At 63.2% G+C, this 56,801-nt stretch carries 49 protein-coding genes (2 of these 49 cut by a window edge); 22 read left to right on the top strand and 27 right to left on the bottom strand.

Features of this window, described 5'->3' with window-relative positions:
- The 12 genes from PFLCHA0_RS23560 to arcD (PFLCHA0_RS23505) form a co-directional block, all read right to left on the bottom strand.
- Window positions 1-447: the 5' portion of an RDD family protein gene (locus PFLCHA0_RS23560; RefSeq protein ID WP_011062898.1), read on the bottom strand. 42 nt of this gene lie to the left of the window's left edge; only the first 447 of its 489 coding nucleotides appear in the window; it begins with the start codon at window positions 445-447; its stop codon lies off the left edge, out of view.
- Window positions 448-543: 96 nt separating this feature from the next.
- On the bottom strand, window positions 544-756 hold the full coding sequence (locus tag PFLCHA0_RS23555; protein ID WP_007977299.1) for a cold-shock protein: 213 nt from the start codon (window positions 754-756) through the stop codon (window positions 544-546).
- A 392-nt stretch (window positions 757-1,148) separates the two neighbouring features.
- Entirely contained in the window at window positions 1,149-2,273 is a 1,125-nt protein-coding gene (gene gcvT, locus PFLCHA0_RS23550; RefSeq protein ID WP_015636753.1) for a glycine cleavage system aminomethyltransferase GcvT, read from the bottom strand.
- A 40-nt stretch (window positions 2,274-2,313) separates the two neighbouring features.
- Window positions 2,314-3,690, bottom strand: a complete 1,377-nt coding sequence (locus PFLCHA0_RS23545) for an L-serine ammonia-lyase (protein WP_015636752.1) — start codon at window positions 3,688-3,690, stop codon at window positions 2,314-2,316.
- A 181-nt stretch (window positions 3,691-3,871) separates the two neighbouring features.
- Complete coding sequence (gcvP, locus tag PFLCHA0_RS23540; protein WP_015636751.1) at window positions 3,872-6,727, bottom strand: aminomethyl-transferring glycine dehydrogenase; 2,856 nt, start codon at window positions 6,725-6,727, stop codon at window positions 3,872-3,874.
- Between the two features lie 9 nt (window positions 6,728-6,736).
- The gene (gene gcvH / locus PFLCHA0_RS23535; protein WP_011062894.1) at window positions 6,737-7,120 is read right to left on the bottom strand and encodes a glycine cleavage system protein GcvH; all 384 of its coding nucleotides are present in this window, start codon (window positions 7,118-7,120) and stop codon (window positions 6,737-6,739) included.
- A gap of 313 nt (window positions 7,121-7,433) precedes the next feature.
- A complete protein-coding gene (locus PFLCHA0_RS23530) occupies window positions 7,434-8,942 on the bottom strand; it encodes a sigma-54-dependent transcriptional regulator (RefSeq protein WP_015636750.1) in 1,509 nt (502 codons plus the stop codon).
- A gap of 174 nt (window positions 8,943-9,116) precedes the next feature.
- Complete coding sequence (locus PFLCHA0_RS23525; protein WP_011062892.1) at window positions 9,117-9,476, bottom strand: DUF5064 family protein; 360 nt, start codon at window positions 9,474-9,476, stop codon at window positions 9,117-9,119.
- A 72-nt stretch (window positions 9,477-9,548) separates the two neighbouring features.
- The gene (arcC, locus tag PFLCHA0_RS23520; protein WP_011062891.1) at window positions 9,549-10,478 is read right to left on the bottom strand and encodes a carbamate kinase; all 930 of its coding nucleotides are present in this window, start codon (window positions 10,476-10,478) and stop codon (window positions 9,549-9,551) included.
- A 62-nt stretch (window positions 10,479-10,540) separates the two neighbouring features.
- Window positions 10,541-11,551, bottom strand: a complete 1,011-nt coding sequence (locus tag PFLCHA0_RS23515; protein WP_015636749.1) for an ornithine carbamoyltransferase — start codon at window positions 11,549-11,551, stop codon at window positions 10,541-10,543.
- An 84-nt stretch (window positions 11,552-11,635) separates the two neighbouring features.
- Window positions 11,636-12,892 (bottom strand): arginine deiminase, encoded by a 1,257-nt coding sequence (arcA, locus tag PFLCHA0_RS23510; RefSeq protein WP_011062889.1) that lies wholly within the window; start codon window positions 12,890-12,892, stop codon window positions 11,636-11,638.
- Window positions 12,893-12,937: 45 nt separating this feature from the next.
- The gene (arcD, locus tag PFLCHA0_RS23505; RefSeq protein ID WP_011062888.1) at window positions 12,938-14,365 is read right to left on the bottom strand and encodes an arginine-ornithine antiporter; all 1,428 of its coding nucleotides are present in this window, start codon (window positions 14,363-14,365) and stop codon (window positions 12,938-12,940) included.
- A gap of 453 nt (window positions 14,366-14,818) precedes the next feature.
- Here arcD (PFLCHA0_RS23505) and arcD (PFLCHA0_RS23500) point away from each other — a divergent pair, with 453 nt between their 5' ends.
- On the top strand, window positions 14,819-16,246 hold the full coding sequence (gene arcD / locus PFLCHA0_RS23500) for an arginine-ornithine antiporter (RefSeq protein WP_011062887.1): 1,428 nt from the start codon (window positions 14,819-14,821) through the stop codon (window positions 16,244-16,246).
- Complete coding sequence (locus PFLCHA0_RS23495) at window positions 16,243-17,112, top strand: DNA-3-methyladenine glycosylase family protein (RefSeq protein ID WP_015636748.1); 870 nt, start codon at window positions 16,243-16,245, stop codon at window positions 17,110-17,112. Before arcD (PFLCHA0_RS23500) ends, PFLCHA0_RS23495 begins: the two co-directional genes overlap by 4 nt.
- 44 nt (window positions 17,113-17,156) lie before the next feature.
- Here the strand turns inward: PFLCHA0_RS23495 and PFLCHA0_RS23490 are convergent, their stop codons facing one another.
- The 9 genes from PFLCHA0_RS23490 to gap all read right to left on the bottom strand — a co-directional run bounded on the left by PFLCHA0_RS23490 (window position 17,157) and on the right by gap (window position 28,068).
- Window positions 17,157-18,500 (bottom strand): CoA transferase, encoded by a 1,344-nt coding sequence (locus PFLCHA0_RS23490; protein ID WP_015636747.1) that lies wholly within the window; start codon window positions 18,498-18,500, stop codon window positions 17,157-17,159.
- Between the two features lie 98 nt (window positions 18,501-18,598).
- Window positions 18,599-20,743 carry a methyl-accepting chemotaxis protein gene (locus tag PFLCHA0_RS23485; RefSeq protein WP_041752505.1) on the bottom strand — a complete coding sequence of 715 codons (2,145 nt, stop codon included), beginning with the start codon at window positions 20,741-20,743 and terminating at the stop codon, window positions 18,599-18,601.
- Window positions 20,744-20,929: 186 nt separating this feature from the next.
- Entirely contained in the window at window positions 20,930-21,331 is a 402-nt protein-coding gene (locus PFLCHA0_RS23480; protein ID WP_011062883.1) for a YbaN family protein, read from the bottom strand.
- Window positions 21,332-21,448: 117 nt separating this feature from the next.
- Entirely contained in the window at window positions 21,449-22,057 is a 609-nt protein-coding gene (locus tag PFLCHA0_RS23475; protein ID WP_011062882.1) for a biliverdin-producing heme oxygenase, read from the bottom strand.
- A 112-nt stretch (window positions 22,058-22,169) separates the two neighbouring features.
- The gene (locus PFLCHA0_RS23470; protein WP_015636745.1) at window positions 22,170-24,788 is read right to left on the bottom strand and encodes a TonB-dependent receptor; all 2,619 of its coding nucleotides are present in this window, start codon (window positions 24,786-24,788) and stop codon (window positions 22,170-22,172) included.
- 121 nt (window positions 24,789-24,909) lie between these two features.
- On the bottom strand, window positions 24,910-25,878 hold the full coding sequence (locus PFLCHA0_RS23465; protein ID WP_011062880.1) for a FecR family protein: 969 nt from the start codon (window positions 25,876-25,878) through the stop codon (window positions 24,910-24,912).
- Between the two features lie 113 nt (window positions 25,879-25,991).
- A complete protein-coding gene (locus PFLCHA0_RS23460) occupies window positions 25,992-26,510 on the bottom strand; it encodes an RNA polymerase sigma factor (protein WP_011062879.1) in 519 nt (172 codons plus the stop codon).
- 73 nt (window positions 26,511-26,583) lie between these two features.
- Window positions 26,584-27,048, bottom strand: coding sequence for a methylglyoxal synthase (locus PFLCHA0_RS23455; RefSeq protein WP_011062878.1), 465 nt, complete (start codon window positions 27,046-27,048; stop codon window positions 26,584-26,586).
- 15 nt (window positions 27,049-27,063) lie between these two features.
- The gene (gene gap, locus PFLCHA0_RS23450) at window positions 27,064-28,068 is read right to left on the bottom strand and encodes a type I glyceraldehyde-3-phosphate dehydrogenase (protein WP_011062877.1); all 1,005 of its coding nucleotides are present in this window, start codon (window positions 28,066-28,068) and stop codon (window positions 27,064-27,066) included.
- Between the two features lie 223 nt (window positions 28,069-28,291).
- Between gap and edd the strand changes: the two genes are divergently transcribed.
- The 11 genes from edd (at window position 28,292) to PFLCHA0_RS23395 (ending at window position 41,674) form a co-directional block, all read left to right on the top strand.
- Window positions 28,292-30,118, top strand: coding sequence for a phosphogluconate dehydratase (gene edd / locus PFLCHA0_RS23445; protein WP_011062876.1), 1,827 nt, complete (start codon window positions 28,292-28,294; stop codon window positions 30,116-30,118).
- Window positions 30,115-31,071, top strand: a complete 957-nt coding sequence (locus tag PFLCHA0_RS23440; RefSeq protein ID WP_011062875.1) for a glucokinase — start codon at window positions 30,115-30,117, stop codon at window positions 31,069-31,071. Before edd ends, PFLCHA0_RS23440 begins: the two co-directional genes overlap by 4 nt.
- A 69-nt stretch (window positions 31,072-31,140) precedes the next feature.
- Window positions 31,141-31,872, top strand: coding sequence for a response regulator (locus PFLCHA0_RS23435; RefSeq protein ID WP_015636744.1), 732 nt, complete (start codon window positions 31,141-31,143; stop codon window positions 31,870-31,872).
- Window positions 31,862-33,331 (top strand): ATP-binding protein, encoded by a 1,470-nt coding sequence (locus PFLCHA0_RS23430; RefSeq protein WP_019094564.1) that lies wholly within the window; start codon window positions 31,862-31,864, stop codon window positions 33,329-33,331. Before PFLCHA0_RS23435 ends, PFLCHA0_RS23430 begins: the two co-directional genes overlap by 11 nt.
- Before the next feature lie 222 nt (window positions 33,332-33,553).
- Window positions 33,554-34,813, top strand: coding sequence for a D-mannose isomerase (locus PFLCHA0_RS23425; RefSeq protein WP_015636742.1), 1,260 nt, complete (start codon window positions 33,554-33,556; stop codon window positions 34,811-34,813).
- A gap of 116 nt (window positions 34,814-34,929) precedes the next feature.
- Window positions 34,930-36,222 carry an ABC transporter substrate-binding protein gene (locus tag PFLCHA0_RS23420; protein WP_011062871.1) on the top strand — a complete coding sequence of 431 codons (1,293 nt, stop codon included), beginning with the start codon at window positions 34,930-34,932 and terminating at the stop codon, window positions 36,220-36,222.
- A 120-nt stretch (window positions 36,223-36,342) separates the two neighbouring features.
- Complete coding sequence (locus PFLCHA0_RS23415) at window positions 36,343-37,251, top strand: carbohydrate ABC transporter permease (protein ID WP_011062870.1); 909 nt, start codon at window positions 36,343-36,345, stop codon at window positions 37,249-37,251.
- Window positions 37,244-38,089 carry a carbohydrate ABC transporter permease gene (locus tag PFLCHA0_RS23410; protein WP_011062869.1) on the top strand — a complete coding sequence of 282 codons (846 nt, stop codon included), beginning with the start codon at window positions 37,244-37,246 and terminating at the stop codon, window positions 38,087-38,089. Before PFLCHA0_RS23415 ends, PFLCHA0_RS23410 begins: the two co-directional genes overlap by 8 nt.
- A 3-nt stretch (window positions 38,090-38,092) precedes the next feature.
- Window positions 38,093-39,253 (top strand): ABC transporter ATP-binding protein, encoded by a 1,161-nt coding sequence (locus tag PFLCHA0_RS23405; RefSeq protein ID WP_015636741.1) that lies wholly within the window; start codon window positions 38,093-38,095, stop codon window positions 39,251-39,253.
- Between the two features lie 88 nt (window positions 39,254-39,341).
- Complete coding sequence (locus tag PFLCHA0_RS23400) at window positions 39,342-40,691, top strand: carbohydrate porin (protein WP_011062867.1); 1,350 nt, start codon at window positions 39,342-39,344, stop codon at window positions 40,689-40,691.
- Between the two features lie 128 nt (window positions 40,692-40,819).
- Entirely contained in the window at window positions 40,820-41,674 is an 855-nt protein-coding gene (locus tag PFLCHA0_RS23395; protein ID WP_015636740.1) for a D-hexose-6-phosphate mutarotase, read from the top strand.
- Between the two features lie 31 nt (window positions 41,675-41,705).
- Here PFLCHA0_RS23395 and PFLCHA0_RS23390 read toward each other — a convergent pair whose 3' ends face one another.
- Window positions 41,706-42,566 carry a MurR/RpiR family transcriptional regulator gene (locus PFLCHA0_RS23390; protein ID WP_169892262.1) on the bottom strand — a complete coding sequence of 287 codons (861 nt, stop codon included), beginning with the start codon at window positions 42,564-42,566 and terminating at the stop codon, window positions 41,706-41,708.
- A gap of 312 nt (window positions 42,567-42,878) precedes the next feature.
- On the opposite strand from PFLCHA0_RS23390, the gene zwf reads away from it, so the two are divergent.
- The 3 genes from zwf to PFLCHA0_RS23375 are packed head-to-tail and all read left to right on the top strand — an operon-like array spanning window position 42,879 to window position 45,731.
- Window positions 42,879-44,348 carry a glucose-6-phosphate dehydrogenase gene (gene zwf, locus PFLCHA0_RS23385; protein WP_015636738.1) on the top strand — a complete coding sequence of 490 codons (1,470 nt, stop codon included), beginning with the start codon at window positions 42,879-42,881 and terminating at the stop codon, window positions 44,346-44,348.
- On the top strand, window positions 44,335-45,048 hold the full coding sequence (gene pgl, locus PFLCHA0_RS23380; protein WP_015636737.1) for a 6-phosphogluconolactonase: 714 nt from the start codon (window positions 44,335-44,337) through the stop codon (window positions 45,046-45,048). The genes zwf and pgl overlap by 14 nt, the downstream gene beginning before the upstream one ends.
- A 17-nt stretch (window positions 45,049-45,065) precedes the next feature.
- A complete protein-coding gene (locus tag PFLCHA0_RS23375) occupies window positions 45,066-45,731 on the top strand; it encodes a bifunctional 4-hydroxy-2-oxoglutarate aldolase/2-dehydro-3-deoxy-phosphogluconate aldolase (RefSeq protein WP_015636736.1) in 666 nt (221 codons plus the stop codon).
- 113 nt (window positions 45,732-45,844) lie between these two features.
- On the opposite strand, the gene PFLCHA0_RS23370 is transcribed toward PFLCHA0_RS23375, so the two are convergent.
- Both PFLCHA0_RS23370 and PFLCHA0_RS23365 read right to left on the bottom strand, forming a co-directional pair.
- Complete coding sequence (locus PFLCHA0_RS23370; RefSeq protein WP_015636735.1) at window positions 45,845-47,035, bottom strand: aminotransferase class V-fold PLP-dependent enzyme; 1,191 nt, start codon at window positions 47,033-47,035, stop codon at window positions 45,845-45,847.
- 13 nt (window positions 47,036-47,048) lie between these two features.
- On the bottom strand, window positions 47,049-47,285 hold the full coding sequence (locus PFLCHA0_RS23365; protein ID WP_015636734.1) for a DUF3820 family protein: 237 nt from the start codon (window positions 47,283-47,285) through the stop codon (window positions 47,049-47,051).
- Window positions 47,286-47,517: 232 nt separating this feature from the next.
- Between PFLCHA0_RS23365 and PFLCHA0_RS23360 the strand changes: the two genes are divergently transcribed.
- The 4 genes from PFLCHA0_RS23360 to PFLCHA0_RS23345 all read left to right on the top strand — a co-directional run bounded on the left by PFLCHA0_RS23360 (window position 47,518) and on the right by PFLCHA0_RS23345 (window position 51,201).
- Window positions 47,518-47,985: a ferritin-like domain-containing protein gene (locus PFLCHA0_RS23360; protein WP_011062859.1), complete on the top strand. Its 468-nt coding sequence runs from the start codon at window positions 47,518-47,520 to the stop codon at window positions 47,983-47,985.
- 157 nt (window positions 47,986-48,142) lie between these two features.
- Complete coding sequence (locus PFLCHA0_RS23355) at window positions 48,143-50,131, top strand: FUSC family protein (RefSeq protein WP_015636733.1); 1,989 nt, start codon at window positions 48,143-48,145, stop codon at window positions 50,129-50,131.
- The gene (locus PFLCHA0_RS23350; protein ID WP_011062857.1) at window positions 50,118-50,324 is read left to right on the top strand and encodes a DUF1656 domain-containing protein; all 207 of its coding nucleotides are present in this window, start codon (window positions 50,118-50,120) and stop codon (window positions 50,322-50,324) included. The genes PFLCHA0_RS23355 and PFLCHA0_RS23350 overlap by 14 nt, the downstream gene beginning before the upstream one ends.
- A 10-nt stretch (window positions 50,325-50,334) precedes the next feature.
- A complete protein-coding gene (locus PFLCHA0_RS23345) occupies window positions 50,335-51,201 on the top strand; it encodes an efflux RND transporter periplasmic adaptor subunit (RefSeq protein WP_011062856.1) in 867 nt (288 codons plus the stop codon).
- A 40-nt stretch (window positions 51,202-51,241) separates the two neighbouring features.
- Here the strand turns inward: PFLCHA0_RS23345 and PFLCHA0_RS23340 are convergent, their stop codons facing one another.
- Both PFLCHA0_RS23340 and PFLCHA0_RS23335 read right to left on the bottom strand, forming a co-directional pair.
- Window positions 51,242-51,712, bottom strand: coding sequence for a MaoC family dehydratase (locus PFLCHA0_RS23340; RefSeq protein WP_015636732.1), 471 nt, complete (start codon window positions 51,710-51,712; stop codon window positions 51,242-51,244).
- 49 nt (window positions 51,713-51,761) lie between these two features.
- Window positions 51,762-52,706: an alpha/beta hydrolase gene (locus PFLCHA0_RS23335; RefSeq protein ID WP_015636731.1), complete on the bottom strand. Its 945-nt coding sequence runs from the start codon at window positions 52,704-52,706 to the stop codon at window positions 51,762-51,764.
- Window positions 52,707-52,920: 214 nt separating this feature from the next.
- Between PFLCHA0_RS23335 and fadD2 the strand changes: the two genes are divergently transcribed.
- Both fadD2 and fadD1 read left to right on the top strand, forming a co-directional pair.
- Window positions 52,921-54,609 (top strand): long-chain-fatty-acid--CoA ligase FadD2, encoded by a 1,689-nt coding sequence (gene fadD2 / locus PFLCHA0_RS23330; RefSeq protein ID WP_011062853.1) that lies wholly within the window; start codon window positions 52,921-52,923, stop codon window positions 54,607-54,609.
- A gap of 340 nt (window positions 54,610-54,949) precedes the next feature.
- Complete coding sequence (gene fadD1, locus PFLCHA0_RS23325) at window positions 54,950-56,641, top strand: long-chain-fatty-acid--CoA ligase FadD1 (RefSeq protein ID WP_011062852.1); 1,692 nt, start codon at window positions 54,950-54,952, stop codon at window positions 56,639-56,641.
- A gap of 61 nt (window positions 56,642-56,702) precedes the next feature.
- Here fadD1 and PFLCHA0_RS23320 read toward each other — a convergent pair whose 3' ends face one another.
- On the bottom strand, window positions 56,703-56,801 hold the end of the coding sequence (locus PFLCHA0_RS23320; RefSeq protein ID WP_015636730.1) for a hypothetical protein. The gene runs 279 nt beyond the window's last position; only the last 99 of its 378 coding nucleotides appear in the window; the start codon falls outside the window, past its right edge; it ends in the stop codon at window positions 56,703-56,705.

Below are 56,801 nucleotides of genomic sequence, written 5' to 3'. Positions count from 1 at the left end.
GTAGATGTCGTGCCAACTGCGTTTCTGCTTGTCCACTAGCACCCAGAAGAAGCCCAGGCCGGCACACAGCCAGGACGCGATCGACACCATGAAGCGCAACAGCGCCTGCCACAGGCTGATACGGCTGCCGTCGGCGTTCTGCACCCGGATACCCCAGACCTGCATGCCCAGGGTCTGGCCGGAGTGGGTCCAGAACTTGGCGAAGAAACCGAACAGTACGAACAGCAGCACCGTGGAATACAACGGGTCACCGTCCAGGGCGCCGGATTCGGTCAGGGTACGCATCCGCGCCTCGCCGATGATCTGCATCTGGATCAGCTTGTAGACGCCGCCCGTGACAATCAGCAGGGCAACGCACAGCAGGAAATCATAGAACATCGCTGCCAGGCGACGACCCAGGCCGGCGGCGGGGAACTCGCCTTGGGGGCTTAGCAGATGTTTCGACATGACAGGCTCTCGACTGAAAAAAGAAGCCATTTTACGGAATTGCGCGCACAAAAAAGCCCCTGATGTCAGCATCAGGGGCTTTTTCGTTACAGACGATTAAGCTTCTGCTTGTACTTCGTCAGCCTGCATGCCTTTCTGGCCTTGCACAGCGATGAAGGTCACTTTTTGGCCTTCTTTCAGGCTCTTGAAGCCGTTGCCCTGAATGGCGCGGAAGTGTACGAACAGATCCGGACCGCTTTCTGGAGTGATAAAACCAAAACCTTTCTCGTCGTTAAACCACTTGACGGTACCGCTCTGACGTTGGGACATTTCTTATTTCCTTTGACGCTAAAAAATTAATGACAGTCTCTTTCTCATGAAAGAGTACTGGGCTGGGTTGCAGGAAAGTAAGAGACGTCGAACGGGTTGTAGCAAACTTGTTAGCTACTGCCCAGGTCACGATTCCAAGCGACCCATGCAAACACAGTGGGGAAACTCTACGCCAACTATGGGAGAAAAAACAAGCCCCGCGAAGCCCCGGTTTTACTCAGCTTGCCGAGGTTTGGCGGAACTAGCGTACGGGGCTTATTCGATAGAGTTGTTCAATTGTTTTCGGGCGTTATAAGTGAAGTTCAGTATCGAAAATATGCACTGTTTTATGGCGGTTGCGTTACAGATTAGTGCACTTTTAACGCAACCGCGTTACTTATAGAAACAGTCCCTCAGCCGCGGTAGTAGCGTTGTGGCACGAATGGCATTTTGCTTACAAGCATTGGCACCTTTTTCCCACGAACTATTGCTGCAACTGGCGTATCGAGTGCGCAGTGCTCTATGTCGAGGTAGCCCATGGCCAAGGGGCCGCCCAGGGTCGGACCAAAACCGCCGCTGCACACGCTGCCGATAACCTTGCCTTCGGCGTCGACGATCTCTGCACCTTCACGTACCGGTGTGCGTTCCTGGGGCAGCAGGCCGACGCGTTTGCGGCTGACACCGCCTTGCTGTTGGGCAAAGATCACCTCGGCACCGGGGAAGCTGCCGGCGCGGGCGCCATCGGCACGACGTGCCTTGGAGATGGCCCACAGCAGGCTGGCCTGGATCGGCGTGGTGTCGCTGTTCATGTCATGGCCATAGAGGCACAGGCCGGCTTCCAGGCGCAGGGAGTCGCGGGCGCCGAGGCCGATGGCCGCTACTTCCGGCTCGGCCAGCAGGGCACGGGCGAGTTTTTCCGCCTGGGCCGCCGGCACCGAGATTTCGAAACCGTCTTCGCCGGTGTAGCCCGAACGGCTGACAAAGCAGTCCACGCCCAGCAGGGTCACCGGCTTGAACTGCATGAAGGTCATCTGCGCCACCTCCGGCGCCAGGCGCGCCAGCACCGTGACCGCAGCCGGGCCTTGCAGGGCCAGCAGGGCCCGTTCCTCGAACAGCGGTTGAATGTCGCATTGCTCGCCCAGGTGGCGGCGCAGGTGGGCCAGGTCCTGGTCCTTGCAGGCGGCGTTGACTACCAGGAACAGCTGTTCGTCCCCCAGGTTGGCCACCATCAGGTCATCAAGGATGCCGCCCTGTTCGTTGGTGAACATGGCGTAGCGCTGCATGCCCACCGGCAAGTCGATGATATCCACCGGCACCAGGGTCTCCAGGGCCTGGGCGGCATTGGCGCCGCGCAGCAGGATCTGCCCCATGTGGGACACATCGAACAGCCCGGCCTGTTCACGGGTGTGCTGGTGCTCCTTCATCACTCCCAGCGGGTACTGCACCGGCATGTCGTAGCCGGCGAACGGCACCATGCGGGCGCCGAGTTCCAGGTGCAGGCTGTGCAGCGGGGTTTTCAACAGTGTTTCGGTGGACATGGGCAACTCCTGAAAAAAACGTGCGGATACAGGCTGCGTATCAGCACTCGATAATGTTCACGGCCAGACCGCCACGGGCGGTTTCCTTGTATTTGCTTTTCATGTCGGCGCCGGTCTGGCGCATGGTGCGGATGACCTTGTCGAGGGAGACGAAGTGCTGCCCGTCGCCACGCAGGGCCATGCGCACCGCATTGATGGCCTTGACCGAGCCCATGGCGTTGCGCTCGATGCAGGGCACCTGCACCAACCCGCCAATGGGGTCACAGGTCAGCCCGAGGTTGTGTTCCATGCCGATTTCCGCGGCGTTCTCCACTTGCTGCACGCTGCCGCCGAGGACCTCGCACAAGGCCCCGGCCGCCATCGAGCAGGCCACGCCCACTTCACCCTGGCAGCCGACTTCGGCGCCGGAGATCGAGGCGTTTTCCTTGTAGAGGATGCCGATGGCTGCGGCGGTGAGGAGAAAACGCACCACCCCGTCTTCGTTGGCCCCGGGAATGAAGCGCATGTAGTAGTGCAGCACCGCCGGAATGATTCCGGCCGCGCCATTGGTGGGGGCTGTGACCACCCGTCCGCCGTTGGCGTTTTCTTCATTCACCGCCAGGGCATAGAGGTTGACCCAGTCCAGCACCGACAGGGCATCGCGCAGCGCCGCTTCCGGGTGCTTGCACAACTGGCGGTGCAGGGCCGCGGCACGGCGCTTGACCTTGAGCCCGCCGGGCAGGATGCCTTCGTTGCGGCAGCCGGCATCCACGCAGTCCTGCATCACCTGCCAGATCTTCAGCAGGCCGGCGCGGGTTTCAGCTTCCGGGCGCCAGGCACTTTCATTGGTCAGCATCACCTGGCTGATGGACAGGCCATAGGTAGCGCAATGTTGCAGCAGTTCCTTGGCATTGCGGAAAGGGAAGGTCAGGCGGGTGGTGTCTTCAACGATGCGATCGGCTCCGGCGGCATCTTCATCCACGACGAAACCACCGCCAATGGAGTAGTACTCGCGGCTGCGGATCTGCAAACCGGCGCTGTCGAAGGCACGAAAGATCATGCCATTGGGGTGATAGGCCAGGGGCTTGCGGATCATGGCCAGGTGTTCTTTCTCGTTGAACGCAATGCTGTGTTCGCCGAGCAGGTTGAGGCGCGCGCTGCTGCGTATTTCCTGCAGGCGCGCGGCGATGTTTTCGGTATTCACGGTGTCCGGGTGCTCGCCTTCCAGGCCCAGCAGCACCGCCTTGTCGCTGCCGTGGCCTTTGCCGGTGGCGCCCAGCGAGCCGTACAGCTCGACCTTGACGCAGGTGGTGCTGGCCAGCAGTTGATCGCGACGCAGGCCTTCGACAAAACGCGCGGCGGCGCGCATCGGGCCGACGGTATGGGAGCTGGAGGGGCCGATGCCAATCTTGAACAGGTCGAACACACTCAGGGACATGTTGGTTCTCCGGTTTCTTATTGTATTGATCGGCAAGCAAGCACTTGCAGGAGCTAGCTTGCCCGCGATACAGGCAGCCGCTGCTCTACCCGATTGATGCGTTATCGCTCATCGCCGGCGAGCCGGCTCCTACAGGTATACGCGGTATCTGCAGGGGCACGGCTCTCTAGTGATGGACGGCTTACGCGTCCTGGTAGCTCTCGATCGAAGGGCAGGCGCACACCAGATTGCGGTCGCCGAACACGTTGTCGACCCGGCCAACCGGCGGCCAGTACTTGCCTTCCACCAGGGATGCCACTGGGTACACCGCCTGTTCACGGCTGTATGGATGGGACCACTCGCCCACCAGTTCGGCCGCGGTGTGCGGAGCGTTCTTCAGCGGGTTGTCGTCTTTGTCCAGGGCGCCGTTTTCCACTGCGCGGATTTCTTCGCGGATGCGGATCATGGCATCGCAGAAGCGGTCCAGTTCTTCCTTGGATTCGCTTTCGGTCGGCTCGATCATCAGGGTACCGGCCACCGGGAACGACATGGTCGGCGCGTGGAAGCCAAAATCGATCAGGCGCTTGGCCACGTCATCGACGCTGATGCCGCTGCTGTCTTTCAAAGGACGCAGGTCGAGGATGCATTCGTGGGCCACCAGGCCGTTGCTGCCGGTGTAGAGCACCGGGTAGTGCTCTTCCAGGCGGCGCGAGATGTAGTTGGCATTGAGGATCGCCAACTGCGAGGCGCGCTTGAGGCCGGCGCCGCCCATCATGCTGATATACATCCAGGTGATCGGCAGGATGCTGGCGCTGCCGAACGGAGCGGCACAGACCGCGCCTTTCTTGTTTTCCAGCGCGGCATGGCCGGGCAGGAAGGGTGCCAGGTGCGACTTGACGCCGATCGGGCCGACGCCCGGGCCGCCACCGCCATGGGGAATGCAGAAGGTCTTGTGCAGGTTCAGGTGCGACACGTCGCCACCGAACTTGCCCGGGGCGCAGAGGCCGACCATGGCGTTCATGTTGGCGCCGTCGATGTACACCTGGCCGCCGTTGTCGTGAATGATGCCGCAGATTTCGCGGATGCCTTCTTCGAACACGCCGTGGGTGGACGGGTAGGTGATCATCAGCGCGGCGAGGTGCTCGCGGTGCTCGATGGCCTTGGCCCGCAGGTCCTCGATGTCGACGTTGCCGCGGGCGTCGCAGGCGGTGACCACCACGCGCATGCCGGCCATGTTGGCGGTGGCCGGGTTGGTGCCGTGGGCCGAGGAGGGAATCAGGCAGATATCGCGGCGCTCGTCGCCACGGCTCTGGTGATAGGCACGAATGGCCAGCAGGCCGGCGTACTCGCCCTGGGAGCCGGCGTTGGGCTGCAGCGACACCGCGTCGTAGCCGGTGGCAGCGCAGAGCATCGCTTCAAGTTCGGTGGTCAGTTGCTGGTAGCCGGCGCTTTGCTCGGCGGGAGCGAAGGGGTGCAGTGCGCCGAACTCGGCCCAGGTGATGGGGATCATCTCGCTGGCGGCGTTGAGCTTCATGGTGCAGGAGCCCAGCGGGATCATGGTGCGATCCAGGGCCAGGTCCTTGTCCGCCAGCTTGCGCAGGTAGCGCATCAGCTCGGTTTCCGAGTGATAGCGGTTGAATACCGGGTGGCTGAGGATCGCCGACTGGCGTGCCAGGGCAGCGGGGATGGCGCTGGTGACCGCCGCCGCGAGTGCCGCGAAGTCCGGCGCGGGCTTGCCGTCGGCCAGCAGGCTCCACAGGGTTTCAACGTCGGCTTGAGTGGTGGTTTCGTCCAGGGACAGACCGAGGCGCTCGGCGTCTATCACCCGCAGGTTGATGCCCTGGGCGCGTGCCTTGTCGTGCAGCGCGGCGGTGTTGGCACCAGTGCGCAGGCTCAGGGTGTCGAAGAAGCTTTCCTGCTCCACGGTCAAGCCCAGCTGGACCAGGCCCTTGGCCAGGATCGCGGTCAGCTGGTGGATGCGCTGGGCGATCTGGGTCAGGCCCTTGGGACCGTGGTACACGGCATACATGCTGGCGATGTTGGCCAACAGGACCTGGGCGGTGCAGATGTTGCTGGTGGCCTTCTCGCGGCGGATATGCTGCTCGCGGGTCTGCATGGCCAGGCGCAGGGCCGGCTTGCCGAAACGGTCCACCGAGACGCCCACCAGGCGGCCGGGCATGTCGCGCTTGAAGGCATCGCGGGTGGCGAAGTAGGCCGCATGCGGGCCACCAAAGCCCAGGGGCACACCGAAGCGCTGGGCACTGCCGATGGCCACGTCGGCGCCGAATTCCCCGGGCGGGGTCAGCAGGGTCAGGGCCAGCAGGTCGGCGGCCACGGCCACCAGGGCGTTGGCAGCGTGGAAACGCTCGGTCAGCTCGCGGTAGTCGAACAGGTCACCGTTGCTTGCCGGGTATTGCAGCAGGGTGCCGAAGAACGGGCTGACGTCGGTCAGCTTGCGCTCATCGCCCACCACCACGTTGATCCCCAGGGGCTCGGCACGGGTGCGCAGCACATCGAGGGTCTGTGGGTGGCAATGCTGCGAGGCGAAGAAGGCGTGGCTGCCCTTGTTCTTGCTCAGGCGCTTGCAGAAGGTCATGGCTTCGGCGGCGGCGGTGCCTTCGTCCAGCAGCGAGGCGTTGGCGATCGGCAGGCCGCTCAGGTCGCTGATCAGGGTCTGGAAATTCAACAGGGCTTCCAGGCGACCCTGGGAGATTTCCGGCTGGTACGGGGTGTAGGCGGTGTACCAGGCGGGGTTTTCCAGGAGGTTGCGCAGGATCGGCGACGGCGTATGGCAGTTGTAGTAGCCCTGGCCGATATAGGTCTTGAACAGCTGGTTCCTGGCGGCGATGGCCTTGATCGAGGCCAGGGCCTGGGCTTCGCTCAGGCCCTGGCCCAGCTCCAGTACGCTGGTGCCCTTGATGCTCTCGGGAATCACGCTGGCGCTCAGGGCTTCCAGGGAGTCGAAGCCGAGGCTATTGAGCATGGTTTGCTCATCGCCCTGGCGCGGGCCGATGTGGCGCGCGATGAATTCGTTGGCGGTGCTCAGGTTGACGGTCATGGCGGCTCCTCAGGCTTCGGCGCTGGCTTTGATCAGGCGGTCGTAGGCGTCCTGGTCCAGCAATTGGCCAACGGCAGCGGCATCGGCAGGGATGAAGCGGAAGAACCAGCCTTCGCCCAGCGGGTCTTCGTTGACCAGTTCCGGGCTGTCTTCCAGGGCCGGGTTGGTGGCGACCACTTCACCGTCCAGGGGCATGTACACGCCGCTGGCGGCTTTCACCGATTCCACGGTGGCGGCTTCGGCGCCCTTGTCGTAGCCCTGCAGCTCCGGCAGTTGCACAAACACCACATCACCCAGGGCGTTCTGGGCGAAAGCCGTAATGCCGACGGTGACACTGCCATCCGCTTCGGTACGCAGCCATTCGTGATCTTCAGTAAAACGCAACTCGCTCATGGAAACTCCTCAGGGGCCAGACTCGTCTGGTGGACGCGATTGAATGCTCGGACAGCGCCGAGCCGAATGGCAATGTCCATAGCAAGAACACGGCCAATATTTATTTGGCCTTTGTAAATCAAGGGGTTGAGTGTTTTTTGTAGAGAATGGAATTTCACGGCCGTAGCGAAAACGCTACAGCACGGGGTGCGGAAAAAAGGCTTTGAGGATCAAAGCCTTGCACGGCTGCGATTGCAAGGCTTTGTAGCGAAATCGTTCCACTGTAGCGCTTTCAGTACAGATGGAGGTCGCTTTCAGAGCGGCAGGCGCAAGCTCAGGCCTTGCTGGGAATGCCGTATTTGCGCAGGCGATGGGCAATCGCGGTATGGGAGGTCTGCAAGCGGTTGGCCAGTTGCCGGGTCGAGGGGTAACTGACGTAGAGGTTTTCCAGCAGCTCCTTCTCGAAGGTTTCCACGGCCTGTTCCAGGCTGGCCACTTCGGCATCGTTCTGGCGGGCTACCGAGGTGCCGGCAATGTCCAGGTCACCGATGTCCACCAGGTTGCTCTCGCAGATCGCCGCCGCACGGAAGATCACGTTCTGCAATTGCCGCACGTTGCCCGGCCAGCGGTTGCCCAGCAGCGCCGGGTAGGTCCCCGGTGTCAGCCGGCACACCGGCCGCTGGATCTGCGCGCAGGCCTGCTGCATGAAGTAGCGGGCCAGCAGCAGGATGTCCTGGCCGCGTTCGCGCAGCGGTGGCACTTCCACGTTCAGCACGTTGAGGCGATAGAACAGGTCTTCGCGGAAGGTGCCTTCGTTGACCATTTTTTCCAGGTCACGATGGGTGGCGCTGAGGATGCGCACGTTGACCTTGATCTCGCGATCGCCACCGACCCGGCGAAAGCTGCCGTCATTGAGAAAGCGCAGGAGCTTGGCCTGCAGGTAGGGCGACATCTCGCCGATTTCATCGAGGAACACCGTGCCCTGGTTGGCCAGCTCCATCAGCCCCGGCTTGCCGCCGCGCTGGGCGCCGGTGAAGGCGCCGGGGGCATAGCCGAACAGTTCGCTCTCGGCCAGGTTTTCCGGCAGCGCCGCGCAGTTCAGGGCCAGGAACGGCGCGCCGTGGCGGGCGCTGATGGCGTGGCAGGCGCGGGCCACCAGTTCCTTGCCGGTGCCGGTTTCACCCTGGATCAATAGTGGTGCGTCCAGCGCTGCGACCCGCTGCGCCCGGGCCTTGAGGGTGCGGATCGCCGGTGATTCGCCGAGCAGGGCATCGAAGCCTTCGGCGTGGTCGTGATGCAGGGCCGAGAGCCGTTCACCGATGCGGTTGGGCGGGTACAGGGTCAGCAGGGCACCGGCGTCGGTAATGGGAGTGGCGTCCAGCAGCAGGGTCTGGCCATTGACGGTGATTTCCCGCAGCGGCAGGCGAAAGCCGTTTTCCAGCAGGGCCTCCAGCAGTGCGGGGTCGACAAACAGCTCGGCGACGCTTTCCCCGGCCGGTTCGCGACCATACAGGGCGATCAGCGCCGGGTTGGCCAGCAGCACTTTGCCGGCACTGTCCAGGGCCAGCACCGGATCGGTCATGGCCGCCAACAGGGCGTCCAGTTGCAGGTGCCGGCGTTGCCCGGGAAGGATGTCCACCACCGTTACCGCCTGCACGCCACGTACGTTGAACAGCGCATCGCGCAGTTCTTCCAGCACCTGGGGGCTCAAGGTCGGGGCATCGATATAGACGTTGGGCGGCACCATTTCCACCGCATCCAGGTTGAGGTTGCGCCCGCCCAACAGGGCCAGGACTTCCTGGGTGATGCCGACGCGGTCGATGAAGCTGACGTGGATACGCATGGGGTGACTGACGGTTCTGCAAAGCGGAGGGTGGCCAGTATGCCTTGGGGCAGGGGCTTAGTCGAAATCGTCACGCATGCCGCAAGAGCCGGCTAGCCGGCGAAGGCGGGCCGGGCAGCGATGCAGGGCCGTGGTCAGTTCGCCGGCACGTCGGCCCCAGCAGGGGATCGGGGGTTATGCAAGGTGCTCGGGTTTCACCGGGTCGCCGGGCTTGACGTCCAGTTGCTTGCGTACGTCCTCGAACATTTCGTCGTAGTACTTGTGCATCGAGGCAATGCTGGCGCTCTTGGGCAGGCCGTGCTGCTGGGCGAGGCGGGTGGCGTGGCGGGCGAAGTCGAAAGCCAGGTCCTTGGCCAGGAAGAACTGCTCCTTCAGGGACTTGTCTTCGATGGTGCCGTGCAGGGTGAACAGCATGCCCTTGCCCTCCTTGGGATCGTGGGCCACTTCGTAGTCAATGCACAGGTTGTAGCTGAAGTCGTCCTTGTTCAGCGCATGGCGCTCGATATGCAGGTGACCGGGCTCAAACATGGCCATAGGCTTCTCTCCTCCAGGGCTTTGAAATGAGGGCAGGCGCCGGGCCTGCCCCGAGTTTTCACTGCAAGCGTCTTACAGGTAACTGATGCCAGGTTGCGCGGTGCTGATGCGGGTGCCGGCCTTGCCCTGGACGATCGCTTCGATGTCCGAGAGTGAACCGATCACTGCGGTTTTGCCAGTGTGCCGGGCAAATTCGCAGGCGGCCTGGACCTTCGGCCCCATGGAGCCGGCGGCAAAGCCCAGCTTCTCGATTTCGTCCGGGTGGGCCTGGCCGATGGCCTTCTGGGTCGGTTTGCCGAAGTCGATGAACGCCGCGTTGACGTCGGTGGCGATCACCAGCAGGTCGGCTTCCAGTTGCTCGGCCAACAGCGCCGAGCACAGGTCCTTGTCGATCACGGCCTCGATGCCCTTGAGCTTGCCATCCTCGCCGTACATGGTGGGGATGCCGCCACCGCCGGCGCAGATCACGATGCTGCTTTTTTCCAGCAGCCACTTGATCGGACGGATCTCGAAGATGCGCTTGGGTTTCGGGCTGGCCACTACCCGGCGGTACTTGTCGCCATCCGGGGCGATGGCCCAGCCTTTTTCCTTGGCCAGCTTCTCGGCTTCTTCCTTGCTGTAGACCGGGCCGATGGGCTTGGTCGGGTTCTTGAATGCCGGGTCCTTGGCGTCCACTTCCACCTGGGTCAGCAAGGTGGCGAACGGCACCTCGAAGTCCAGCAGGTTGCCCAGTTCCTGTTCGATGATGTAGCCGATCATGCCTTCGGTCTCGGCGCCTAGCACGTCCAGCGGGTAGGGCGAAACCTGGGTATAGGCCGCCGCTTGCAACGACAGCAGGCCGACCTGCGGGCCATTGCCGTGGGCAATCACCAGTTGGTTGCCGGGGTGGATCTTGGCGATCTGTTCGGTGGCGATGCGGATGTTGGCGCGTTGGTTGTCCGCGGTCATGGGTTCACCACGGCGGAGCAGGGCGTTACCGCCCAGTGCAACGACGATACGCATAATGCAGTCCTTCTAGAGTCCGGTGCCGGCGCCGCCTGGGCGGCGCCGGTGCTGGAGGGGGATTACAGGTCGGCCAGGGTCGAAACCAGGATCGCCTTGATGGTGTGCATGCGGTTTTCCGCTTGCTCGAAGGCGATGCAGGCGGGCGACTCGAACACGTCGTCGGTCACTTCAATGCCGTTGGCCAGGTGCGGATACTGCTCGGCGATTTGCTTGCCGACCTTGGTATCGCTGTTGTGGAAAGCCGGCAGGCAGTGCATGAACTTGGTCCGTGGGTTGCCGGTGGCTTTCATCAGCTGGGCGTTGACCTGGTAGGGCAGCAGTTGCTCGATACGCTCGGCCCAGGCTTCCACCGGTTCGCCCATGGAGACCCAGACGTCGGTGTGAATGAAGTCCACGCCCTTGACCGCGGCTTTCGGATCCTCGGTGAGGGTGATGCGGGCACCGCTTTCCTCTGCGTATTGCTTGCAGCGCTGCACCAGGTCGTCATGGGGCCACAGGGCCTTGGGCGCGCAGATGCGCACGTCCATGCCGAGCTTGGCGCCCACCAGCAGCAGAGAGTTGCCCATGTTGTTGCGCGCATCGCCCAGGTAGGCGTAGCTGATCTCGTGGATCGGCTTGTCGGCGTGCTCACGCATGGTCAGCACGTCGGCGATCATCTGGGTCGGGTGGTATTCATCGGTCAGGCCGTTGAACACCGGAACCCCGGCGAATTTCGCCAGTTCTTCGACGATTTCCTGCTTGAAGCCGCGGTACTCGATGGCGTCGTACATGCGCCCCAGCACTCGGGCGGTGTCCTTCATGCTTTCCTTGTGGCCGATCTGCGAGGAGTTGGGGTCGATGTAGGTGACGTTGGCGCCCTGGTCATAGGCCGCCACTTCGAAGGCGCAACGGGTACGGGTCGAGGTCTTTTCGAAGATCAGGGCGATGTTGTTGCCCTTGAGGTGCTGCTGCTCGGTGCCGGTGTACTTGGCGCGCTTGAGGTCGCGGGACAGGTCCAGCAGGTAGCGCAGCTCACGTGGGGTGTGGTGTTCCAGGCTCAGCAGGTTACGGTTGTGGATGTTGAAAGCCATGATGGATCTCCTTTGATTTCGGTCGTCCACTTGCCGAGGCCCTTTGTAGGAGCAACGGCAAGCTGCTATGTCGGATAGGGGCGCTTAGTAGTCGATCGGGTCGCGGATGATCGGGCAGGTCATGCAGTGGCCGCCGCCACGGCCCCGGCCCAGTTCGCCGGCGCTGATGGTGATGACCTCGACCCCGGCCTTGCGCAGCAGGGTGTTGGTGTAGGTGTTGCGGTCGTAGCCGATGACCACGCCGGGCTCCACGGCCACCACGTTGTTGCCGTCGTCCCATTGCTCGCGCTCGGCGGCGAAGGCGTTGCCACCGGTTTCCACCACGCGCAGGGCCTTGAGGTTGAGGGCCTTGGCCACGGTGTCGAGGAAGCTGGTCTCCTCGCGGCGCACATCGATGCCGCCGGGCTTGCTTTCGTCAGGGCGCAGGCTGAAGGCGACGATCTGGCTCACCACTTCCGGGAAGACCGTGACCAGGTCGCGGTCGCAGAAGCTGAACACGGTGTCCAGGTGCATCGCCGCGCGGGATTTCGGCAGGCCGGCGACGATCACGCGCTCCACGGCCTTGTGCTTGAACAGGTTCAGCGCCAGTTGGCCGATGGCCTGACGCGAGGAGCGCTCGCCCATGCCGATCAGGACCACGCCGTTGCCGATCGGCATCACGTCGCCGCCTTCCAGGGTGGCGTTGCCGTGTTCCTGGTCCGGATCGCCGTACCAGATCTGGAAGTCGGCGTTGGTGAACTCGGGGTGGAACTTGTAGATGGCGGTGGTCAGTAGGGTTTCCTGACGTCGCGCCGGCCAGTACATCGGGTTCAGGGTCACGCCGCCGTAGATCCAGCAGGTGGTGTCGCGGGTGAACTGGGTGTTGGGCAGCGGCGGCAGGATGAAGCTGGAGTGGCCGAGGAAGTCGCGGAACATCTCGATGGTCTTGCCACCGAAGCTGGTGGGCAGGTCATCGGCCGATACACCGCCGATCAGGTACTCGGCGACCTTGCGCGGCTCCAGGCTGCGCAGCCACGAACCGACTTCGTTGACCAGGCCCAGGCCGACCTGGTTGGCGGTGATCTTGCGCTCCAGAATCCAGTCCAGGGCTTCGGGCATGGCGACAATGTCGGTCAGCAGGTTGTGCATTTCCAGCACATCGATATCCCGCTCACGCATCTTGGTGACGAAGTCGAAGTGGTCGCGTTTGGCCTGGGCCACCCACAGCACATCATCGAACAGCAGTTCATCGCAGTTGTTCGGGGTCAGCCGCTGATGGGCCAGGCCTGGGGAACAAACCATGACTTTGCGCAGTTTGCCGGCTTCGGAATGTACGCCGTACTTAACTTTTTCCGTGGTCATTACTGTGATCCTCCAGAGACAAAACAATCGGGGGTGTTGCTAGAGCTATAGGGTCAGGAAGCCGTCGTAGAGTCCGTAGGCCGCCACCAGGGCGCCTATGACCACTGCGGCAAAAATCAGCTTCTCGACGTTGGTGAAAATCGGTTTGTGCAGTTCCATCTTGGCCTTGGCGAACAGCACCACGCCGGGGGCGTAGAGCAGGGCCGAGAGCAGCAGGTACTTGACCCCGCCGGCATACAGCAGCCAGATCGCGTAGAGCAGGGCGATGCTGCCGATGATCAGGTCCTTCTTGCGTTCGGCCAGGGCCTGTTCATAGCTTTCGCCGCGCACCGCCAGCAGTACTGCGTAGGCCGCCGACCACAGGTAGGGCACCAGGATCATCGAGGTGGCGAGGTAGATCAGCGACAGGTAGGTACTGGCCGAGAACAGGGTGATGACCAGGAAGATCTGCACCATGGCATTGGTCAGCCACAGGGCGTTGGCCGGTACGTGGTTGGCGTTCTCGCGGCGCAGGAACTCCGGCATGGTGTGGTCCTTGGCGGCGGCGAACATGATTTCCGCGCACAGCAGCACCCAGGACAGCAGCGCCCCCAGCAGCGAGATGATCAGGCCGACGCTGATCAGTACCGCGCCCCAGTGGCCCACCACATGCTCCAGCACTGCCGCCATGGACGGGTTCTGCAGCTTGGCCAGTTCCGGCTGGGTCATGATCCCCAGGGACAGCACGTTCACCAGCACCAGGAACAGCAGCACGGTGATGAAGCCGATGACGGTGGCCTTGCCCACATCCGAGCGTTTCTCCGCCCGGGACGAGAAGATGCTCGCGCCCTCGATGCCGATGAACACCCACACGGTGACCAGCATCATGTTGCGCACCTGGTTCATCACGCTGCCCAGGTCCGGATTCTTCACGCCCCAGATGTCGGCGGTGAAGATATCCAGCTTGAAGGCGAACAGGGCGATCAGCACGAACAGCAGCAGCGGCACCACCTTGGCAACCGTGGTCACCAGGTTGATGAAGGCCGCTTCCTTGATGCCGCGCAGCACCAGGAAGTGCACGGCCCAGAGCAAAACAGAGGCGCCGATCACGGCCGCCGGGGTGTTGCCCTCGCCGAAGATCGGGAAGAAATAGCCCAGGGTGCTGAACAGCAGGACGAAGTAGCCGACGTTGCCCAGCCAGGCGCTGATCCAGTAACCCCAGGCCGATGAAAAGCCCATGTAGTCACCGAACCCGGCCTTGGCGTAGGCGTAGACGCCGCCATCCAGGTCAGGTTTGCGATTGGCTAGAGTTTGGAAGACGAAGGCCAGGGTCAACATGCCGACAGCGGTAATTGCCCAACCAATAAGAACAGCACCAACATCGGCGCTGGCGGCCATGTTTTGCGGTAAGGAGAAGATCCCGCCGCCAATCATGGAACCCACTACCAGGGCGACTAAGGCGCCCAGTCTTAGTTTACCGGGGGATTCAGACATTGCATGACTCCAATGCAGGAGAAGAGAGACGTCAGAGTAAATCTGCTTGCAATCCGAACAGCTGACTCAGATCAGTTCATTACTGCATTCCGTTGTGAATGAATGACTTAAGATTTGTTGCGAGGGGTAGAATGCTGCCCGGAGAGGGCCATTCCAGACAGGTTTCGATCTCCTTATCAGTAGCGGTTCTCATTGCCGACGACGTTTGAAACTAGACCCTTTTGGGGAATGTGCAAATCTTTCAGCGGCATTGATTAATCACTTGGTAGTGATGGCACTTAGTGCATATACATAACAAAACAGTCGGTTATTCAGGGCTTTCTACGGGGTGTACAGACGCCCGTTGCTTAAAGGATAAATAATTGACTGTTACTGTTAGACGCAAATTTGTAGAAGTTATTTAATAGCGTGTAGCTTTAATCGCCAGATCGACTCACTGAAGCAGAGGTAGGGATGTCACAACCGGCGCAGAAGCTGCAACTCGGTGCATTGATCGCCCTGGTGGTGGGTTCCATGATTGGTGGCGGGATCTTCTCGCTGCCGCAGAATATGGCGGCCCGGGCCGATGCCGGAGCGGTGCTGATCGGCTGGGCCATCACCGCGGTGGGGATGCTGACCCTGGCCTTCGTCTTCCAGACTCTGGCCAACCGCAAGCCGGAGCTCGATTCCGGGGTCTACGCCTATGCCAAGGCCGGGTTCGGCGACTACATGGGCTTTTCATCGGCCTGGGGTTACTGGATCAGTGCCTGGCTGGGCAACGTCGGCTACTTCGTCCTGCTGTTCAGCACCCTGGGCTATTTCTTTCCGGTGTTCGGCCAGGGCAATACCCCGGTGGCCATCGGCTGTGCCTCGGTCCTGCTGTGGGCCGTGCATTTCCTGGTGTTGCGGGGGATCAAGGAGGCGGCGTTCATCAACCAGCTGACCACGGTGGCGAAGATCGTGCCGCTGGTGATGTTCATCGTCATCGCTGCCGTGGCATTCAAGGCGGATATCTTCACCCGGGATATCTGGGGCCGCAGCAACCCGAACTTCGGCGGGGTGATGGACCAGGTGCGCAACATGATGCTGGTCACGGTGTTCGTGTTCATCGGTATCGAGGGCGCCAGCGTGTATTCGGCCCGGGCGCAGAAGCGCGCCGATGTCGGGCGGGCCACGGTGATCGGTTTTCTCGGGGTGCTGGCGCTGCTGGTACTGGTCAACGTGCTGTCGTTGGGGATCATGAGCCAGCCGGAGCTGGCGCAATTGCAGAATCCTTCCCTGGCGGCAGTGCTGGAGCATATCGTCGGCCCCTGGGGCGCCTTGCTGATCAGCATCGGCCTGGCGGTTTCCCTGCTGGGGGCCTTGCTGTCCTGGGCCTTGCTGTGCGCCGAGATCCTCTACGCCACCGCCCGGGACCGGACCATGCCGGCTTTCCTGAAGAAGGAAAACGCCAACCATGTGCCGGTCAATGCCTTGTGGCTGACCAACGTGATGATCCAGATCTTTCTGCTGATCACCCTGTTCTCTGCCGGCACCTACACCAGCCTGATCTACCTGGCGTCGTCGATGATCCTGGTGCCCTACCTGTGGTCGGCGGCCTATGCGGTGCTGCTCAGCGGTCGCGGGGAAACCTACGAGCAGGCCTCCCGGGAACGCAAGAAGGACCTGTTCATCGCCACCGTGGCCCTGAGCTACGCCATCTGGCTGCTGTACGCCGGCGGCTTGAAGTACCTGCTGCTGTCGGCCTTGTTGTATGCGCCGGGGGTAATCCTGTTCGCCAAGGCCAAGCATGAGCAGGGCGAGCCGTTGTTCACCCCGCTGGAAAAACTGATCTTCGCGGCCGTGGTCATCGGCGCCTCATTGGCGGCCTATGGCTTGTACAGCGGCCTGCTGGCGCTGTGATTCATCACCTGCCCTACCAGGGCGCCTACGACTGGCCGGCGATGCTGGGCTTTCTCAGGGCCCGCGCCATCGAAGGCCTGGAGGTGGTGCAGGGCGATACTTATGCCCGCACCTTCGCGCTGGCGGGCGGGCAAGGCATCTTGAGTGTCTGCCCGGGGCCTGCAGGCCATTTGCAGGTGCAGTTGCAGGGGGCCGAGCAGGCCCTGCTGCCCCAGGTGCTGGCGCGCTTGCGCCGGCAATTCGATCTGGACGCGGACCTGTCCCTGATCAACCGCCATCTGGCCCGTGATCCGCTGCTCGCACCGTTGCTGGCGGCACGCCCGGGCCTGCGAGTACCCGGGGCCTGGGACGGTTTCGAGCTGGCCATTCGCGCCGTGCTGGGCCAGCAGATCACCGTGCAGGGCGCGATCCGCCTGGCGGGCAAGCTGGTGGCGGTGCATGGCCGGTTGCTGGCCAGTCCCGACCCGCAGTGGCCTGGTTTGACCCACCTGTTTCCCACTCCCCAGGTGCTGTCCACTGCCAACCTGGCCGACCTGGGAATGCCCCGCAGCCGGGCACGCACGCTGTCTGCCGTGGCCCAGGCCTTGCTCGACGATCCACTCCTGTTCGAACCCAGGGCCAGCTTGCAACAGGGGGTGGAGCGCCTGTTGCAATTGCCGGGAATCGGCGATTGGACCGCGCAATACATCGCCCTGCGCCAGTTGCGCGAGAGCGATGCCTTTCCGGCGGCGGACGTAGGCCTGTTCAACGCTGTGGCACGTCTGCAGGGGCTGCGGCCCAATGCCCGCCAACTGCTGGCCCGGGCCGAGGCCTGGCGGCCGTGGCGCGGTTATGCGGCGCAGCATTTGTGGGCGGCCATGGGCTGAAACGGTCCGCCGGTTCCTACGGGATCAACTGGCAGCCAGGGCCTTCACCACCATCTGGGGCGATGGGCGCCCAGGGCGGTGGCCGGGCAACTCCACTGCACCGGCGTTCCATTGATGTGCAACGGCACCCGCAGGCGCCGCGCCGGCCCCCAAGGGGTCTGTTCCAGCACCAGCCCCTGATCCTCGTGGTCTTCGGCGCGCGGTGGAATTTCGGCGGTCGCTGACGGGGAATGATCAACCAGCAACTGGGCGGTACGGGCCAGGGACAGGCGCGCCGATGCGCCCTGCTCGCCGCTCAGGGACCGGGTCAGTGCCCGCAGGGCGCTGGCTGCCATCAGGTAACCGGTGGCGTGATCCAGGGCCTGGACCGGCAGTGGCACAGGCCTGTCCGCGGCTTTCCAGGCCATGCCGGCTTCGGCGATGCCGCAGCTCATCTGCACCAGGCTGTCGAAGCCCCGGCGGTTGCGCCAGCCGTAGGCATTGAGGCTGACTTCGATCAGCCCCGGAGCGATTTTCTGGCGTGCCTGGGCGTCATAACCCAGGTGTTCCAGGGCATCGGCGCGGTAGCCATGCAGAAGCAGGTCGGCCTGCGCCAGCAGGCCTTCGAACAGGGCACGCTGCTCAAGGTCGTGCAGATCGAGGCGCGTGCAGCGTTTGCCCAGGGTCACCTCCGGCTCCAGGGCCGGCTCGTTCCAATGTGGCGGATCGATGCGCAACACCTCGGCCCCGAGCCCCGCCAGCAGGCGGCTGGCCACCGGGCCCGCCAGGACCCGGGTCAGGTCCAGTACCTTGAGCCCGGCCAGGGGCCGGTCGACGCGACCGCTCCAGGCCTTGTGCCGCTGATCGGCCTGGGGCAGCCAGTGCACCAGGGGTTCGCTGTTTACCGCCCGGCCCTGGGGGTGGGCCTGCCACTGCGCCCAGCTGCGCATCTGCGCGGCACAACCGCCCTGGTCGACTATCGCCTGCTCCAGTTCCAGGGCGTTCCAGGTGGCCACCTGGGCGGCCATGGCCGAGCGTTCGGTCACCGCTCCCAGCACCCGTTCGGCGGCGGCCCGGTGCTGAGGTGCGTTGGTGTGCAGGCGAATCCAGCCGTCGCGGCTGGCGTAGTCGCCGGCAATCGGGTCCCAGGGTGATGGCAGGCTCCAGCCCTGCGGGCGGATCGAGCTGGCGAACCAGAACGAGGCCAGGCGCCGGTCGACGCTGACCTCTGGCAGGCGTCCGGTCTGGCTGTACAGGAGTTCAGCGACTGCCTGCCCGGCAGCGGCAATGCTGGCGCTGGCCAGGTCGGTCACGGCGAAGGCCGAGGGCAGGGCGCCCTGGCCGGTTTGCCGGATGCTTGATGACGCCAGGCCCAGCGCGGCCTGGATGGATGCGAGTAACTCGGTCATGGCCCACTCCGCGGATCAGGGGAGGGCATTGCACCCTGAAACTGCCGCGGCTGTCGATCACCCCTGGTCATCGGCCGCGGCTGGCGCCGGAGCAGCGCTTACACCCGGAACTGATCCATGAGTTTCATTTGTTGGGTGGCCAGGGCATTGAGCTGGCTGCTGACCTGGGCCGACTCACTGGCCTGTTCGGTGAGGGTTTCGGTCACGGTGCGAATCGCCGAGACGTTGCGGTTGACCTCTTCGGCCACCGCGCTCTGCTGCTCGGCAGCGCTGGCGATCTGCAGGTTCATGTCGCTGATCACAGTGACCGCGTCGCTGATCTTGCCCAGGGCCTGGACTGCCTGCTGGATCTGCCCGGCATTGTTCTGCGCCTGGCTCTGGCTGGCGTGCATGGTGGTCACCACATCCCGGGTGCCGCTCTGGATGCGTTCGATCACCACGCGAATTTCCTCCACCGAGTCTTGGGTGCGCTTGGCCAGGTTGCGCACTTCATCGGCCACCACGGCGAAACCGCGACCGCTTTCCCCGGCGCGAGCCGCTTCGATGGCGGCGTTGAGGGCCAGCAGGTTGGTCTGCTCGGCAATACTGCGGATCACTTCCAGCACCGACCCTATCTGTTCGCTGCTCACCGCCAGGGCTTCGACTTCCCCCACCGCCTTGCTCACCTCGTCGGCCAGCAGGCTGATGTCCCGGGTGCTGCGCTCGATGATGGTCATGCCTTCCTTGGCCGACTGGTCTGCGCCACGGGCGGCCTGGGCGGCATTGGAGGCACTGTTGGCAACATCGTGGGCAGTGGCGCTCATTTCGTTGGAGGCGGTGGCCACTTGATCGATTTCGCGGAACTGCACCTGCATGCCTTCACTGGTCTGGCGGGCGATCTCCGAAGACTGGTCGGCGGTGCCCCGGGCTTCGGTGATGCTCTGCTTGATCTGGGCGATGGTCGGTTGCAGCTTGTCGAGGAAGCGGTTGAACCAGCCCACCAGTTCGCCGAGTTCGTCTTTCTTGCTGTAGTCCAGGCGCTGGGTCAGGTCGCCGTCGCCGCTGGCGATGGCCTTGAGCATCTGCGCCACGCTGTTGATCGGGCGGGTCACGCCCGAGGCACTGAGCCAGATCAGCAGCAGGCCCAGCAGGCCGGCGCCGACGGCCACCAGTACGGTTTTCACTGTGCCGCTGGTCTGGGCCTCATCCAGCAGGCCTTGCAGTTTTACCGAGTCTGCCAGCAGCACTTGTTGCGGCAGGTCGATGGTGACGCCCCAGGGCTTGGCATCGGCAATCGGGCTGAAGGGGTAGACCGCGCGGATCAGTTCACCCTGTTGCAGGACCTTGTTCTGGTTGCCGGCGAGCAGCGGGAGGATATCCTTGCCCTGGGCGCCGAGGGTTTCGTTGATGTTCTTGCCGACCTGGCTGGCATCGGCGCCCACGGCCGCCAGCAAGCCGCTGCCGGCGACGATCATCATGTGCCCGGCACCGTTGAACAGAAAGCGCTGGGATTCGCCGGCCGCGGCCTGCAGGGAGTCCAGGGCGATGTCGACGCCAATCACCCCGATGACCTTGCCGTCCACCAGCAAGGGCTGGGAGATGGTGGTCATCAGCACCTGTTTCTTGTCCTCGCCGATGGTGTCGGCGTAGGGGTCCAGCAGGCAGGTACGGCGGCTGTCGCGGGGGCAGGTGTACCAGACGTTATAGGGGGTGCCGCTGAGGTTGAGGGTGGTCTTGGTCAGGTCGTCTTCCACCATCACGGTGTTCAACTGCTGGCCCCCGGATCGGCTCCAGTAGGTGGCGAAGCGCCCGCGTTCGTTGGAAGCACGGGCTGCGTCATTGAGAAATTCGCTGTCCTTGCCATCCAGGGCGTTGGGTTCGTAGGCCAGCCAGATGCCGAGCACTTTGGGATTGCGCTCGAAGGCGGTCTTCAGGCTGTGGTTGAGCTCTTCGCGCAGTGCCGCAGCTTCCAGGCCGCGCTTGCTCGCCATGTCACGCAGGTCGCGTACCTGGTCCGCCAGGGCGGTGATCACCAGGTTGCTTTCACCGAAGGTCTTCTGCACCCGTACTGCCTGGTCGGCGGCCTTTGCCTGCAGCAACTCTTCGACCCCGGCGGTGAGCATCCGCGTACTGGAGGTGTTGACCAGTTGGTTGTTCTGCTGGCTCTGGTACAGGTTCATGCCGACGATCAGCGCCACTACGCCCAACAGGCACAGTCCGGACAACAGCACTATTTTCAGACGAATGGAGAGAGAGTCGAACATGGGGGCGATCTCGCGAAAGGACGGATGGAAAGCACGGAATCGGATGACTCCGGTCGCCAAGTCCATTCAGCGCTATGCCCGGAACATCGGCTCGGGCGGCCTTTGCGTGAGGGGCTGCCGACGAACGGTCATGTCCTTGACATATATGGCCTCGGGGGCAAGGGCATAGCTGCCAGCGGGCGCAGGTCAGGAGGCCTGCGGCAGGGCTTCGGGGCGTGACCAGATCCACAGGTTGCCCAGGGTCATGCCGGCAATGGCGGCATACATCGTCCAGTGATGGTTGAGCAGGGTCAGCATCAGCCCGGCACACAGCAGCATGCTGACCGTGGCGCTGACCTTGGCCTTGCGGCTGACGATCCGGCCGTTGCGCCAGTTGCAGAGGATAGGCCCGAACAGGCGATGGTTCTCCATCCAGGCGCTTAGCCGTGGCGAGCTCTTGGTGGCGGCCCAGGCAGCCAGCAGGATGAACTCGGTGGTCGGCAGGCCGGGTACGACGATGGCGATCAGGCCGATGGCCAGGCTGACATAGGCCAGCGCGCCAAACAGCAGGCGGGAAATCTTCGACGAGGAGGGGCGAGTGGGGGTCATGGTTTCGATGATGAGGTAACGCGTCGTACGGCTCAATCCGCGAATGCCGCCGGCCGACAAAATACCGCTGCGGGCAGGGGCACGCCTTGGCGCGCCACCTGCCCGCAACTACGCGGGTCAGGCCGGTTGTGCGGCGCCGGAGTAAGCCTGTTCCAGCAGCACGGTGAAGCGGTTGAAGGCATCCAGGGCACCTTTTTCCGCCGCGGCTTCTTCTTCGGCGGTGAACTCCAGGCCGTCGAGGATGCGGGTGAAGGTTTTCCAGCCTTCGGCGCGGCCACCGGCCGGTTCGCCCAGGTGACGGGCACCGAAGGTTTCGCTCAGGCCCAGGCCCACGGCGCGCTTGATCAGGAACGCGGCACCCAGCTTGGAACCCTCGGAGACGAAGATCCAGCCCAGGGCTTCGGCCTGGCTCGGGTTGCTGACGGCACCGGCCACTGGCGCAGGAACCTCGGTTTCCAGGTCGGCCAGGTCAGCCTTGGCAGCTTCGGCGCGGCAGCGCTCGGCCAGGTCCGGGACGATCTTGTTCAGTTCGGCATCGTTGTACAGGTCCACCAGTTCCGACTGGAACAGGTACTGGGCCACCACGAAACGGGCGAATGCACCTTGGGTTTCGAAGGGCGCATGGGCCTTGACCAGGGCGTCGAGCTTGGAATGCGGCTCGTGGGTGATCTGGTTCAGGCGTTGGGAGCGCAGGTGGTGACGCTGGGAGGAATCCTGGGAGGTCATGCAGATGTCCTTGAGAATGAGAGGCACTTAGTGACTAGACGAACAAGAAGACGCGACACAGTAAAAAATCCTCACTGCCCTGGATGAAAAAGGGCAGTGAGGTGTCCAGGCGTCAGATATCCCACACCAGGTTGACCGAGAAGTTGCGGCCTGGCTGGGTCAGGCGGTCGAGGTTGGCGGGTGCGGTCTGGCCGGCTTCGCCGACGCTGTCGTAGCCGCGCACGTCGTCCCAGTTCCAGTATTTCTTGTCGGTCAGGTTGTACAGGCCGGCGTTCACGGTCAGGTCGTCAGTGACCTTGTAGAAGCCGCTGAGGTCGAGGATGCCGTAGCCCGGTGTCTTGAACTGGCCGCTGGTGGTGCGGCCATCCGGGGCCTTGAAGGTACTGTTGTCGACCCGGTCCTTGCGTTTGACCAGGGTCCAGCTCAGCAGCGCGCCATAGTTGTCCTGGTCGTAGCCGAGACCAAACACGCCCTTGAGCGGGTTGACGCTGTTGATCGGTTCGCCGTTGTCATTGTTGCGACCGTAGGCGTAGGCCAGCGAGCCGATGCTGTACAGGCCCTGTGGTGCACCGAAGGCATCGAGGTTGAGACGGCCCCTGGCTTCGGCGCCCTTGATGGTGGCGTGTTTGATGTTGTTGCTCTGGATCACCGATTGCAGCGCGCCGGCGGTGATGGCGTCTTCGTTGATGAAGTCGCGGTACTGGTTGTAGAACACCGAGACATCGAAGGAGCCGGCGTCGAAATTACCTCGCAGGCCGGTTTCGTAACCTTTGCTGGTTTCCGGCTTGAGGTTGGAGTTGGGCTCGACGATGTACCCGGTGGTGATGTTTTCAAAGCGGCCGTAGAGCGCCTTGGCCGACGGCGTGCGGAAGCCCTCGGAGTACTGGCCATAGGCCGTGTAGTGCTCGTCGAAGCTGTAGGTCAGGCCGAACTTGGGCGAAACCCGATGCCAGGTCTTCTTGTCGTCGCTGACCGGAAAGTTGCCGGTGGGGTTGGCGACATTGAGGAACTCCTGGGTCAGCTTGGGCTTGAGTTGGGTGTAGTCATAGCGCAGGCCCGGAGTGAAGGTCCAGGCGTTCCAGCTGATCTGGTCCTGGACGAACAGGCTGTAGGTGTTGATGGTCGGGTCCGGGAAGTCGCTGGACTTCTTCACGCTGTCACCGGCAGAAGGGCTCGGCGCGCCAATCGCGGTACAGCCGGCACCGACGGCCAGGCAACTGGCGGTGCCATAGCGCGAGCCCGTGACCTTCTGCTGCTTGAGAGTGGTGCCGTAGGTCAACTGGTGATCGGTTTCACCCAGGGCGAAGGCCTTGTCCAGCTGAGCGTCGAACACCCATTGTTTTTCCTGGTACAGGGTTTTCCGCTCACGCTGCACGTCACGCGCCACCGGGCTGAAGATCGACACCGGGTTGTAGCGCTCGGAGGTGGTCTGGTCGGTCTTGGCGATCTGGTAGTTCAGGCTCCACTTGATCTGGTCGGCGATCGGCGAGTTCAGGGCAAAGCTGTTTTCCAGGCCGAAGCGTTCGCGGGTGATGGTGTCGTTGCCGACGCGCGAGCGATACCAGTTCTGGCCAACGCCATTGAGGAACAGGCCGCCCACCGCACTTTTCTGATTGGTGTCGCGGTCGTCCTTGTACTTTTCGTAGGTCAGGCCCAGGCGTGCGTCGTCCGCATAGTTCCAGCCGAGCTTGGCCAGTACGTTGGTGGTCCGGGCGTCTTCCGGGTTGGCGGCAGTGCGGTTCAGGCCGGTGCCGTTGTTGCTGCCATAGGACTCGGTCTCGTGGCCGTCACGCTGGCTCAGGTGCAACAAACCGTCGAATTCGCCGACCCGCCCGGCGAAGGTGCCGGATTTCAGCCAGCTTTCGTCCGCCGAGCTGTAGCCGGTCTTCAGGCGCGCGCCAAAATCCTCGCCGGGCTTGATGATGTCGTCGGCGTCCAGAGTGTAATAACTGACGGCGCCTCCGATGGCGCTGCTGCCGTAGAGCACCGAGGCCGGGCCACGCAGGATTTCCACGCGCTTGACGATTTCCGGGTCGACGTAGTTACGGTTGGTCTTGGCATAAGGGCCGCTAAAGAAGTGATCCGGCACTTCCACGCCGTCCACCTGGGTGAGGATCCGGTCGCTGTCGATACCACGGATGTTGTAGCCGCTGATACCGGCACGCTGGCCTGCACCGCCGACTGAAACACCAGGCTCATAACGCACCAGTTCCTTGATCGTGTTGACGTTCTGGCGGTCGAGTTCTTCCCGGGTGTGCACGCTCACGGTGCTGGGTACCGAGTTGATGTCCTGCTCCTGACGGGTGGCGCTGATGGTCACCTGCTGCAGGTTCACCACATTGGCTGCGCTGCGCTTTTCCAGAACGATGTTGTTGTTGCCCAGCTTGCGGTAGCTCAGGTTGGTGCCGCTGAGCAGCCGATCCAGGGCCTTTTCCGGTGGCAGCGAACCGCGCACGCCCGGGGAGGACACCCCGCTGCCCAGCTCCGCCGGCAGGCCCACTTGCCAGCCGGTGACCGCAGTAAAGGCGTTGAGCGCCGATACCAGCGGCTGCTGGGGGATAGCGAAGTTGTAGTTGCCCATGCGCTGGCTGGAGGATGCCGGGGCATCGGCGGCCATCACGGGGGCAGCGTGGGCGCCGGCCAGCAGGATGGCTGCGGTCAGCAGTGACAGGGTGCAGTTTTGCAGGCGGGCACAGGGAACAGGGGATCGGCTGTTGAGGCGAGGGGACATCGAGAGCGCTCCGGGTCGCACGAAACTTTTATAGGTGCAGATACGCATTCAAAATGCGAATCAGTTGCATTGGCTATAACGAGACGTACGACCCGTAGAGATCGCGTAAAAATAATTGTTCTCAGTTGAGAATCACTAGTGCCGGGAACTCGGAAAGCCGTGCCGAAGTGATGTGGGCCAGGGAACGCACCACGTCCAGAGGCTGATCCAGGCGGTAGTTGCCGGTTACCGCGACCTTTGCCAGGTGTTCGTTGTTGTTGACGATCCAGCCCGGGTAATAGCGCCGCAGTTCGGCCAGGACCTGGCTCAGGGGGCAGTTCTCGAACACCAGGCGGCCCTGGACCCAGGCCAGTTCCTTGTCGGCGTCGAGCCTGGCCGGCTGGTCGAAGCCCTGGGGCCCGACCCGCACGCTTTCCCCGGCGCGCAGGCGCAGGCGCTGGTCGGCGTGGGTGGCGCGCAGGTCGATGTCACCGCGCTGCACCTGGACTTGGGCCACGCCGTCCAAGTAGCGCACGGCAAAGGTGGTGTCGCGCACGCTGGCCTTGACCGGGCCGGCGTCCAGTTCCAGGGGCAGGCCGCGATTGCCGGGGATCTCGAAGAAGGCTTCGCCCTGGTACAGCCGGGCCACGCGCTGGTGATCGTTGATGTCGCTGGAAAAGGCCGAGTTGGTGTTGAGCAGCACCTTGGAACCGTCTTCGAGCTGCAGGCGCTGGCGCTCGCCGACCTGGGTCAGGTGGTCGGCCTGCAGGCGCAGCGGCAGGTTGCTGAAGCTGAATAATCCGAGCAGCAGCACCGCGGCGGTGGCCAGGGGTTTCCAGTGGGGGCGCAGGCGCGCCAGGCGCGAGACTTTCGGTGGCGCTGCCAGGGTCAGGGCGCATTGCGCCACTTGCGGGCCATTCCAGATCGCCTGGGCCTTTTCGAAGGCCTGGGCGTTGAGCGGTGAAGCCGCCAGCCACTGATGAAACTGGCGCACTTGTTCCTCGTTCGGATGTTCCAGCTCGATCAGCCAATCCAGTGCCTGATCCATGGCCAGGGTGCTTGAGTGCGGGCCGGCAGGGGTGGGCGGCTCGGCGCTGTGAAAATCCGTCACGGGTGTTCCTCGGCTGCGTCTGTGCGCGGCTGTTTTTTCAAGAGAGAGCGAAAGCCGGCCAAGGTTAACAAAGGCTCGGGGCTGCCGCAGTCATTCTGCTCAGCGGTTGAGACTCACTGGCCGTCGAGACGTTCGGCGACGCCGATGCAGATGGCCATGATCAGTTTCAATTCCTTTTGCACCGTGCTCAGTGAAACCCCGAGCTCGTCGGCGATCTCCTGGTAACTGTGGCCGTGCAGGCGGCTGAGGATGAAGATCTGCTGCTGGCGCGGGCTGAGCTGGCCGAGGCTGAGGTTCAGGCGTTCCAGCATCTGCTCGGCGTGGGCCGCGTCTTCGGCACTGCTGACGGGCGCGGCGACATTCTCCACCACCTCCGGCGGTACGTCTTCGAGCAGGGTGCGGCCCTGGATGCGCCGGGCCCGCAGGTGATCCAGGGCGAGGTTGCGCGCGGTCTGGAAGACAAAGGGTTCAAGGTGCGTGATCGGCCGCTCGCTCAGGGCCCGGGTCACGCGCAGGTAGGTTTCCTGCAGCAGGTCTTCGGCGGTGCTGTGGTTGTTGACCATCCGCTCCAGCGTTCGCAGCAGAGAAATGCGTTGGGTGAGGAAGACGTGGTTGAAGTGCGATTGACTCACAGCAAGGCCTGATCCATTTTTTCAGCAGATGATAATGATTGTCATCTACGTCAATGGTCAAGCCTTGCGTGAATTATCCTCGGCCGGCCAGGTAGGCCTGATAGTCGGGAATCCGGTGCTCATGGGCCTGGTTCATCAGCGGGCTGCTGAGCAGGTAGTCGGCGCTGCACTCGTTGCAGGCCACCGGAATGTTCCATACCGCCGCTACCCTCAACAGGGCCTTGATGTCCGGATCATGGGGCTGGGGTTCAAAGGGGTCCCAGAAGAACACCAGCAGGTCGACCCGTTGCTCGGCAATCTGCGCCCCCAGTTGCTGATCGCCGCCCAGGGGGCCGCTGATCATGCTTTCCACCGGCAGCCCCAGGTGCTTGCTCAGCAACAGGCCGGTGGTACCGGTGGCAACCAGCTCGTGCTCGGCCAGGCGCGCCTTCTGCCGCCCGGCCCACTCCAGCAGGAACGCCTTGCAGTGGTCATGAGCGACCAGGGCGATGCGCTTGCGCGCGGCCATGGTCTTGTGGGTGAAACTGATACCGATCATCGACGAATATCCGTTTTATTCCGCGTTGCACAGGGCCAGGCAGTTATCCAGCATGCGGTTGGAGAAACCCCACTCGTTGTCGTACCAGGCCAGCACCTTGAGCAACCGGCCACCGCTGACCTTGGTGTGGTTGGCGTCGAAGATCGACGACAGCGGATTGTGGTTGAAGTCGCTGGAGACCAGCGGCAGGGTGTTGTAGCCGAGGATCGTCGAGTGCTGGCTGGCGCTCTTGAGCAACGCATTGACCTCTTCGGCGGTGGTGTCGCGCTTGAGGGTCACCGTCAGGTCCACCAGGGACACGTTGATCACCGGTACTCGCACGGCCATGCCGGTCAGCTTGCCAGCCAGCTCCGGCAGCACCAGGCCCACCGCTTCGGCAGCGCCGGTCTTGCTCGGGATCATGTTCTGGGTGGCCGAACGGGCGCGATAGGGGTCGCTGTGGTAGACGTCGGTGAGGTTCTGGTCGTTGGTGTAGGCGTGGATGGTGGTCATCAGGCCGTTGTCGATGCCCAGCTCGCGGTGCAGTACCTGGGCCACTGGCGCCAGGCAGTTGGTGGTGCACGAGGCGTTGGAGATGATCTGGTGCGACTGGCGCAGGATGTCGTGGTTGACCCCGTAGACCACGGTGGCGTCGGCGCCCTTGGCCGGGGCCGAGATGATAACCTTGCGGGCACCGGCGGTCAGATGGGCGGCAGCCTTGGCGCGGTCGGTGAACAGGCCGGTGCATTCGAACACCACGTCGATCTTCTCCGCGGCCCAGGGCAGTTCGGCCGGGTTGCGGATGGCGCTGACGGCAATCCGATCGCCATTCACGGTGAGGCTTTCCTGATCGTGTTCGACTTGGGCGTCGAAAGTACCGTGCACGGTGTCGTATTTCAGCAGGTGGGCATTGATAGCGCTGTCTCCGAGATCGTTGATAGCGACGATCTGCAGATCCTGGCGATAGCCTTGGGTATAAAGTGCGCGCAGGACGTTACGGCCGATACGGCCAAAACCATTGATTGCGATTCGAAGAGTCATGTGCAAACGCCTGTCGTTGAATTTGTTGTTGGAATTACAAGATTATTCGCATAGAAATAGAAAACAAGCCTTTTTAGTGGCAATATTTTGTCTTATCTACAACGAGTGACCTGAATCAACTGGTCCAAATGGTCAGAAACATCCTCCGCTGTCCCTGAGCGGTGGCGCGTCTGATCAGCATAGACAAACAGGTCGCCACATCCGTTAGCCTGGAGTTCTACACATGCATCCCCGCGTTCTTGAGGTCACCGAACGGCTTATCGCCCGTAGTCGCGCCACTCGCCAGGCCTATCTCGCGCTGATCCGCGATGCCGCCAGCGATGGCCCGCAGCGGGGCAAGCTGCAATGTGCGAACTTCGCCCACGGCGTGGCCGGTTGTGGCACCGACGACAAGCACAACCTGCGGATGATGAATGCGGCCAACGTGGCAATTGTTTCGTCATATAACGACATGTTGTCGGCGCACCAGCCTTACGAGGTGTTCCCCGAGCAGATCAAGCGCGCCCTGCGCGAGATCGGCTCGGTGGGCCAGTTCGCCGGCGGCACCCCGGCCATGTGCGATGGCGTGACCCAGGGCGAGGCCGGTATGGAACTGAGCCTGCCGAGCCGTGAAGTGATCGCCCTGTCTACGGCGGTGGCCCTCTCTCACAACATGTTCGATGCCGCGCTGATGCTGGGGATCTGCGACAAGATTGTCCCGGGGTTGATGATGGGCGCCCTGCGCTTCGGTCACCTGCCGACCATCTTCGTTCCGGGCGGGCCCATGGTCTCGGGCATTTCCAACAAGCAGAAAGCCGACGTGCGCCAGCGTTACGCCGAAGGCAAGGCCAGCCGCGAGGAACTGCTGGAGTCGGAAATGAAGTCCTACCACAGCCCCGGCACCTGCACCTTCTACGGCACCGCCAACACCAACCAGTTGCTGATGGAAGTCATGGGCCTGCACCTGCCGGGCGCCTCTTTCGTCAACCCCAATACGCCGCTGCGCGACGCCCTGACCCATGAGGCGGCGCAGCAGGTCACGCGCCTGACCAAGCAGAGCGGGGCCTTCATGCCGATTGGCGAGATCGTCGACGAGCGCGTGCTGGTCAACTCCATCGTTGCCCTGCACGCCACGGGCGGCTCCACCAACCACACCCTGCACATGCCGGCCATCGCCCAGGCGGCGGGCATCCAGCTGACCTGGCAGGACATGGCCGACCTCTCCGAGGTGGTGCCGACCCTGTCCCACGTCTATCCAAACGGCAAGGCCGATATCAACCACTTCCAGGCGGCGGGCGGCATGTCGTTCCTGATCCGCGAGCTGCTGGAAGCCGGCCTGCTCCACGAAGACGTCAATACCGTGGCCGGCCGCGGCCTGAGCCGCTATACCCAGGAACCCTTCCTGGACAACGGCAAGCTGGTGTGGCGCGACGGCCCGATCGAAAGCCTGGACGAAAACATCCTGCGCCCGGTGGCCCGGGCGTTCTCTGCGGAGGGCGGCTTGCGGGTCATGGAAGGCAACCTCGGTCGCGGCGTGATGAAGGTTTCCGCCGTGGCCCCGGAGCACCAGATCGTCGAGGCCCCGGCCGTGGTGTTCCAGGACCAGCAGGACCTGGCCGATGCCTTCAAGGCCGGCCTGCTGGAGAAGGACTTCGTCGCGGTGATGCGCTTCCAGGGCCCGCGCTCCAACGGCATGCCCGAGCTGCACAAGATGACCCCGTTCCTCGGGGTGCTGCAGGACCGCGGCTTCAAGGTGGCGCTGGTCACCGACGGGCGCATGTCCGGCGCTTCGGGCAAGATTCCGGCAGCGATCCATGTCAGCCCCGAAGCCCAGGTGGGTGGCGCGCTGGCCCGGGTGCTGGACGGCGATATCATCCGCGTGGATGGCGTCAAGGGCACCCTGGAGCTTAAGGTAGACGCCGCAGAATTCGCCGCCCGGGAGCCGGCCAAGGGCCTGCTGGGCAACAACGTTGGCACCGGCCGCGAACTCTTCGCCTTCATGCGCATGGCCTTCAGCTCGGCAGAGCAGGGCGCCAGCGCCTTTACCTCTGCCCTGGAGACGCTCAAGTGAAACTGGCCCTGGTCGGTGATATCGGTGGCACCAACGCGCGCTTCGCGTTGTGGAAAGACCAACAACTGGAGGCGATCGAAGTCCACGCCACCGCGGACTACAGCTGCCCGGAAGACGCCATCAAGGCCTACCTGCGGGACCAGGGGCTGGCCCTGGGTGCCATAGGTTCGGTGTGCCTGTCGGTGGCCGGCCCGGTCAGCGGCGATGAGTTTCGCTTCACCAACAACCACTGGCGCCTGAGCCGCCAGGCTTTCTGCCAGGCGTTGCAGGTGGACCAACTGCTGTTGGTCAACGACTTCTCGGCCATGGCCCTGGGCATGACCCGCCTGCAGCCGGATGAATTTCGCGTGGTCTGCGAAGGCGTTGCCGAACCCTTGCGCCCGGCCGTGGTAATCGGCCCGGGCACGGGCCTCGGGGTGGGCACCCTGCTGAACTTCGGCGACGGTCGTTACATGGCCTTGCCGGGAGAGGGCGGGCATGTCGACCTGCCCTTGAGCAGTGCGCGGGAAACCCAGCTCTGGCAGCACATTCACGACGAGATCGGCCATGTCAGCGCCGAGACTGCCTTGAGCGGTGGCGGCCTGCCCCGGGTGTACCGGGCGATCTGCGCGGTGGACGGCCATGAGCCGCGGCTCGAGACTCCGGAGGCCATCACCGCGGCCGGCCTGGCCGGCGACCCGATCGCCCGGGAAGTGCTGGAGCAGTTCAGCTGCTGGCTGGGCCGGGTGGCGGGCAACAACGTGCTGACCACCGGGGGGCGTGGCGGGGTGTACATCGTCGGTGGGGTGATTCCGCGCTTTGCCGATTTCTTCATCCACAGCGGCTTTGCCAAGAGCTTTGCCGACAAGGGTTGCATGAGCGATTACTTCAAGGGCATCCCGGTGTGGCTGGTGACCGCGCCCTATTCCGGGCTCACCGGTGCCGGCGTGGCCCTGGAGCAGGCCCAGGGCTGACGCCGCCCTGGCAGGCGACCCGGCATCAGGCATAATCGCGCACCCTGCCTAACAATAAGGACGGCCCCGGTGAGTTCAGTCAGTAAGTCGATTTTGTTGGTTGACGACGATCAGGAAATTCGCGAGCTGCTGGAAACCTATCTCAGCCGCTGCGGCTTCCAGGTGCGCAGCACCGCCGACGGGGCCGGCTTTCGCCTGGCCCTCAACGAGGCGCCCAGCGACCTGGTGATCCTCGATGTGATGCTGCCGGACGAAGACGGCTTCAGCCTGTGCCGCTGGATCCGCCAGCATCCCAAGCGCAGCCAGGTGCCGATCATCATGCTGACCGCCAGCTCCGACGAGGCCGACCGGGTCATCGGCCTGGAGCTGGGCGCCGACGACTACCTGGGCAAGCCTTTCAGCCCCCGGGAGCTGCAGGCGCGGATCAAGGCCCTGCTGCGGCGCGTGCAGTTCACCCAGGAGCGGGTTGTCGGCGAGGTGCTGTGCTTCGACGAATGGCGCCTGGATGTGATCAGCCACCGGCTGTTCCACAACGATGGCGAGGAGGTGATTCTCTCCGGCGCCGACTTCGCTCTGCTCAAGCTGTTTCTCGACCATCCCCAGGAAATCCTCGATCGCGACACCATCGGCAATGCCACCCGCGGGCGTGACCTGATGCCCCTGGATCGCATCGTCGACATGGCGGTGAGCCGCCTGCGCCAGCGTCTGCGTGACACCGAAAAGCCGCCGCGGCTGATTCGCACCGTGCGCGGCAGTGGCTATCAATTGGCAGCCAATGTGGTTGCCGGCAATGGCCACTGAGGCATTGCGCAAAGTGCTGCGGCGCCTGCCGGTGCCCCGTTCCCTGCTGGGGCGGATGCTGCTTTTGACCCTGCTGGCGGTGCTGTTCGCCCAGGCGCTGTCCAGCGTGATCTGGGTTTCCCAGCTGCGCGCCACCCAGCTCGAAGGGCTGGTGACCAGCGCCCGCAGCCTGGCCCACTCGATGACCGCCAGCGTCAGTTACCTGCGTTCGTTGCCGGTGGCGTACCGGCCCCTGGTGCTGGACCAGTTGCGCAGCATGGGCGGTACGCGGTTTGTCGTGACCCTGAACGACAAGCCCCTGGGCATGCAGGTGCTGCCCGCCACCCCGCGCAAAGAAGCGGTGTTGCAAGCCGTGGAGCAGGTGTTGCGCCAGTCCCTGGGCAATGACGCGGATATCTCCGTGACCTTCGTCAGCCCCGATGACCTGCGGATCTTCAATGGCGGCCTCAAGCTCGACGAATTGCCGCGCTCCTGGGCCCATTACGCCCTGACCCTGGAACCGGTAAACCCGCCGGTGCTGGTGACCCAGATCCAGATGGCGCCGGGAGAGTGGCTGTACATCGCCTCGCTGTTGCCCGAGCCCTATACCAGCCTGGAAGAACAGGGCCTGCCGGCACAGCAGGTGTGGTTCATCCTGCTCACCAGCGGTTTTCTGCTGTTGTTCATCGGCCTGTTGGTGCATTGGCAGAGCCGGCCCCTCAAGCGCCTGGCCCGGGCGGCGCGGGACATGTCCCTGGGGGCCGACGTCGAGCCGGTAGCGGAGGGCGGCGGCAGTGAAGTGGTGGAGGTGGGCCGGGCCTTCAACAGCATGCGCGAGCGCATCAGCCGCTACCTGACCGAGCGCAGCCAGCTGTTCAGCGCCATCTCCCATGACCTGCGCACCCCCATCACCCGCTTGCGCCTGCGGGTGGAATTGCTGGAGGACGAGCAACTGCAGGCCAAGTTCGGGCGCGACCTGGATGAACTGGAGTTGCTGGTCAAGGGCGCGCTGCAGTGCGTCAAGGACACCGACATCCACGAGAACATCGAGCCGGTGGACCTCAATCAGGTACTCGACTGCCTGGTAGAGCCTTATCTGGCACCCAACGGCAATGGCCGCGTGACCCAACAGGGCCGGGCCCTGGCCAGCTACCCGGGCAAGCCCCTGGCGCTCAAGCGCTGCATGGGCAACCTGATCGACAATGCCCTGAAGTACGGACAGAACGCTCACCTGCACATCGAAGACGACGACAGCGGCTTTGTCCTGCATGTCGACGACGAAGGCCCCGGCGTACCGGAGCAGCGCCTGGAGCAAGTCTTCGAGCCGCACTTCCGTCTTGCTGGCCAGCAGCAGGGCTACGGCCTGGGCCTGGGGATTGCCCGCAACATCGCCCACAGCCATGGCGGCGAAGTCAGCCTGCAGAACCTGCGCGAAGGCGGCCTGCGCGTAACCCTTTACCTGCCCCGGACCTTCGACTGACCTGCCTGCCGTTGTAAGCGCTGGCTTGTGTCGGAGCTGGCTTGCCAGCGAAGGCGTCCTCAAGGGCACCACAGGGCTCAAGGGCCTCTTCGCCGGCAAGCCGGCTCCTATGGGGGAGTGCAATGTCACGGTTTGGTGACATTGCGCTGGTCCTTTGTTACCTGCGGTCGCAGGCGGCTTGATTAGACTCAAGCCTTCGATAAAAACAACAACAGGTCACCCATGGACGCTCTCTCCCTGCCATTCAGCAGTTGGCTGAATGCCCCTGCACATCAGGCCTGGCTCGCCGCCGAAGGCCTGCGCCTGCTGGATTTTGCCAAGGCCTCACGGCTTCCTGCGGGCTTTGGCAACCTCGATGAACAGGGCCGCCTGCCCAGCGGCGCCCAGGCCGAAACCATGAACACCGCGCGCATGACCCACAGCTTCGCCATGGCCCATATCCAGGGCCTGCCGGGTTATGCCGCTCTGGTGGACCACGGCATCGCCGCCCTCGGCGGGCCCTTGCGTGATGCCGAGCACGGCGGCTGGTTCGCCGTGGCCGGGCAGGCCGACGGCAACAGCACCAAGGCCGCCTACCTGCATGCCTTTGTCGCTCTGGCGGCCAGCTCCGCGGTGGTGGCCCAACGTCCCGGCGCCGAGCGTTTGCTGGAGGAGGCCATCGCCATCATCGACCGGCATTTCTGGAGCGAGGAGGAGGGTGCGCTGCGCGAGTCTTTCAACTGCGACTGGAGTCAGCCGGAAGCCTATCGCGGTGCCAACAGCAACATGCACGCCACCGAGGCGTTCCTGGCCCTGGCCGATGTCACCCAGGACTCACGCTGGCTGACCCGCGCCCTGCGGATCGTCGAGCGGGTGATCCACACTCAGGCGGCGGCCAACGACTTCATGGTGATCGAGCATTTCGACCTCGCCTGGCAACCACTTCGTGACTACAACCGGGCCTTTCCCGCCGACGGTTTCCGGCCCTTTGGCACCACCCCGGGACACGGCTTCGAATGGGCGCGGCTGTTGCTGCACCTGGAGGCTTCGCGGGTGAAGGCCGGCATGCTGACCCCCGGCTGGCTGGTGCAGGACGCGCAGAAGCTGTTCGAAAGCAACTGCCGCCATGGCTGGAGCGTCGATGGCGCCCCGGGCATGGTCTACACCCTGGACTGGGACCACCAGCCAGTGGTGCGCGAGCGCCTGCACTGGACCCACGCCGAGGCCAGCGCCGCCGCCAGCGCCTTGCTCAAACGCACCGGCCAGGCCCAGTACGAGGCCTGGTACCGCTGTTTCTGGGAATTCTGCGAGGCCCATTTCATCGACCGCAGGCACGGTAGCTGGCACCACGAACTGGGCCCGGACAACCAGCCGTCAGCCCGGATCTGGGGCGGCAAGCCGGACCTCTATCACGCCTGGCAGGCGGTGCTGATCCCGCGCCTGCCGTTGGCCCCGAGCATGGCTTCTGCATTGGCCCAGGTGTCTGTTCCGGGCCTTGTGTAACCATGTGGTGACATTTCCCCATCGCTTCGTTACTCGAATGATCGACTAGGCTGTTTAGACTCGTTTGCAGCGCAAGCACCAGACTTGCATGCATAACAACAAGAAAGGTACTTCAAATGAATGCGATTTCTCGCCTCGCCACTGTCATTTCCCTTGCCTCTCTGTTTCCCCTGAGTGCCCTCGCCGCCGACTCCAAAGGTTCCGTGGAAGTCGTCCACTGGTGGACTTCGGGTGGTGAAAAAGCTGCCGTCGATGTGCTCAAGGCCCAAGTGGAAAAAGACGGTTTCACCTGGAAGGACGGCGCCGTGGCCGGCGGTGGCGGTTCCACTGCCATGACCGTGCTCAAAAGCCGCGCCGTGGCCGGCAACCCGCCGGGTGTGGCGCAGATCAAGGGCCCGGACATCCAGGAATGGGGCAGCACCGGCCTGCTCAGCACCGATACCCTCAAGGACGTGGCCAAGGCCGAGAACTGGGACGGCCTGCTGTCGCCCAAGGTGGCCAATACCGTCAAGTACGAAGGTGACTACGTGGCGGTGCCGGTGAACATCCACCGGGTCAACTGGCTGTGGATCAACCCTGCCGTGTTCAAGAAAGCCGGGATCGACAAGGCCCCGACCACCCTCGAAGAATTCTATGCCGCCGGCGACAAGCTCAAGGCCGCCGGCTTCATCGCCCTGGCCCACGGCGGCCAGCCGTGGCAGGACAGCACCGTGTTCGAAGACGTGGTGCTCTCGGTCATGGGCCCGGAGGGCTACAAGAAAGCCCTGGTGGACCTGGACCAGAAAACCCTCTCCGGCCCGGAAATGGCCAAGGCCTTCACCGAGCTGAAGAAAATCACCGGCTACATGGACCCCAACCGTGCCGGGCGTGACTGGAACATTGCCGCAGCCGACGTGATCGGCGGCAAGGCCGGCATGCAGATGATGGGCGACTGGGCCAAGAGCGAGTGGACCGCGGCCAAGAAGGTCGCCGGCAAGGACTACCAGTGCGTACCGTTCCCGGGTACCGACAAGGCCTTCACCTACAACATCGACTCCCTGGCGGTGTTCAAGCTCAAGGCCGACCGCAAGGGCGATATCGCTGCCCAGCAGGACCTGGCCAAGGTCGCCCTGGGCAAGGACTTCCAGAAAGTCTTCAGTATCAACAAGGGTTCGATCCCGGTGCGTACCGACATGCTCAACGACATGAGCGCCGAGGGCTTCGACTCCTGCGCCCAGGCGTCGGCCAAGGACTTCCTGGCAGACGAGAAGACCGGCGGCCTGCAGCCGAGCATGGCGCACAACATGGCCACTTCCCTGGCGGTGCAGGGCGCGATCTTCGACGTGGTGACCAACTTCATGAACGACAAGGATGCGGACCCGGCCAAGGCCAGTGCGCAGCTGGCTTCGGCGGTCAAGGCCGCGCAGTAATCCTTGAACCCCGCCGCCGGTACGCCGGCGGCTCACCCGTGACTGTCGCCGCCCTGCCTGTGCCCCGGCCCATGCAGCGACGGTGTGCAGCCCGGATTCACTCCTGACTGGGTTATTCCGATGAGCTCTGTGGCGGTTTTCAGCAAAGCCTCACCGTTAGATGCATTGCAGCGCTGGCTACCCAAGCTGGTGCTGGCACCGAGCATGGTGATCGTGCTGGTGGGTTTCTACGGCTACATCATCTGGACGTTCATTCTGTCCTTTACCAATTCCAGCTTCATGCCGAGCTACAAGTGGGTCGGCCTGCAGCAATACCTGCGCTTGATGGACAACGACCGCTGGTGGGTGGCGAGCAAGAACCTCGCGGTCTTCGGCGGCATGTTCATCGCCATCAGCCTGGTGCTGGGAGTGTTCCTCGCGGTGCTGCTGGACCAGCGCATCCGCAAGGAAGGCTTTATCCGCACCGTGTACCTGTACCCCATGGCGCTGTCGATGATCGTCACCGGTACCGCCTGGAAGTGGTTGCTCAACCCCGGCCTGGGCCTGGACAAGATGCTTCGCGACTGGGGCTGGGAAGGCTTTCGCCTGGACTGGCTGGTGGATCAGGACCGGGTGGTGTACTGCCTGGTGATCGCCGCGGTGTGGCAGGCCTCGGGCTTTGTCATGGCGATGTTCCTCGCCGGCCTGCGGGGTGTCGACCAGTCGATCATCCGCGCCGCCCAGGTGGACGGTGCGAGCCTGCCGACCATCTACCTGAAGATTGTCCTGCCGAGCCTGCGGCCGGTGTTCTTCAGTGCCTTCATGATCCTCGCCCACATCGCCATCAAGAGCTTCGACCTGGTGGCGGCGATGACCGCGGGCGGGCCGGGCTATTCCTCCGACCTGCCGGCGATGTTCATGTATTCCTTCACCTTCAGCCGCGGCCAGATGGGCATAGGTTCGGCCAGCGCCATGCTGATGCTGGGCGCCGTGCTGACCATCCTTGTGCCGTACCTGTATTCCGAACTGCGGGGCAAGCGCCATGACTGACTCCCTTGGCAAACCGACCCTGAACTTCAGCCGGATCGCCATCTACGCCACCCTGCTGCTGGCGGCGGCGGTGTACCTGATACCGCTGGTGGTGATGCTGCTCACCAGCTTCAAGACCCCGGAGGATATTCGCACCGGCAACCTTTTGAGCTGGCCACAGGTGGTGGACGGCATCGGCTGGATCAAGGCCTGGGACACTGTCGGTGGCTACTTCTGGAACTCGGTGAAGATCACCGTGCCGGCGGTGCTGATCTCTACCTTCATCGGTGCAATGAACGGCTACGTGCTGTCGATGTGGCGCTTTCGCGGCTCCCAGCTGTTCTTCGGCCTGCTGCTGTTCGGCTGCTTCCTGCCGTTCCAGACGGTGCTGCTGCCGGCTTCGTTCACCCTGGGCAAGTTCGGCCTGGCCAACACCACCACCGGCCTGGTGCTGGTGCACGTGGTCTACGGGCTGGCCTTCACCACTTTGTTCTTTCGCAACTACTACGTGAGCGTGCCGGATGCGCTGGTCAAGGCTGCGCGCCTGGACGGTGCCGGGTTCTTCACCATCTTCGGCAAGATCCTGCTGCCGATGTCGGTGCCGATCATCATGGTCTGCCTGATCTGGCAGTTCACCCAGATCTGGAACGATTTCCTCTTCGGCGTGGTGTTCGCCAGTGGCGACGCGCAACCGATCACCGTGGCCCTGAACAACCTGGTCAACACCAGCACCGGGGCCAAGGAATACAACGTTGATATGGCAGCGGCGATGATCGCCGGGCTGCCGACACTGCTGGTCTACATCTTCGCCGGCAAGTATTTCCTGCGCGGGCTGACGTCCGGCGCGGTCAAGGGGTAAGGCATGGCAACTCTCGAATTACGCAACGTCAACAAGACCTACGGTGCCGGCCTGCCGGACACCCTGAAGAACATCGAGCTGAAGATCGATGACGGTGAATTCCTGATCCTCGTCGGCCCATCCGGCTGCGGCAAATCCACCCTGATGAACTGCATCGCGGGCCTTGAGAACATCAGTGGCGGGGCGATCCTGGTGGACGACGCCGACATCAGCGGCATGAGCCCCAAGGATCGTGACATCGCCATGGTGTTCCAGTCCTACGCGCTGTACCCGACCATGAGCGTGCGCGACAACATCGCCTTCGGCCTGAAGATCCGCAAGATGCCTGCCGCCGAGATCGACGCGGAAGTGGCGCGGGTGGCCAAGCTGCTGCAGATCGAGCACCTGCTCACCCGCAAGCCGGGCCAGCTCTCCGGTGGCCAGCAGCAACGGGTGGCCATGGGCCGGGCCCTGGCCCGGCGGCCGAAGATCTACCTGTTCGACGAGCCGCTGTCCAACCTCGACGCCAAGCTGCGGGTGGAGATGCGCACAGAAATGAAGCTGATGCACCAGCGTCTGAAAACCACCACGGTCTATGTCACCCACGACCAGATCGAAGCCATGACCCTGGGTGACAAGGTGGCGGTGATGAAGGACGGGATCATCCAGCAGTTCGGCACCCCGAAGCAGATCTACAACGACCCGGCCAACCTGTTCGTGGCCAGCTTCATCGGTTCGCCACCGATGAACTTCATCCCCCTGCGCCTGCAGCGCAAGGACGGCCGCCTGCTGGCCCTGCTGGACAGTGGCCAGGCTCGCTGCGAGCTGCCCCTGGGGCCCCAGGATGCCGGGCTGGAAGACCGTGAGGTGATCCTCGGCATTCGCCCGGAACAGATCGCCCTGGCCGCGGGCGAGGCCAACGGCCTGCCGACCATTCGTGCCGAGGTCCAGGTGATCGAGCCCACCGGCCCCGACACCCTTGTATTCGTCACGCTCAATGGCACCAAGGTCTGCTGCCGCCTGGCACCGGACCAGGCCCCCGAGGCCGGGGAAACCCTGACACTGCAGTTCGATCCGGCCCGGGTGCTGTTGTTCGACGCCCAGAGCGGTGAACGCCTGGGCGCCGCCGGGGCACCGGTGACAGAGGCCCGGGGCGGCAATGTGGCGCAGTTCAAGGGCCGCTGAATCCGTGACGGATGGCCTGTCATCCGTCGCCACTGCTGTAAACCGCGTTGGATAAATCGTTAATAACAATAAAGACGAGGATGTAGGGATGAAAAAGCAACACAGCAACACCCGATTGCTCTGCCAGTTGTCGGCGGTGGCGGCCCTGGTCCTGTCCGGCAATGCCATGGCCGATGAGGCGTTCAGCGCCGATTCGAAATGGATGACCGGCGACTGGGGCGGCGAGCGCACCAAGCTGATCGAGCAGGGGATCGACATCAAGGCCGACTACGTCGGTGAAATGGGCGCCAACCTGCATGGTGGTTACAACGACGACAAGACCGGGCGCTACAGCGACCAGTTCGGCCTGGGCGTGGCGTTCGACCTGCAGAAGCTTTTGGGCTGGGACAACACCCAGGCCAAGATCCAGCTGACCAACCGTAACGGCCAGAACATCTCCAACGACCGCATCGGCGACCCGCGTGCCGGCACCTTGAGCTCCTCCCAGGAGGTCTATGGCCGGGGGCACATGGTCCGCCTGACCCAGTTGTGGGTTCAGCACCAGTTCCTCGACGGCAAGCTGGACGTCAAGGCCGGCTACTTCGGCGAAGGCGAAGACTTCAACACCTTCCCCTGCGACTTCCAGAACCTGGCGTTTTGCGGCTCCCAGGTGGGCAACTGGGCCACCGGCATCTGGTACAACTGGCCGGTCAGCCAGGCGGCGCTGCGCATCAAGTACAACATCACCCCCGAGCTGTATGCGCAAATCGGCGCCTACAACCAGAACCCGTCGCAACTGGAGCACGGCAACGGCTTCAAGCTCAGCGGCAGCGGCACCAAGGGCACCGTGTTGCCGGTGGAACTGGTCTGGTCGCCCAAGCTCAACAGCCTGCCGGGCGAGTACCGCGTCGGTTACTACAAGAGCACGGCCGATGCCAATGATGTGCGCAAGGACGTCAATGGTCAGGATGCCGCGAACACGGGCGATGCCTATCGCGTGCACAACAGCAAGCACGGCTACTGGTTCGTCGGGCAGCAGCAACTCACCACGCACAACGGTGATGCTTCCCGGGGCCTGAACATCGCCGCCAATGCCACCTTCCACGACAAGGACACCAACGTCGTCGACAACTACCAGTCGCTGATGTTCGTGTACAAGGGGCCGTTCGATGCGCGTCCCAAAGATGACGTCGGCATCGGTTTTGCTCGGATCCACGTCAACGACGATGTGCGCAAGAACGCCCAGCTGATCAACGAGGACAACGGCATCAGCAACTACGACAACCCGCTGTACATGCCGCTGCGCGACACCGAATACAACTACGAGATCAACTACGGCTTCCATGTCACCAACTGGCTGACTGTGCGCCCCAACCTGCAATACATCACCCACCCGGGTGGTGTGGATGAAGTCGACAACGCGCTGGTGGCCGGCCTGAAAATTCAGTCGGTGTTCTAAGGCCGTTGCGATAAGCTCCTTCTCTCTGTGCGCATTTTGCGGATGGCCTGGGCCGTCCGCTTTTTTTTGTCGGGCCGGCGCCCCCCTCATGAGTAGCGAGACAGCATTGATTTTCAGGACTGCGGCCCATGCATGAGCATCCGCTACAACGCTTTTTCAGATCCTTGCGCGAGCGCCCGGTGTTTGCCTGGGAGCGTTATCAACTGCGTGACGTGCTGGTGATCGATCACCCGCTGTGCCAGGCCGTGTTCAGTCGTCAGGGTGCCCAGTTGCTGCACTTCCAGCCGGCCGGACAAAAGCCCTGGCTGTGGTGTGCGGCGAAGTGGCCGCAGGTGGGGGCGATCCGTGGCGGAGTGCCGGTGTGCTGGCCCTGGTATGGGCGCCATCCCAGCGAAAATGCCTGGCCTTCCCATGGCTGGGCGCGGCTGCTGGACTGGAAGCTGCTGGACAGCAGCAGTGATGAAGAGGGCGTGCGCCTGCACTGGCAATTGCAGTTGTGCGACTGGAAGGTCGACCTGCATGCGCACCTGGGCCAGAGCATGGACCTGCGCCTGAGCACCGAGCACCAGGACACCGAACCCTGCCAGTTGAGCCAGGCTCTGCACGCCTACTGGCGTATTGGTGATGTCGGCGAGATAGCGCTGTCTGGGCTCGATGGCGCCCAGGGTTATGACCAGTTGAGCCGTCAGGTCTGCCAGCAGCAGGGCGAGTTGCGGGTCGAGGGCGGTTGCCAGCGGGTGTTCCAGCACGAGGGTGAGTTGCAGCTCAAGGATCACGCCTGGCAGCGCGAATTGTGCATCGATACCGGTGACCATGCCGACACCGTGGTCTGGCACCCCGGCACCCGGCCGCTGCTGGGGGTGAGCTGGAACGAGGTGTCGCGGTTCGTCTGTGTCGAAGCGGCTGTGGGCGGCACCGACAGCCTGCGCCTGGCGCCCGGGGAGCAAGCGCACCTGAGCTTGCAGGCGCGCGCTGCGGGGTAGGGAGCCGGCTGGCCGGCGAACCGGCCCGGCTTCAGTTGAACTCGTCGCCCACCGGGTAGCGGCTGGCGTTGAGGCTTTCCTTGATCTTGCGCAGGTGTGGCTGGAAATCCACGCCGCGGCGCAGGGTCATGCCGGTGGCCAGCACGTCGAGCACGGTGAGCTGGATGATCCGCGAGGTCATCGGCATGTAGATGTCGGTGTCTTCCGGTAGCGGGATGTTCAGGCTCAAGGTGCTGGCCTTGGCCAGTGGCGAGTTTTCTGCGGTCAGCCCCAGCACCGAGGCGCCGTTTTCCCGTGCGATACGCGCCACTTCCACCAGTTCGCGGGTGCGGCCGGTGTAGGAAATGATCACGAACAATTCGCCGGTATGAGCCACCGACGCGATCATCCGTTGCATCAGCACATCGGCGTGGGCGGTGACGGCGAGGTTGAAGCGGAAGAACTTGTGCTGGGCGTCCAGGGCCACCGGGGCCGAGGCGCCGAGACCGAAGAAGTGGATCTGCCGGGCCTGGATCAACAAGTCCACGGCCTTGCTGATCAGGTTCGGGTCCAGGGCCTGGCAGGCGCTGTCCAGGGAGGCGATGGCGCTGCCGAAAATCTTTTGCGTGTAGGCTTCTGGGTTGTCGTCGGCCTCCACGGCACGGCTGACATAGGCCGCACCGCTGGCCAGGCTCTGGGCCAGTTGCAGCTTGAGTTCCGGGTAGCCGCTGACGCCAAAGGAGCGGCAGAAGCGATTGACCGTCGGTTCGCTGACCGAGGCAGCCTGGGCCAGGGCGGCGATGCTGAAGCGAGTCGCCTGCTGCGGGTTGAGCAGGATGACTTCGGCGACTTTACGTTCCGCCTTGTTCAGTTCTTCAAGACGGTTCTGGATCTGCTCCAGAAGGTTTCGCACTCGGTCCATTAAGGTTTCCTAGATCGGCTAGACAGGCGCTGCGGGCAGGGCCGGGAAGCGGTCAATCGAGCAAGGCGCGCCGACGGATTGTCGGTGCAGGCCTTTTGAGCATGCTGCGATTGCGCTGCGCACCGGGTCGCTGGCGCGCCTGCAATGCGAAGTTGAGAGGTGGCCTATCCTACTGATGGCCCGGATCGACCACCACCTGGAATCTGTATTTTGTAAAAATGTTGTGTTTATTACTACATTTTTCCTTGAGTGATGCCTTGAAAAAAGGTATTTGTAGCTTAACTTGATAAAAGAACAAACATCATGCCTTCGATAACGGTTGAACCCTGCACCTTTGCCTTGTTTGGCGCGCTGGGCGATCTGGCGCTGCGTAAGCTGTTTCCTGCCCTGTACCAACTCGATGCCGCCGGTTTGCTGCATGACGACACGCGCATCCTGGCCCTGGCCCGCGAGCCTGGCAGCGAGCAGGAACACCTGGCGAATATCGAAACCGAGCTGCACAAGTATGTCGGCGACAAGGATATCGATAGCCAGGTCCTGCAGCGTTTTCTCGCCCGCCTGAGCTACCTGCATGTGGACTTCCTCAAGGCCGAGGACTACGTCGCCCTGGCCGAACGTGTCGGCAGCGAGCAGCGCCTGATTGCCTACTTCGCCACGCCGGCGGCGGTGTATGGCGCGATCTGCGAAAACCTCTCCCGGGTCGGGCTCAACCAGCACACCCGTGTGGTCCTGGAAAAACCCATCGGCTCGGACCTGGATTCATCACGCAAGGTCAACGACGCGGTGGCGCAGTTCTTCCCGGAAACCCGCATCTACCGGATCGACCACTACCTGGGCAAGGAAACGGTGCAGAACCTGATTGCCCTGCGTTTCGCCAACAGCCTGTTCGAAACCCAGTGGAACCAGAACTACATCTCCCATGTGGAAATCACCGTGGCCGAGAAGGTCGGCATCGAAGGTCGCTGGGGCTATTTCGACAAGGCCGGCCAGCTGCGGGACATGATCCAGAACCACTTGCTGCAACTGCTCTGCCTGATCGCCATGGACCCGCCGGCCGACCTTTCGGCCGACAGCATCCGCGACGAGAAGGTCAAGGTGCTCAAGGCCCTGGCGCCCATCAGCCCGGAAGGCCTGACCACCCAGGTGGTGCGCGGCCAGTACATCGCCGGCCACAGCGAAGGCCAGTCGGTGCCGGGCTACCTGGAGGAAGAAAACTCCAACACCCAGAGCGACACCGAGACCTTCGTCGCCCTGCGCGCCGATATCCGCAACTGGCGCTGGGCCGGTGTGCCGTTCTACCTGCGCACCGGCAAGCGCATGCCACAGAAGCTGTCGCAGATCGTCATCCACTTCAAGGAACCCTCGCACTACATCTTCGCCCCCGAGCAGCGCCTGCAGATCAGCAACAAGCTGATCATCCGCCTGCAGCCGGACGAAGGTATCTCGTTGCGGGTGATGACCAAGGAGCAGGGCCTGGACAAGGGCATGCAACTGCGCAGCGGTCCGTTGCAGCTGAATTTTTCCGATACCTATCGCAGTGCACGGATCCCCGATGCCTACGAGCGGTTGTTGCTGGAAGTGATGCGCGGCAATCAGAACCTGTTTGTGCGCAAAGATGAAATCGAAGCCGCGTGGAAGTGGTGTGACCAGTTGATTGCCGGGTGGAAGAAATCCGGCGATGCGCCCAAGCCGTACGCGGCCGGGTCCTGGGGGCCGATGAGCTCCATTGCACTGATCACGCGGGATGGGAGGTCTTGGTATGGCGATATCTGATTTGCAACTGCCGGCGGGCGTGCGCGCCCACGAATTCCGCAGCCCCACGCTGCTGGCTGAAGGCCAGGCGCTGAAGGTCGCCGAGCTGCTGCGCGAGGCCATTGCCGTGCGCGGCAACGCCACCCTGGTGGTGTCCGGTGGCCGTAGCCCGGTGGCGTTTTTCCAGGCCCTGGTGAAGCAGGAGCTGGATTGGTCCAAGGTGCTGATCACCCTGGCGGACGAGCGCTGGGTGCCTGTGGAGCATGCCGACAGCAATGCGGGCCTGCTCAAGCGCTACCTGCTCCAGGGGCCGGTGGCCAAGGCTCGCTTCCTCGGCCTCTACAGTGCGGCGGCCAATCTTGAAGAGGCTGCCCTGCAAGCGGACAGTCTGCTGGCCGAACTGCCAGGCATCGATGTGCTGGTGCTGGGCATGGGGGATGACGGCCACACCGCGTCGCTGTTCCCCAACAGCCCGAACCTGGCTGAAGCGCTCAAGGCCGATGGCACTCGTCGCTGCTGGCCGATGCTGGCGCCCAGCGTGCCCCATCAGCGCCTGAGCATGAGCCGGGCATTGCTGGCTTCGGCCCGCAACAGCCTGTTGTCGATTTCCGGTCAGTCCAAGCTGACCACCCTGAGCGCCGCACTGGCTGGTGACGCTGTCGCCGAAATGCCGATTCGCGCCTTCCTGCAAACCCCGTTAGAGATTTACTGGTGCCCATGAGCCAAGGATCAGCCGCTATGACAAACCTCGCCCCGACCGTTTCCATGGCGGACAAAGTTGCCCTGATCGACAGCCTCTGCGCCAAGGCGCGGATCCTGCCGGTGATCACCATTGCCCGCGAGCAGGATGTCCTGCCGCTGGCCGATGCCCTGGCGGCCGGCGGCTTGACCGCCCTGGAAGTGACCCTGCGTTCGCAGTTCGGCCTCAAGGCGATCCAGATCCTGCGCGAACAGCGCCCGGAGCTGGTGACCGGCGCCGGCACTGTGCTCGACCCGCAGATGTTGGTGGCGGCGGAGGCGGCAGGTTCGCAGTTCATTGTCACCCCGGGCATCACCCGCGACCTGCTGCAAGCCAGCGTGGCCAGCCCGATTCCCCTGCTGCCGGGGATCAGCAATGCCTCCGGGATCATGGAGGGTTATGCCCTGGGCTACCGCCGCTTCAAGCTGTTCCCGGCGGAAGTCAGTGGTGGCGTGGCGGCGATCAAGGCCCTGGGCGGGCCGTTCGGCGAGGTCAAGTTCTGCCCTACCGGCGGCGTCGGCCCGGCCAATATCAAGAGCTACATGGCGCTCAAGAATGTGATGTGTGTCGGCGGTAGCTGGATGCTCGATCCCGAGTGGATCAAGAACGGCGACTGGGCACGGATCCAGGAGTGCACGGCCGAGGCCCTGGCCCTGCTGGACTGAAGGTTCTACCCGATTCGTTGGTGTGTTCTACGGCTTTACGGTGCGCTTGGTCGGCGCACCGTTTTTTTTGCCTGGAGAATAGCGCTGCCCGGCGCGCGACAGGCGGGCAGGGCTTACCGGCCGGCCAGGTCGGTGAGGGCTTCGATCAACTGCTGCATATGCGCAAGGGGAGTGGTCAGCCCCGGAGTGATGCGGATGCAGGTGCCGAACCCTGCGCCATTGCGGGCCACGGTGAACAGGTTGTAGTCCCGTAGCAGGCGATCCGCCAGGGCTTGCTGGTCCTGGTGGCGGGTGAAGCGCACAGCGCTGATGGCGCAGCACAGGCGCGGGTCCTGCGGGGTCATGACTTCCAGCCCGTCCATTTCGCGCACCGCTTCGCTCCAGCTATGGCGCAGGTAGTTCAGGCGCGCGCCCTTGGCCGCTGCACCACCCATCGCCCGGTGTTCCTCGAACACCCGGGGCAGGGTCATCAGCGCCGGAATGTTTGGCGTGCTGTAGGGCGTACGGGCGCGCACGTCGTCACGGGGAAAATGGAACTCGTCCATGTCCGGGTCGATGTCTTCCAGGCGTTCGGGGTGGATATACACAAAGCCCAGGCTCAACGGTGCGCCGATCCACTTGTGCAGGTTGAAACCGGCGAAGGCGATGCCCAGGTCGCAAAGGTCGAAGTCGATCTGGCCCAGGGCGTGGGCGCCGTCGAGGATGATGTCGACCCCGTGTTCCCGAGCGGCGGCGGCAATCGCCCGGACCGGCATCACCAGCCCGCTGCGATGGGTGACATAGGTCAGGGGCATCAGCTTGAGCCGTGGGTAGCGCTCGAAAGCGTCTTTGTAGGTGCTTACAAGGCTGTCAAAACTGGCAGGATGCCGGTGGACGATCTCTATCACTTCGACGCCGCGCTGGCGGGCCAGCCAGCGCATGGCGCTCTTGACCGTGTCGTACTCCAGGTCGCTGAGCAGCACCTGGTCGCCCGGTTGCAGGCGGTTGTAGTTGCGGATCAGCGATTGCAGGGCGTCGGAGGCACAGCGGGTCAGGGCCACAGCGTTTTCCGGCGCCTGCAGCAGCGCCGCCAGTTGGCGGCGGATGTCCAGCGCGTCGATCTGCTCGAAGCGCTGGCGCACCAGCAGCGAGTTGCTGCGGTTCACCCACTGGATGTTGTGCTGGTACTCCTGGGCCACGCTGCGGGTCATGCGCCCGAAGTAGCCGTTTTCCAGGTTGATCGGCCCCGGCTCGATGTCGAACTGGCGAGCGATGCCCTGCCAATGATCTTCGTCGTGGGCAAGTGTGGCTGCAGTCCTTGGCATGGAGGGCTCTTTTTCAGTGACGGGGTTTGGGTTTGCCGTGTTTGGCCCGCAGGGGATCGAGCAGGTCGCTAAGGCCGTTGTGGTCGATTTCCTGCATCAGGGCCAGCAGGCCGCCGAGTTCGCCCTTGGGGAAACCTTCCCGGGCGAACCAGTTCAGGTAGGGGCCGGGCAGGTCGGCCAGGATGCGGCCCTTGTATTTGCCGAAGGGCATTTCCCGGGTGACCAGCAGTTCAAGAGTTTCAGGGGTCATGGCGGGGGCTGTCGTGTCATTCAAGAGCCTTGGAAAATACAGGCATTCTGCATGGAGGCCAAATGACAGATCATGCAAATAACTCGGATACAGATTTTTGTATATTCTCTAAGTAATTGAATAGTAAGGAATAAAAATATAATCCAAGTCTGGCATGGCGGGTGCAACAGTTAACTCAACTAACTCAAATCTCGAGTTAACCCAATTCTCGCAACCCACAAGGAACCAGAAAATGACTGACTTGAATAAAGAAGCTATTTCGGTACTCAACAGCCTGATCGAGACCAGCAAGGACGGTCAGGAAGGGTTCAAGACCTGTGCCGAAGACATCAAGCACCCCGAGCTCAAGGCGCTGTTCATCAAGCGCTCCACCGATTGCGCCACGGCCGCGGCAGAACTGCAGTCGGTAGTGCGCTCCATGGGCGGGGATCCGGAAACCTCCACCAGTGTCAGCGGCGACCTGCACCGTCGCTGGGTCGACCTCAAGTCCCTGGTGACCGGCAAGGACGAGGAGGCGGTGCTCAACGAGGCCGAGCGTGGTGAAGACCATGCACTGAAGGCCTACAAGGAGGCTCTGGAGAAGATCAACAAGCACAACCTGGTGGGCATTCGTGACGTGGTAGAGCGCCAGTACCACGGCGTGCAACGCAATCACGACCAGGTCAAAGCCCTGCGCAACCAGGCACGCGCCCGTTCGTAAGGGTCAAAACCTGTCAAAAACGCCAGCCAGTCTGGCGTTTTTTTATGCCGGTGATTTAATGCTGGACGGTATTTAGTTAGCTAGCTAATAATTAGCCCAGCTTCGCTGATGCCTATCGCGACTATCGTTGTGTTTGTCCTGCCAAGAGTTGCCAGCCGTGCCCATTACCCTGCAAGCCCTGCTTGCTCCCAACCTTCCTGCATTGCAGTTCGCGATCAAGACCCTGCTCGGTGGTGGGGTAGCGCTGTGGCTGGCATTGCGCTGGGGGCTGGAGCAACCGGCCTGGGCCCTGATGACCGCATTCATCGTGGCTCAGCCGCTGTCCGGCATGGTCCTGCAAAAAGGTCTGGCGCGGCTGTTGGGGACCCTGGTGGGCACCCTTATGTCGGTGCTGTTCATGGGGCTGTTCGCCCAGACCCCCTGGCTGTTCCTCCTGGCCCTGGCGCTGTGGCTGGGGTTGTGCACGGCCAGTTCGACCCTGTTGCGCAGTGCCTGGTCCTACTCCTTCGTGCTGGCCGGCTACACCGTGGCCATCATTGCCTTGCCGGCCATCAGCCATCCCCTGGGGATCTTCGACCAGGCGGTGGCCCGCTGTACGGAGATTTCCCTGGGTATCATCTGCGCCACCGCCAGCAGCGCGCTGCTCTGGCCGCTGCGCGTCGAGCGACAGTTGGCCGATCAGGCCCGCAGCGCCTGGCACAGCGGGATGCAGGCGGCCCGTGCCACCCTGGCCGGGGATGCCCAGGCCCGCAAGGGCCTGCTGGAGATCCTCGGGCGCATCGTCGCCGTCGATGCCCAGCGCGAACATGCCTGGTTCGAAGGCCCGCTGGGCCGCCAGCGGGCCCGGGCGATCGGTGGCCTGAGCCAGAAACTGTTGATGCTGCTGCGCATCTCCCGTTCGGTGCGGCGCCAGTGGAAGCAGTTGGATAGCGTCGAAGCCGCGCGGTTGCAGCCGTGGATGGATCAGGTCCTGGCGGCCCTGGACAACGCTGATGGGGCCAGCCTGCAAGCCTTGTCGCCACGGGTGCTGGAGGCCTCCCGCGATGGGGCGATCAGCCCGGCGCAGAGTTACTGCCTGGCGCGTTTCAGCTTGTTGCTGGACACCGCCCTGGCTGCCACCCAGGCCCTTTCAGCGGTGCAGGAGGGGCGCGGGGCAATGGTGCAGCCGGCGACGCTGACACCTCACCGCGACTTGTCGCTGGCCCTGGTATTCGGCGCCCGCAGCGCCCTGGCTTTTCTGACGGTGGCCAGCTTCTGGCTGGCCACCGCCTGGTCCGCGGCCTCCGGGGCGATGCTGCTGACCTGTGTGGTCTGCAGCCTGTTCGCCAGCCGCGAGAACGGGGCGCAGATCGGCATGAGCTTCATGCGCGGGATCTTTCTGGCGGTTCCGGCAGCCTTCGTGGTGGGACAGATCCTGCTGCCTCAGTGGAGCGGTTTCCCGATGCTGGCGATGGCCATGGGCGTGCCGCTGTTCTTCGGCGCCCTGGGCATGGCCAAGCCGCAGATCGGCGCCACGGCCACTTCGTTCTGCCTGCACTTCATCGTGCTGATCTCGCCGATGAACCGCATGAGTTTCGATGTGGCCAGTTTCTTCAATAACGCCCAGGCCATGGTGCTGGGGGTGGGCGCTGCGGTGCTGGCCTTTCATCTGCTGATCCTGCGCAACCCGGCGTGGCACGGCCGGCGCCTGCTGGCTGCGACCCTGCACGACCTGGTGCGCCTGACCCGGCGCAACCTGCGGGGTGCGGAAAGCTGGTTTGGCGGGCGCATGGCCGACCGCCTGTTGCAACTGGCGCGGCATTATCCGGAACTGCCGGAGCCGGCCCGCAGTCGCTGGGACGATGGCCTGCTGGGCCTGGATATCGGCGACGAACTGATGCACCTGCGCCTGAGCCTGGCGGTGGCCCAGGTACCGGTCGGCGCCGCGCAGCGAGCTTATTTCGAGCACCTGCAGCGCACCCTGGAACAAGGCCCGGCGGGCAGTCGTCAGGATGCCCTGGAGCAGCCCAGCGTGGCCCTGCTGGAGGCGCTGGGGCAGCAGCCGCCCAGTGATGCGTTGAAACTGGCGCAGGGCGCCGTCGTGCAATTGCAAAGCAGCTGGCGCAGTTGGTGCCGGCAGCAGGAGGAAAGTCATGGGGCTGCGTGAGTGGTCGCTGGGCGGGGTGCTGCTCAGCCCGTTCCTGATTTATGTGGTGCTGGCGCTGGTGCTGACCGGTGCCCTGCGGATGCTGGTGCGGGTAACCGGGCTGGGCCGCTGGATCTGGCACGAAGCACTGTTCGATTGTGCCCTGTACGTCTGTGTCTTGACGGTCATTACGCTGGTCCTGGGGCCCTTATAAGGAGTTGATCATGCGTACACCCGTACGTGTCGTGTTTACCCTCTGCCTGGTGGCGGTGGCGATCTTTGCCGGTTATCACCTGTGGCAGTACTACATGCTTACGCCCTGGACCCGCGATGCGCGGATCCGCGCCGACGTGGTGATAGTCGCCCCGGATGTGTCCGGCTGGGTGCGCGAGCTCAAGGTGGCGGACAACCAGCCAGTCAAGGCCGGCGAGCTGTTGCTGAGTATCGACCGCGACCGTTTCGAGGCCGCCCTGGAAAAAGCCCAGGCGGTGGTGCAGACCCGCCAGCAGCAGTTGAGCCTGCGCGAACATGAAGCCAGCCGCCGCGCTGCTCTTGGCCCCCAGGCCATCAGCGCCGAGCTGCGCGAGAACGCCCAGATCAACGCCGGCATCGCCCGTGGCGAGCTACGCCAGGCCCAGGCCGAGGCCAAGGTCGCCGAATTGAACCTGGCTCGTAGCCAGGTGCATGCGCCCCGTGACGGGCATATCACCAACTTGCGCCTGGCCGAGGGCAACTACGTCAATGCCGGGCAGCCGGTGATGGCGCTGATCGATGACTCGACCTTCTATGTCCAGGCCTATTTCGAGGAAACCAAGCTGCCGCGGATCCAGGTCGGCGACCCGGTGAAGGTCTGGCTGATGAGCGCCGGTGATGCCCTGCAAGGCCATGTGGAAAGCATCAGCCGGGGGATCACCGACCGTAATGCCACGCCTGACGGGCAACTGCTGGCGGAAGTGGAGCCGACCTTCAACTGGGTACGCCTGGCCCAACGGATTCCGGTGCGGATCAAGCTCGACAAGGTGCCCGAAGGCATCAACCTGAGCGCCGGCATGACAGCCAGTGTGCAGGTGGAGGAGGGCGGCAAACAGTAGGAGCCGGCTTGCCGGCAAGCCGGCTCCTGGGGAGCGAGACTCAGCCGATGGTGATGGCTGGCAGGGTGGTCAGGGTCACGGTCTGCTTTCTGCGCGGAGCGGCGATTTCGGCTTCGCCGTCCACAACCAGTTCATCGTGCTGGTTGAATACGCGAGTGGCGATGCGCACGCGGAACTTGGGCAGTTTTTCGAGGATCTCCAGGCGCACGGTCAGGGTGTCGCCAATCTTCACCGACTTCTGGAAGGTCATCTGCTGGCCGATGTAGATGGTGCCCGGTCCAGGCAGCTCGCAGGCCACGGCGGCACTGATCAGCGCGCCGCTGAACATGCCGTGGGCGATGCGCTCCTTGAACGTGGTGGCGGCGGCGAACTCGGGGTCCAGGTGCACCGGGTTGTGGTCGCCGGACATGGCGGCGAACAGCTGGATGTCACGCTCCTCGACGGTCTTGCTGTACTGGGCGGTCTGGCCGACTTCCAGGGCTTCGTAAGGCGTGTTGGTTACCTGGGTCATGTTGCTGAAATCCTCTGACAGATAAATAAGCGCACTGGCTGCGCACCGGCTATTCCGACCGTGGTGGCCGGCGGTGCTGCAGGGCCTGGTCGAGCCAGGCCAGCACGTCGTGGGTCACTTGGTCACGGTTGCTTTCGTTGAACAGCTCATGACGTGCCTGGGGGTAGATATTGAGTTGCAGGCACTGGCTGCCGGCCTCGCGCAACGCGTTGGCCAGATCCTTGAGACGCTTGCCAGCGCTCACCGGATCACATTCACCACCCATTACCAGCAGCGGCAGGCCCGGATCGATCTGCTTGAGGTTGGCAATCTTGCTGATTTGCTGCAGCCCGCCCAGCAGATCGATCCACAACTGGTTGGTGCAACGAAAGCCGCACAATGGATCGGCCACGTACTTGTCGACTTCCTCCGGGTCGCGGCTGAGCCAGTCGAAGGCGGTGCGATTGGGTTTGAACGCCTTGTTGAACGAACCGAAGGACAGCCATTCGATCAGTGCGCTGCGCCCCTGGCCGCCCTGGCGCCAGCGTTCGATGCGGGCGATCAGGCTGGCGGCGCGGTACAGCGCCACTGGCTGGAAATTCGAGCCGCTGAGAATCGCCCCGTGCAGGCTGGCGCTGTGATGTTGCAGATAGGCCTGGGCGATGTAGCTGCCCATGCTGTGGCCCAGCAGCACGATGGGCGTGCCGGGGTGCTGCTGGCCGATGTGCTGGTTGAGGCTGGCCAGGTCGCCGACCACCTTGCTCCAGCCGTTCTGGTCTGCGTAGTGGCCCAGCACCCCCTGTTCCGCCGTCTTGCCGTGGCCACGCTGGTCGGGGGCGTAGACGGCATAGCCTTTGGCGCACAAGGCCTGGGCCAGGCGCGCGTAGCGCCCGCTGTGCTCGGCCATGCCGTGGGACAGCAGGACCACCGCCTTGAGTGGCGGCTCGGGCAGCCACTGGTTGACGAAGAGGCGGTGGTGGTCGCTCGTGGTCAACCAGAACGTGTCATGGGTCATGGCGATTCCTTTGCTCGAAGACGCTGCACTTTATAGCGCATCGGTGCCTGGGCGTCTGATTCGCGCGCCCGTTGGAAGCAAGATTCACAAAATTAATGACACACTTGCGCATATTTGCCTGAATCGCCATAGCTGCTAACGTCCGAGGAGCCCCGCCCCTGAGAGCGTTACAGTGGCGGCCCGGATAGCTCAGGTACAAGAGAGGACAAGAATAATGCAACCTGATTTCTGGAATGATAAGCGCCCCGCTGGCGTCCCCAACGAGATCGACCTGGGGGCCTTCAAGTCGGTGATCGAGGTGTTTGAGCGTTCCTGCAAGAAATTCGCTGATCGCCCGGCCTTCAGCAACATGGGCGTGACCCTCACCTACGCCGAGCTGGAACGCTACAGCGCGGCCTTCGCCGGTTATCTGCAAAGCCATACCGATCTGGTTCCGGGAGACCGTATTGCGGTGCAGATGCCCAACGTTTTGCAGTACCCGATCGCGGTATTCGGAGCCTTGCGCGCAGGGCTGGTGGTGGTCAATACCAACCCGCTGTACACCGCGCGGGAGATGCGCCACCAGTTCAAGGATTGCGGGGCCCGGGCCCTGGTCTACCTGAACATCTTCGGCCAGAAGGTCCAGGAAGTGCTGGGGGATACCGATATCCAGTTCCTGATCGAGGCCCGGATGGGCGACATGATGCCCAGCGCCAAGGGTTGGCTGATCAATACCGTGGTGGACAAGGTCAAGAAGATGGTGCCGGCCTACCACCTGCCCCAGGCCATTTCCTTCAAGAGTGCCCTGCGCCTGGGGCGTGGCCAGAGCATCAAGCCGCTGCAGGTGGGCCACGACGATGTTGCGGTGCTGCAGTACACCGGGGGCACCACCGGCCTGGCCAAGGGCGCGATGCTGACCCACGGCAACCTGGTGGCCAACATGCAGCAGGCGCGGGCCTGCCTCGGCCAGCATGGGCCCGACGGCCACACCCAGTGGCGCGAAGGCCAGGAGGTGATGATCGCGCCGCTGCCGCTGTACCACATCTATGCCTTCACCGCGAACTGCATGTGCATGATGGTGACCGGCAACCACAACGTGCTGATCACCAACCCGCGGGACATCGGCGGCTTCATCAAGGAGCTGAAGAAGTGGCGTTTTTCTGCGCTACTGGGGCTCAACACGCTGTTTGTGGCACTGATGGATCACCCGGATTTCAAGAACCTGGATTTTTCCAATCTGAAGCTCACCAACTCTGGCGGCACGGCCCTGGTCAAGGCTACCGCCGAGCGCTGGCAGAAGCTGACCGGCTGCCGGATCACCGAAGGCTATGGGCTGACCGAAACCTCGCCGGTGGCCTGTACCAACCCCTATGGCGAGCGTTCGCGGCTGGGCACCGTCGGCCTGCCGGTACCGGGCACCACCTTGAAGATCATCGATGACCAGGGCGTCGAGCTGCCGCTGGGCGAGCGGGGCGAGCTGTGCATCAAGGGCCCGCAGATCATGAAGGGCTACTGGAACAAACCCGAGGCCACCGCCGAAGTGCTGGATGCCGAGGGCTGGTTCAAGTCCGGTGATATCGCGGTGATCGATCCGGACGGTTTCGTGCGCATTGTCGATCGCAAGAAGGACATGATCATCGTCTCGGGTTTCAACGTGTACCCGAACGAGATCGAGGATGTGGTCATGGCTCACCCGAAAGTCGCCAACTGTGCAGTCATCGGCATACCGGACGAGCGTTCCGGCGAGGCGGTGAAGCTGTTTGTGGTGCCGCGTGAGGCGGGGGTCAGCCTTGAAGAGCTCAAGGCCTACTGCAAAGAGAATTTCACCGGCTACAAGGTGCCCAAGCACATTGTGCTGCGTGACTCTTTGCCGATGACCCCGGTGGGCAAGATCCTGCGCCGCGAGTTGCGCGATATCGCTTGAGCCCAGGGCTTTTACCTGGCGGGCAAGCCGGTTGGCGCAACCGGCTTGCCGGCTCTGCATTCCGAGGGGCGCAAAGCCCCGGGCCAGAGCGGAATTCAGGTGGGTAGAATTTTTACTCTAAAAGTGACTATTAAATTGTCTTGAGTCATTTTTGTGACTATTCAGGCCTTCTTTGGCTCTAGTCGGCCTTTTCCAAAGCTGCTACTCTCGGCGCGCTTTGTGACTTCTCGGCCTAAGTAAAAGCCAGACTCACCAACAATAGACACCAATAAAAAACACAGACAAATAATAATCGCATCAAATGCGGTGATGAATTCGCGTTGCTGAGGAGTGGGCTTCCATGATCGAAGACTTTTGGAAGGATAAGTACCCAGCTGGGATTGCTGCCGATATCAATCCAGACGAGTATCCGAATATTCAGGCGGTGTTGAAGCAGTCCTGCCAACGTTTCGCTAACAAACCGGCCTTTAGCAACCTCGGCAAGACAATCACCTACGGTGAGCTGTACGAACTGTCCGGGGCCTTTGCCGCGTACCTGCAGCAGCATACCGATTTGCAGCCCGGCGATCGAATCGCCTTGCAACTGCCCAACCTGCTGCAATACCCGATCGCGGTATTCGGTGCGATCCGCGCCGGCCTGATCGTGGTCAATACCAACCCGTTGTACACCGCGCGGGAAATGGAACACCAATTCAACGACTCCGGCGCCAAGGCCCTGGTCTGCCTGGCCAACATGGCCCACCTGGCAGAGGCCGTGGTACCCAAGACCGGGGTCAGGCACGTGATCGTCACCGAAGTGGCGGACCTGCTGCCGCCGCTCAAGCGCCTGCTGATCAACAGCGTGGTCAAGTACGTGAAGAAGATGGTGCCGGCCTATCACCTGCCCCAGGCCGTCAAGTTCAATGACGTTCTGCGCAAGGGCCATGGCCAGCCAGTGCAGGAAGCCAACCCTGCCAGCAGCGACGTGGCAGTGCTGCAATACACCGGTGGCACCACCGGGGTCGCCAAGGGCGCCATGCTGACCCACCGCAACCTGGTGGCCAACATGCTGCAGTGCAAGGCGCTGATGGGCTCCAACCTCAATGAAGGCTGCGAGATCCTCATCACCCCGCTGCCGCTGTACCACATCTATGCGTTCACCTTCCATTGCATGGCCATCATGCTCATGGGCAACCACAACATCCTGATCAGCAACCCGCGGGACTTGCCGGCGATGGTCAAGGAGCTGTCGAAGTGGAAGTTCAGCGGCTTTGTCGGCCTCAACACCCTGTTTGTCGCCCTGTGCAACAGTGAAGCGTTCCGCAAGCTGGATTTCTCGGCGCTGAAAGTCACCTTGTCCGGTGGCATGGCCCTGCAACTGGCGGCGGCCGAGCGTTGGAAGGAAGTGACCAACTGCCCGATCTGCGAAGGCTACGGCATGACCGAGACCAGCCCGGTGGCCACGGTCAACCCGATCCAGAACATCCAGATCGGCACCATCGGCATTCCGGTGCCTTCGACCCTGTGCCGGGTGGTGGACGACGCCGGGGAAGAGCTGCCCCTGGGCGAAGTCGGCGAACTGTGCGTGAAGGGCCCGCAGGTGATGAAGGGCTACTGGCAGCGCCAGGATGCCACCGATGAAGTCCTCAACAGCGAAGGCTGGCTGAAGACCGGTGATATCGCGCTGATCCAGCCCAATGGCTACATCCGCATCGTCGACCGCAAGAAGGACATGATTCTGGTCTCCGGTTTCAACGTCTATCCCAATGAGCTGGAAGACGTACTGGCCTCGCTGCCGGGCGTGCTGCAGTGCGCGGCGATCGGCGTGCCGGACGAGAAATCCGGTGAGACCATCAAGATCTTCATCGTGGTCAAGCCGGGCGTGACCCTGACCAAGGAGCAGGTGATGGCGCACATGCGTGCCAATGTCACCGGCTACAAGGTGCCCAAGGCTGTTGAGTTCCGCGATGCGTTGCCAACCACCAACGTCGGCAAGATCCTGCGCCGCGAGCTGCGTGACGAAGAGCTGAAGAAGCTCGGCGTGAAGAAGTAAGCCGCAGCGCCCACAAAAAAGCCCCGCCAGTGCGGGGCTTTTTTATTGGGCGGCGCCCGCCTTACTGCTGGAACTGGGCGAAGCTCACGCCGGTGCCGGCCGGGCGCACGTCCTTGAGGAAGGAGTCCTTGTCGGCGCTCAACTCCAGGCTCAGGGCGGC

Origin of the sequence: Pseudomonas protegens CHA0 (assembly GCF_000397205.1) — a bacterium.
GTDB lineage: Bacteria > Pseudomonadota > Gammaproteobacteria > Pseudomonadales > Pseudomonadaceae > Aquipseudomonas > Aquipseudomonas protegens.
Note: the sequence above shows the minus strand (reverse complement) of the source record. Positions and strands in the feature narration are given on the sequence as shown.

What these genes read in the sequence shown, in the direction of transcription:
- fadD2 (WP_011062853.1), top strand. Translation starts at nt 52,921, where the DNA reads ATGCAACCTGATTTCTGGAATGATAAGCGCCCCGCTGGCGTCCCCAAC.
- arcD (WP_011062888.1), bottom strand. Translation starts at nt 14,365, where the DNA reads ATGTCTGAATCCCCCGGTAAACTAAGACTGGGCGCCTTAGTCGCCCTG.
- arcC (WP_011062891.1), bottom strand. Translation starts at nt 10,478, where the DNA reads ATGCGTATCGTCGTTGCACTGGGCGGTAACGCCCTGCTCCGCCGTGGT.
- PFLCHA0_RS23360 (WP_011062859.1), top strand. Translation starts at nt 47,518, where the DNA reads ATGACTGACTTGAATAAAGAAGCTATTTCGGTACTCAACAGCCTGATC.
- PFLCHA0_RS23365 (WP_015636734.1), bottom strand. Translation starts at nt 47,285, where the DNA reads ATGACCCCTGAAACTCTTGAACTGCTGGTCACCCGGGAAATGCCCTTC.
- PFLCHA0_RS23515 (WP_015636749.1), bottom strand. Translation starts at nt 11,551, where the DNA reads ATGGCTTTCAACATCCACAACCGTAACCTGCTGAGCCTGGAACACCAC.
- zwf (WP_015636738.1), top strand. Translation starts at nt 42,879, where the DNA reads ATGCCTTCGATAACGGTTGAACCCTGCACCTTTGCCTTGTTTGGCGCG.
- PFLCHA0_RS23530 (WP_015636750.1), bottom strand. Translation starts at nt 8,942, where the DNA reads ATGCGTATCCACGTCAGCTTCATCGACCGCGTCGGCATCACCCAGGAA.
- gcvP (WP_015636751.1), bottom strand. Translation starts at nt 6,727, where the DNA reads ATGACCGTCAACCTGAGCACCGCCAACGAATTCATCGCGCGCCACATC.
- gcvH (WP_011062894.1), bottom strand. Translation starts at nt 7,120, where the DNA reads ATGAGCGAGTTGCGTTTTACTGAAGATCACGAATGGCTGCGTACCGAA.
- arcD (WP_011062887.1), top strand. Translation starts at nt 14,819, where the DNA reads ATGTCACAACCGGCGCAGAAGCTGCAACTCGGTGCATTGATCGCCCTG.
- edd (WP_011062876.1), top strand. Translation starts at nt 28,292, where the DNA reads ATGCATCCCCGCGTTCTTGAGGTCACCGAACGGCTTATCGCCCGTAGT.
- PFLCHA0_RS23545 (WP_015636752.1), bottom strand. Translation starts at nt 3,690, where the DNA reads ATGTCCCTGAGTGTGTTCGACCTGTTCAAGATTGGCATCGGCCCCTCC.
- PFLCHA0_RS23480 (WP_011062883.1), bottom strand. Translation starts at nt 21,331, where the DNA reads ATGACCCCCACTCGCCCCTCCTCGTCGAAGATTTCCCGCCTGCTGTTT.
- pgl (WP_015636737.1), top strand. Translation starts at nt 44,335, where the DNA reads ATGGCGATATCTGATTTGCAACTGCCGGCGGGCGTGCGCGCCCACGAA.
- fadD1 (WP_011062852.1), top strand. Translation starts at nt 54,950, where the DNA reads ATGATCGAAGACTTTTGGAAGGATAAGTACCCAGCTGGGATTGCTGCC.
- PFLCHA0_RS23475 (WP_011062882.1), bottom strand. Translation starts at nt 22,057, where the DNA reads ATGACCTCCCAGGATTCCTCCCAGCGTCACCACCTGCGCTCCCAACGC.
- PFLCHA0_RS23405 (WP_015636741.1), top strand. Translation starts at nt 38,093, where the DNA reads ATGGCAACTCTCGAATTACGCAACGTCAACAAGACCTACGGTGCCGGC.
- arcA (WP_011062889.1), bottom strand. Translation starts at nt 12,892, where the DNA reads ATGACCACGGAAAAAGTTAAGTACGGCGTACATTCCGAAGCCGGCAAA.
- PFLCHA0_RS23490 (WP_015636747.1), bottom strand. Translation starts at nt 18,500, where the DNA reads ATGACCGAGTTACTCGCATCCATCCAGGCCGCGCTGGGCCTGGCGTCA.
- PFLCHA0_RS23335 (WP_015636731.1), bottom strand. Translation starts at nt 52,706, where the DNA reads ATGACCCATGACACGTTCTGGTTGACCACGAGCGACCACCACCGCCTC.
- PFLCHA0_RS23555 (WP_007977299.1), bottom strand. Translation starts at nt 756, where the DNA reads ATGTCCCAACGTCAGAGCGGTACCGTCAAGTGGTTTAACGACGAGAAA.
- gap (WP_011062877.1), bottom strand. Translation starts at nt 28,068, where the DNA reads ATGACTCTTCGAATCGCAATCAATGGTTTTGGCCGTATCGGCCGTAAC.
- PFLCHA0_RS23350 (WP_011062857.1), top strand. Translation starts at nt 50,118, where the DNA reads ATGGGGCTGCGTGAGTGGTCGCTGGGCGGGGTGCTGCTCAGCCCGTTC.
- PFLCHA0_RS23375 (WP_015636736.1), top strand. Translation starts at nt 45,066, where the DNA reads ATGACAAACCTCGCCCCGACCGTTTCCATGGCGGACAAAGTTGCCCTG.
- PFLCHA0_RS23400 (WP_011062867.1), top strand. Translation starts at nt 39,342, where the DNA reads ATGAAAAAGCAACACAGCAACACCCGATTGCTCTGCCAGTTGTCGGCG.
- PFLCHA0_RS23415 (WP_011062870.1), top strand. Translation starts at nt 36,343, where the DNA reads ATGAGCTCTGTGGCGGTTTTCAGCAAAGCCTCACCGTTAGATGCATTG.
- PFLCHA0_RS23525 (WP_011062892.1), bottom strand. Translation starts at nt 9,476, where the DNA reads ATGGCCATGTTTGAGCCCGGTCACCTGCATATCGAGCGCCATGCGCTG.
- PFLCHA0_RS23455 (WP_011062878.1), bottom strand. Translation starts at nt 27,048, where the DNA reads ATGATCGGTATCAGTTTCACCCACAAGACCATGGCCGCGCGCAAGCGC.
- PFLCHA0_RS23430 (WP_019094564.1), top strand. Translation starts at nt 31,862, where the DNA reads ATGGCCACTGAGGCATTGCGCAAAGTGCTGCGGCGCCTGCCGGTGCCC.
- PFLCHA0_RS23425 (WP_015636742.1), top strand. Translation starts at nt 33,554, where the DNA reads ATGGACGCTCTCTCCCTGCCATTCAGCAGTTGGCTGAATGCCCCTGCA.
- PFLCHA0_RS23485 (WP_041752505.1), bottom strand. Translation starts at nt 20,743, where the DNA reads ATGTTCGACTCTCTCTCCATTCGTCTGAAAATAGTGCTGTTGTCCGGA.
- PFLCHA0_RS23470 (WP_015636745.1), bottom strand. Translation starts at nt 24,788, where the DNA reads ATGTCCCCTCGCCTCAACAGCCGATCCCCTGTTCCCTGTGCCCGCCTG.
- PFLCHA0_RS23345 (WP_011062856.1), top strand. Translation starts at nt 50,335, where the DNA reads ATGCGTACACCCGTACGTGTCGTGTTTACCCTCTGCCTGGTGGCGGTG.
- PFLCHA0_RS23410 (WP_011062869.1), top strand. Translation starts at nt 37,244, where the DNA reads ATGACTGACTCCCTTGGCAAACCGACCCTGAACTTCAGCCGGATCGCC.
- PFLCHA0_RS23370 (WP_015636735.1), bottom strand. Translation starts at nt 47,035, where the DNA reads ATGCCAAGGACTGCAGCCACACTTGCCCACGACGAAGATCATTGGCAG.
- PFLCHA0_RS23395 (WP_015636740.1), top strand. Translation starts at nt 40,820, where the DNA reads ATGCATGAGCATCCGCTACAACGCTTTTTCAGATCCTTGCGCGAGCGC.
- PFLCHA0_RS23340 (WP_015636732.1), bottom strand. Translation starts at nt 51,712, where the DNA reads ATGACCCAGGTAACCAACACGCCTTACGAAGCCCTGGAAGTCGGCCAG.
- PFLCHA0_RS23420 (WP_011062871.1), top strand. Translation starts at nt 34,930, where the DNA reads ATGAATGCGATTTCTCGCCTCGCCACTGTCATTTCCCTTGCCTCTCTG.
- gcvT (WP_015636753.1), bottom strand. Translation starts at nt 2,273, where the DNA reads ATGTCCACCGAAACACTGTTGAAAACCCCGCTGCACAGCCTGCACCTG.